Annotated in this window: 48 protein-coding genes (2 of these 48 cut by a window edge); 37 read left to right on the forward strand and 11 right to left on the reverse strand. The window is 73.5% G+C overall.

What is annotated here, in order from left to right; all coding sequences use genetic code 11:
• The 4 genes in view from ACWCXC_RS15040 to ACWCXC_RS15055 are tightly spaced (at most 1 nt apart) and all read left to right on the forward strand, a layout consistent with a single transcriptional unit that may run on beyond the window.
• Positions 1-184, forward strand: the 3' portion of a protein-coding gene (locus tag ACWCXC_RS15040) for an ABC transporter permease (RefSeq protein WP_450680476.1). Its footprint begins 767 nt before the window's first position; only the last 184 of its 951 coding nucleotides appear in the window; its start codon lies off the left edge, out of view; the stop codon is at positions 182-184.
• A 1-nt stretch (position 185) separates the two neighbouring features.
• Positions 186-2,156 carry a dipeptide/oligopeptide/nickel ABC transporter permease/ATP-binding protein gene (locus ACWCXC_RS15045; RefSeq protein WP_450680475.1) on the forward strand — a complete coding sequence of 657 codons (1,971 nt, stop codon included), beginning with the start codon at positions 186-188 and terminating at the stop codon, positions 2,154-2,156.
• The gene (locus ACWCXC_RS15050; RefSeq protein WP_450889012.1) at positions 2,153-3,160 is read left to right on the forward strand and encodes an ABC transporter ATP-binding protein; all 1,008 of its coding nucleotides are present in this window, start codon (positions 2,153-2,155) and stop codon (positions 3,158-3,160) included. Before ACWCXC_RS15045 ends, ACWCXC_RS15050 begins: the two co-directional genes overlap by 4 nt.
• Entirely contained in the window at positions 3,157-4,092 is a 936-nt protein-coding gene (locus ACWCXC_RS15055) for a dihydrodipicolinate synthase family protein (RefSeq protein WP_450889014.1), read from the forward strand. Before ACWCXC_RS15050 ends, ACWCXC_RS15055 begins: the two co-directional genes overlap by 4 nt.
• 99 nt (positions 4,093-4,191) lie before the next feature.
• Here ACWCXC_RS15055 and ACWCXC_RS15060 read toward each other — a convergent pair whose 3' ends face one another.
• Positions 4,192-5,079, reverse strand: a complete 888-nt coding sequence (locus tag ACWCXC_RS15060; protein ID WP_450680528.1) for a chaplin — start codon at positions 5,077-5,079, stop codon at positions 4,192-4,194.
• 383 nt (positions 5,080-5,462) lie between these two features.
• On the opposite strand from ACWCXC_RS15060, the gene ACWCXC_RS15065 reads away from it, so the two are divergent.
• From ACWCXC_RS15065 to ACWCXC_RS15090, 6 genes are all read left to right on the forward strand, one after another.
• Entirely contained in the window at positions 5,463-5,864 is a 402-nt protein-coding gene (locus ACWCXC_RS15065) for a rodlin (RefSeq protein ID WP_450680472.1), read from the forward strand.
• Positions 5,865-6,098: 234 nt separating this feature from the next.
• Positions 6,099-6,332, forward strand: a complete 234-nt coding sequence (locus ACWCXC_RS15070; RefSeq protein WP_450680471.1) for a chaplin — start codon at positions 6,099-6,101, stop codon at positions 6,330-6,332.
• A gap of 256 nt (positions 6,333-6,588) precedes the next feature.
• Entirely contained in the window at positions 6,589-6,879 is a 291-nt protein-coding gene (locus ACWCXC_RS15075; RefSeq protein ID WP_450680470.1) for a hypothetical protein, read from the forward strand.
• Positions 6,880-7,005: 126 nt separating this feature from the next.
• Positions 7,006-7,416, forward strand: a complete 411-nt coding sequence (locus ACWCXC_RS15080) for a rodlin (RefSeq protein ID WP_450680469.1) — start codon at positions 7,006-7,008, stop codon at positions 7,414-7,416.
• A 213-nt stretch (positions 7,417-7,629) separates the two neighbouring features.
• The gene (locus ACWCXC_RS15085) at positions 7,630-7,830 is read left to right on the forward strand and encodes a hypothetical protein (protein WP_450680468.1); all 201 of its coding nucleotides are present in this window, start codon (positions 7,630-7,632) and stop codon (positions 7,828-7,830) included.
• Positions 7,831-7,950: 120 nt separating this feature from the next.
• Entirely contained in the window at positions 7,951-8,361 is a 411-nt protein-coding gene (locus ACWCXC_RS15090) for a rodlin (protein WP_450680467.1), read from the forward strand.
• 100 nt (positions 8,362-8,461) lie between these two features.
• Here ACWCXC_RS15090 and ACWCXC_RS15095 read toward each other — a convergent pair whose 3' ends face one another.
• Positions 8,462-8,962 (reverse strand): DUF5949 family protein, encoded by a 501-nt coding sequence (locus tag ACWCXC_RS15095; protein WP_450680466.1) that lies wholly within the window; start codon positions 8,960-8,962, stop codon positions 8,462-8,464.
• A 316-nt stretch (positions 8,963-9,278) separates the two neighbouring features.
• On the opposite strand from ACWCXC_RS15095, the gene rsgA reads away from it, so the two are divergent.
• Positions 9,279-10,415 (forward strand): ribosome small subunit-dependent GTPase A, encoded by a 1,137-nt coding sequence (gene rsgA, locus ACWCXC_RS15100; RefSeq protein ID WP_450889018.1) that lies wholly within the window; start codon positions 9,279-9,281, stop codon positions 10,413-10,415.
• 16 nt (positions 10,416-10,431) lie between these two features.
• Positions 10,432-11,913, forward strand: coding sequence for an AlkA N-terminal domain-containing protein (locus tag ACWCXC_RS15105; RefSeq protein ID WP_450889020.1), 1,482 nt, complete (start codon positions 10,432-10,434; stop codon positions 11,911-11,913).
• Here the strand turns inward: ACWCXC_RS15105 and ACWCXC_RS15110 are convergent.
• Both ACWCXC_RS15110 and ACWCXC_RS15115 read right to left on the reverse strand, forming a co-directional pair.
• Positions 11,838-12,320, reverse strand: coding sequence for a DUF456 domain-containing protein (locus ACWCXC_RS15110; protein ID WP_450680463.1), 483 nt, complete (start codon positions 12,318-12,320; stop codon positions 11,838-11,840). The genes ACWCXC_RS15105 and ACWCXC_RS15110 overlap by 76 nt on opposite strands.
• A gap of 104 nt (positions 12,321-12,424) precedes the next feature.
• The gene (locus ACWCXC_RS15115; RefSeq protein ID WP_450680462.1) at positions 12,425-13,402 is read right to left on the reverse strand and encodes a helix-turn-helix domain-containing protein; all 978 of its coding nucleotides are present in this window, start codon (positions 13,400-13,402) and stop codon (positions 12,425-12,427) included.
• A 209-nt stretch (positions 13,403-13,611) separates the two neighbouring features.
• Between ACWCXC_RS15115 and ACWCXC_RS15120 the strand changes: the two genes are divergently transcribed.
• The 3 genes from ACWCXC_RS15120 (at position 13,612) to ACWCXC_RS15130 (ending at position 21,196) form a co-directional block, all read left to right on the forward strand.
• Positions 13,612-17,379 (forward strand): S8 family peptidase, encoded by a 3,768-nt coding sequence (locus ACWCXC_RS15120; RefSeq protein ID WP_450680461.1) that lies wholly within the window; start codon positions 13,612-13,614, stop codon positions 17,377-17,379.
• Positions 17,380-17,520: 141 nt separating this feature from the next.
• Entirely contained in the window at positions 17,521-19,398 is a 1,878-nt protein-coding gene (locus ACWCXC_RS15125) for a protein phosphatase 2C domain-containing protein (RefSeq protein ID WP_450889023.1), read from the forward strand.
• A 55-nt stretch (positions 19,399-19,453) separates the two neighbouring features.
• Positions 19,454-21,196 (forward strand): pyruvate dehydrogenase, encoded by a 1,743-nt coding sequence (locus ACWCXC_RS15130; RefSeq protein ID WP_450680459.1) that lies wholly within the window; start codon positions 19,454-19,456, stop codon positions 21,194-21,196.
• A 15-nt stretch (positions 21,197-21,211) separates the two neighbouring features.
• Here ACWCXC_RS15130 and ACWCXC_RS15135 read toward each other — a convergent pair whose 3' ends face one another.
• Positions 21,212-24,325 carry an alpha-mannosidase gene (locus ACWCXC_RS15135; protein WP_450889025.1) on the reverse strand — a complete coding sequence of 1,038 codons (3,114 nt, stop codon included), beginning with the start codon at positions 24,323-24,325 and terminating at the stop codon, positions 21,212-21,214.
• A 189-nt stretch (positions 24,326-24,514) separates the two neighbouring features.
• Here ACWCXC_RS15135 and ACWCXC_RS15140 point away from each other — a divergent pair, with 189 nt between their 5' ends.
• From ACWCXC_RS15140 to ACWCXC_RS15170, 7 genes are all read left to right on the forward strand, one after another.
• Positions 24,515-25,681, forward strand: a complete 1,167-nt coding sequence (locus tag ACWCXC_RS15140; RefSeq protein WP_450889027.1) for an NAD(P)/FAD-dependent oxidoreductase — start codon at positions 24,515-24,517, stop codon at positions 25,679-25,681.
• A 183-nt stretch (positions 25,682-25,864) separates the two neighbouring features.
• A complete protein-coding gene (locus tag ACWCXC_RS15145) occupies positions 25,865-26,197 on the forward strand; it encodes a (2Fe-2S)-binding protein (RefSeq protein ID WP_450889029.1) in 333 nt (110 codons plus the stop codon).
• Positions 26,178-27,623, forward strand: coding sequence for an FAD-dependent oxidoreductase (locus ACWCXC_RS15150; protein ID WP_450889031.1), 1,446 nt, complete (start codon positions 26,178-26,180; stop codon positions 27,621-27,623). Before ACWCXC_RS15145 ends, ACWCXC_RS15150 begins: the two co-directional genes overlap by 20 nt.
• A 59-nt stretch (positions 27,624-27,682) precedes the next feature.
• On the forward strand, positions 27,683-28,594 hold the full coding sequence (locus ACWCXC_RS15155) for a dihydrodipicolinate synthase family protein (protein WP_450889033.1): 912 nt from the start codon (positions 27,683-27,685) through the stop codon (positions 28,592-28,594).
• Positions 28,595-28,625: 31 nt separating this feature from the next.
• Positions 28,626-29,627, forward strand: coding sequence for a proline racemase family protein (locus ACWCXC_RS15160; protein ID WP_450680453.1), 1,002 nt, complete (start codon positions 28,626-28,628; stop codon positions 29,625-29,627).
• A 69-nt stretch (positions 29,628-29,696) separates the two neighbouring features.
• Complete coding sequence (locus ACWCXC_RS15165; RefSeq protein WP_450680452.1) at positions 29,697-30,413, forward strand: GntR family transcriptional regulator; 717 nt, start codon at positions 29,697-29,699, stop codon at positions 30,411-30,413.
• Between the two features lie 258 nt (positions 30,414-30,671).
• On the forward strand, positions 30,672-33,035 hold the full coding sequence (locus ACWCXC_RS15170; protein ID WP_450889036.1) for a M9 family metallopeptidase: 2,364 nt from the start codon (positions 30,672-30,674) through the stop codon (positions 33,033-33,035).
• 111 nt (positions 33,036-33,146) lie between these two features.
• Here the strand turns inward: ACWCXC_RS15170 and ACWCXC_RS15175 are convergent, their stop codons facing one another.
• Positions 33,147-33,569: a ribonuclease domain-containing protein gene (locus ACWCXC_RS15175; protein ID WP_450680450.1), complete on the reverse strand. Its 423-nt coding sequence runs from the start codon at positions 33,567-33,569 to the stop codon at positions 33,147-33,149.
• 236 nt (positions 33,570-33,805) lie between these two features.
• Here ACWCXC_RS15175 and ACWCXC_RS15180 point away from each other — a divergent pair, with 236 nt between their 5' ends.
• Positions 33,806-34,204 carry an ATP-binding protein gene (locus ACWCXC_RS15180; protein ID WP_450680449.1) on the forward strand — a complete coding sequence of 133 codons (399 nt, stop codon included), beginning with the start codon at positions 33,806-33,808 and terminating at the stop codon, positions 34,202-34,204.
• A gap of 54 nt (positions 34,205-34,258) precedes the next feature.
• On the opposite strand, the gene ACWCXC_RS15185 is transcribed toward ACWCXC_RS15180, so the two are convergent.
• Both ACWCXC_RS15185 and ACWCXC_RS15190 read right to left on the reverse strand, forming a co-directional pair.
• Complete coding sequence (locus ACWCXC_RS15185; protein ID WP_450889039.1) at positions 34,259-35,338, reverse strand: DUF2637 domain-containing protein; 1,080 nt, start codon at positions 35,336-35,338, stop codon at positions 34,259-34,261.
• Positions 35,339-35,527: 189 nt separating this feature from the next.
• Positions 35,528-36,376, reverse strand: coding sequence for a (2Fe-2S)-binding protein (locus tag ACWCXC_RS15190; protein ID WP_450889041.1), 849 nt, complete (start codon positions 36,374-36,376; stop codon positions 35,528-35,530).
• A gap of 146 nt (positions 36,377-36,522) precedes the next feature.
• Here ACWCXC_RS15190 and ACWCXC_RS15195 point away from each other — a divergent pair, with 146 nt between their 5' ends.
• A complete protein-coding gene (locus ACWCXC_RS15195) occupies positions 36,523-37,284 on the forward strand; it encodes a GntR family transcriptional regulator (protein ID WP_450889043.1) in 762 nt (253 codons plus the stop codon).
• Positions 37,285-37,324: 40 nt separating this feature from the next.
• Here ACWCXC_RS15195 and ACWCXC_RS15200 read toward each other — a convergent pair whose 3' ends face one another.
• Both ACWCXC_RS15200 and ACWCXC_RS15205 read right to left on the reverse strand, forming a co-directional pair.
• Positions 37,325-38,110 (reverse strand): hypothetical protein, encoded by a 786-nt coding sequence (locus tag ACWCXC_RS15200; protein WP_450680445.1) that lies wholly within the window; start codon positions 38,108-38,110, stop codon positions 37,325-37,327.
• 199 nt (positions 38,111-38,309) lie between these two features.
• Positions 38,310-40,025 carry a PucR family transcriptional regulator gene (locus ACWCXC_RS15205; RefSeq protein ID WP_450889045.1) on the reverse strand — a complete coding sequence of 572 codons (1,716 nt, stop codon included), beginning with the start codon at positions 40,023-40,025 and terminating at the stop codon, positions 38,310-38,312.
• Positions 40,026-40,275: 250 nt separating this feature from the next.
• Between ACWCXC_RS15205 and ACWCXC_RS15210 the strand changes: the two genes are divergently transcribed.
• The 13 genes from ACWCXC_RS15210 (at position 40,276) to ACWCXC_RS15270 (ending at position 56,534) form a co-directional block, all read left to right on the forward strand.
• On the forward strand, positions 40,276-41,166 hold the full coding sequence (locus ACWCXC_RS15210; RefSeq protein WP_450680443.1) for an FAD binding domain-containing protein: 891 nt from the start codon (positions 40,276-40,278) through the stop codon (positions 41,164-41,166).
• A gap of 2 nt (positions 41,167-41,168) precedes the next feature.
• Positions 41,169-41,762 carry a (2Fe-2S)-binding protein gene (locus ACWCXC_RS15215; RefSeq protein ID WP_450680442.1) on the forward strand — a complete coding sequence of 198 codons (594 nt, stop codon included), beginning with the start codon at positions 41,169-41,171 and terminating at the stop codon, positions 41,760-41,762.
• A gap of 3 nt (positions 41,763-41,765) precedes the next feature.
• A complete protein-coding gene (locus tag ACWCXC_RS15220; RefSeq protein WP_450680441.1) occupies positions 41,766-44,150 on the forward strand; it encodes a xanthine dehydrogenase family protein molybdopterin-binding subunit in 2,385 nt (794 codons plus the stop codon).
• 271 nt (positions 44,151-44,421) lie between these two features.
• Positions 44,422-45,879 carry an NCS2 family permease gene (locus ACWCXC_RS15225; protein WP_450889048.1) on the forward strand — a complete coding sequence of 486 codons (1,458 nt, stop codon included), beginning with the start codon at positions 44,422-44,424 and terminating at the stop codon, positions 45,877-45,879.
• A 46-nt stretch (positions 45,880-45,925) separates the two neighbouring features.
• On the forward strand, positions 45,926-47,071 hold the full coding sequence (locus ACWCXC_RS15230; RefSeq protein ID WP_450889050.1) for an XdhC family protein: 1,146 nt from the start codon (positions 45,926-45,928) through the stop codon (positions 47,069-47,071).
• Positions 47,072-47,174: 103 nt separating this feature from the next.
• Positions 47,175-50,930 (forward strand): S8 family serine peptidase, encoded by a 3,756-nt coding sequence (locus ACWCXC_RS15235; protein ID WP_450889052.1) that lies wholly within the window; start codon positions 47,175-47,177, stop codon positions 50,928-50,930.
• A 243-nt stretch (positions 50,931-51,173) separates the two neighbouring features.
• Positions 51,174-51,476, forward strand: coding sequence for an urease subunit gamma (locus tag ACWCXC_RS15240; protein ID WP_239221042.1), 303 nt, complete (start codon positions 51,174-51,176; stop codon positions 51,474-51,476).
• Positions 51,473-51,871 carry an urease subunit beta gene (locus tag ACWCXC_RS15245; RefSeq protein ID WP_450889055.1) on the forward strand — a complete coding sequence of 133 codons (399 nt, stop codon included), beginning with the start codon at positions 51,473-51,475 and terminating at the stop codon, positions 51,869-51,871. The genes ACWCXC_RS15240 and ACWCXC_RS15245 overlap by 4 nt, the downstream gene beginning before the upstream one ends.
• Positions 51,859-53,562, forward strand: coding sequence for an urease subunit alpha (locus ACWCXC_RS15250; RefSeq protein ID WP_450680436.1), 1,704 nt, complete (start codon positions 51,859-51,861; stop codon positions 53,560-53,562). Before ACWCXC_RS15245 ends, ACWCXC_RS15250 begins: the two co-directional genes overlap by 13 nt.
• The gene (locus tag ACWCXC_RS15255; protein WP_450889057.1) at positions 53,562-54,227 is read left to right on the forward strand and encodes an urease accessory protein UreF; all 666 of its coding nucleotides are present in this window, start codon (positions 53,562-53,564) and stop codon (positions 54,225-54,227) included. Before ACWCXC_RS15250 ends, ACWCXC_RS15255 begins: the two co-directional genes overlap by 1 nt.
• Before the next feature lie 70 nt (positions 54,228-54,297).
• Positions 54,298-54,954, forward strand: coding sequence for an urease accessory protein UreG (gene ureG, locus ACWCXC_RS15260; protein WP_450680527.1), 657 nt, complete (start codon positions 54,298-54,300; stop codon positions 54,952-54,954).
• Positions 54,951-55,667, forward strand: a complete 717-nt coding sequence (locus tag ACWCXC_RS15265) for an urease accessory protein UreD (protein ID WP_450680434.1) — start codon at positions 54,951-54,953, stop codon at positions 55,665-55,667. The genes ureG and ACWCXC_RS15265 overlap by 4 nt, the downstream gene beginning before the upstream one ends.
• A gap of 123 nt (positions 55,668-55,790) precedes the next feature.
• Positions 55,791-56,534, forward strand: a complete 744-nt coding sequence (locus tag ACWCXC_RS15270; protein WP_450680433.1) for an SDR family NAD(P)-dependent oxidoreductase — start codon at positions 55,791-55,793, stop codon at positions 56,532-56,534.
• Here the strand turns inward: ACWCXC_RS15270 and ACWCXC_RS15275 are convergent.
• On the reverse strand, positions 56,521-57,671 hold the 3' portion of the coding sequence (locus ACWCXC_RS15275; RefSeq protein ID WP_450889059.1) for an MFS transporter. It continues 91 nt past the right edge of the window; 1,151 of the gene's 1,242 nt are visible here — the last part of the coding sequence; its start codon lies off the right edge, out of view — the gene reads right to left on this strand; the stop codon is at positions 56,521-56,523. The two genes, ACWCXC_RS15270 and ACWCXC_RS15275, sit on opposite strands and share 14 nt — an antisense overlap.

Below are 57,671 nucleotides of genomic sequence, written 5' to 3' on the forward strand. Positions count from 1 at the left end.
CGTCGTCATCGAAGCGATCTTCGACCTGCCCGGCATGGGCAAACTCATCCTCGAAGGTGTCACCGGAGGCGACGTCGCCCTGGTCCAGGGCACCGTACTGACCATCGCCATCGCCTTCCTGGTGGTCAACGTCATCGTCGACCTGCTCTATCTGCTGGTCAACCCGCGCATCAGGACGGTGTGACATGTTCGCCACCGGCACTCTGGCCAAGAAGCTCTCCCGTCCGGGCATCGCGTTCCGCGCCCTCCCGGCCACCTCCCGCGTCGCCCTCGGCGTCCTGGTCCTCGTCGTCCTCGGCGCCGTACTCGCCCCGCTGCTCACCCAGGACCCCCTCGCCACCGGCGACCCCGTCCAGGCCCCGAGCGGCGCCCACTGGTTCGGCACCGACCGGGCCGGCCGCGACGTCTTCGCCCGCGTCGTCCACGGCGCGCGCTACTCGCTCGTCATCGGCCTCGGCGCCACCGCCTGCGCGCTGATCGCCGGAGCGCTGCTCGGCTCCCTCGCCGCCACCTCCCGCAAGCTCGGCGACGAGTCCGTCATGCGCACCCTCGACGTCGTCATGTCCTTCCCGCCGATCGCGCTCGCGGCCGTCCTGGTCGCCGTGTTCGGCACCAGCATCCCGGTGATCATCTTCACCATCGCCTTCGTCTACACCCCCTCGCTCGCCCGCGTGGTCCGCGCCAACGTCCTCGCGCAGTACGGCGAGGACTACGTGGCCGCCGAGAAGGTCATCGGCGCCCGGCGCGGCTACATCGTGCTGCGCCACGTCGCCGTCAACTGCATGGCCCCGGTCATGGTCTTCGCCACCGTCATGGTCGCCGAAGCCATCATCTTCGAGGCCAGCCTCTCCTTCATCGGCGCGGGCGTGCAGGACCCCGACCCCAGCTGGGGGAGCGTCCTCGCCTACGGACGGCAGATCCTCCTGGCCGGCGGCTGGTGGGCCACCTTCTTCCCCGGCCTCGCCCTCCTGGTCACCGTCCTCGCGCTGAACATCCTCTCCGAGGGACTCACCGACGCCTCCGCCGCGCCCCGCGCCGCGCGCCCCGCCGCCGACCCGGCCGCGGCCACCGCCCCCGACCCGGTCGAGGCCGCCTCCCGGACCGACATCGACACCGCGCTCGCCCGGCTCGCCGCCCACATCGAGGCCACGCCCTCCACCATCACCCCGGTGCGCGAGGACGCCGGCGAACTCCTCGTCGTCCGCGACCTCGCCATCCGCTTCCCCGACCGCTACGGCGACATCCCCGTCGTCGACCGGCTCGGCTTCACCGTCCACGAGGGCGAGACCCTCGGCCTGGTCGGCGAGTCCGGCTGCGGCAAATCCATCACCAGCCTCGCCGTCATGGGCCTCCTCGCCCGCAACGCCGAGGTCAGCGGCGAGATCCTCTACCGGGGCCGGGACCTGCTGAAGCTCCCGCCCAAGGAACGCCGCGCCCTCATGGGCCCGGAGATCGCGATGGTCTACCAGGACGCGCTCTCCTCCCTCAACCCCTCCGTCCTCGTCGGCACCCAGCTGAGGCAACTGACCTCGCGCGGCGGTACGAAGACACCGGCCGAACTCCTGGAACTCGTCGGCCTCTCACCCGAACGCACCCTGCGCAGCTACCCGCACGAACTCTCCGGCGGCCAGCGCCAGCGCGTCCTCATCGCGATGGCCCTCTCCCGCAGCCCCCGGCTGCTCATCGCGGACGAACCGACCACCGCCCTCGACGTCACCGTCCAGGCCCAGGTCGTCGAACTCCTCGTGAAGCTCCGCGACGAACTCGGCTTCGCCATGGTCCTGGTCTCGCACGACCTCGCCCTGGTCGGAGACCTCTCGCACCGCGTCGCCGTGATGTACGCGGGCCGGCTCGCCGAGGTCGGCGCCACCCGGTCCGTCCTCACCGACCCCGCCCACCACTACAGCCGGGGCCTGCTCGGCTCGGTGGTCTCCCTGGAGGCCGGCGCCGAGCGCCTCCACCAGATCCGCGGCATCGTCCCCGCCCCCCAGGGCTTCGGCGCCGGCTGCCGCTTCGCCGGCCGCTGCGCCGCCGCCACCGAACTCTGCCGCACCACCACCCCCGCGCTCACCGCGCGCGGCTCCGCCGACGACCACGGCTTCGCCTGCCACCACCCCGCGGACGCCGCGAAGAAGCTGGAAGGGAGCGCCCTGTGATCAGGCTCGACGGCGTTCACGTACGCCACACGGCACGCGGCGGCGGCCTCTTCGGCCGCACGGCCGTGCACGCCCTGACCGATGCCACGCTGGAGGTGTCCCGAGGCGAGATCGTCGGCCTGGTCGGGGAGTCCGGCTGCGGCAAGTCGACGCTGGCCCGGGTCCTCACCGGACTCCAGAAGCCCACCGAGGGCGAGGTCCGCTTCCACGGCAAGGACCTGTGGACCATGCCGGGAGCCGAGCGCCGCCACGACTTCGGCTCCGCCGTCGGCGTCGTCTTCCAGGACCCGTCCACCGCGCTCAACCCCCGCCTCACGGTCCGTCAGATCCTGCGCGACCCGCTCGACGTGCACCGCCGGGGCAGCCGCGCGGCGCGCGAGGCGCGGGTCCGGGAACTGCTCGACCTGGTCGGCCTGCCCGGACACATCCTGGCCGCGCTGCCTGGCCAGCTCTCCGGCGGCCAGCGCCAGCGCGTCGCCATCGCCCGCGCGCTAGCCCTGGAACCGGAGCTGATCGTCGCCGACGAACCGACCTCCGCCCTCGACGTCTCCGTGCGCGCCCAGGTCCTCAACCTCCTGGTGGACCTGCGCGACCGGCTCGGCCTCGGCATGGTGTTCATCTCGCACGACATCCAGACCGTGCGCTACCTCGCGGACCGCATCGCCGTCCTCTACCTCGGCCGCATCGTCGAGGAGGGTCCCGCGGCACAGGTGGCCGGCAGCCCCCGGCATCCGTACACCGAGGCCCTGCTCTCGGCGACGCCCAGCCTCATGGAGGCCACGGAACGCATCGTGCTCACCGGCCCGGTTCCCTCGGCGACCAACCCGCCGCCCGGCTGCCCGTTCACCACCCGCTGCTGGAAGGCCGACGCCGACTGCGCCACCGCCTTCCCGGCCGCGACCGACGGCCCCGACGGACGCCGCTGGCACTGCGTCCACCCCCAGACCCCCACGTCCCCCTCCGGGGACCCGACCCCCGTACCGTCCGCAAGGAGCACCGCATGACCGCCCGAACCCCCCGCTACTCGGGAGTGATCCCGCCCGTCGTCACCCCGCTCACCGCGGACGGCGCGCTCGACCGCCCCTCCCTGGAGCGGGTTGTGGGCCATCTCGTCGACGGCGGCGTCAGCGGGCTCTTCGCCCTCGGCAGCTCCGGCGAGACCGCCTATCTGACACCGTCCCAGCAGGACGAGGTCATCGAGGTCGTCACGGGCGCCGCCGCCGGACAGGTGCCCGTCCTCGTCGGCGCGATCGAGACCACCACCAACCGCGCGATCGAACGCGCCCACCGCGCCGCCGCCCTCGGCGCCGACGCCGTCGTCGCGACCGCGCCCTTCTACACCCGCACCCACGACCTGGAGATCGACCGGCACTTCCGGGACATCGCCGCCGCCGTCGACCTGCCGCTGCTCGCCTACGACGTGCCGGTCTGCGTCCACAGCAAGCTCGACCCGGAGCTGCTGCTGCCGCTCGCCGCCGACGGGGTGCTGGCCGGGGTGAAGGACTCCAGCGGGGACGACGGATCCTTCCGCCGGCTGGCCATCGGTGCCCGCGAGCTGCCGGACTTCTCCGTCCTCACCGGGCACGAGCTGGTGGTCGACGCGATGATGCTGGGCGGCGCCGACGGCTCGGTGCCGGGGCTCGGCAACGTCGACCCGCACGGGTACGTCCGCCTGCACGAGGCCGCGGTGCGCGGCGACTGGGCGACGGCCGCGGCCGAACAGGACCGCCTCGTCGCGCTGTTCGACATCGTCCGCGCCGCCCGCCCCGGCACCGCGTCCGCCACGGCGGCGGGGCTGGGCGCCTTCAAGACCGCGCTGATGCTGCGCGGGATCATCACCACCAACGTGATGAGCCCGCCGATGCGCCGGCTGGACGCGGCGGAGACGGAGACGGTGGCCGCCTGCCTGGACCGCGCGGGGCTCGCCAGGGGCTGACGCTTCGTCACCACCCTTTACCCGAAACCGGTACGCGAAAGGGGTCCGGTGGGAACAGCACTCGGCTGTCCCACCGGACCCCTGCGCGTGAGGGTGCGACTACTTCTGCGCGGCGCGGGCGCGGCGCATCAGCAGGCCGCCGCCGAGCACCAGGGCGGCGCTGGCGCCACCGGCGATGCCGAGGTTCTCATTGGCACCCGTGTGGGCCATCTGCGGCGGCTTGTGGTGCTTGGGCGGAGTGTGGTGCCAGCCGGTGTGGGTCGGGGGCGCCGGCGGGTTGTGGCTGGGCGGGCAGTCGTCGTTGTGGTGGTGCACCGGCGGCTTCGGGGGCTTCGGCGGGTTGTGGTGGTGGCTCGGGGGGCAGTTGTGGTCGTGGTGGTGCACCGGCGGCTTGGGCGGCTTCGGCGGGTTGTGGTGGTGGCTGGGCGGGCAGTCGTCGTTGTGGTGGTGCACCGGCGGCTTCGGGGGCTCCGGCGGGTTGTGGTGACCGCCGCAGTGGCAGTCGTGGTCGTGGCCCGTCGGCGGCTTGTGCGGCTTCGGGGGCTTGTGCGGCTTCGGCGGCTCCGGCGTCTCGACGCCCTCGGAGCTGTTCTCGCACTCGTTGCCGGCGGCCGGGTTCAGCGCGGCGATCACATCGACCGTGTTGCCGCAGACATTGACCGGCACGTCGATAGGCGCCTGGATCAGGTTGCCCGACAGCACCCCGGGGGAGTTGGCCGCGACACCGGAGGCGCTCGCGCCCTGGGCGTCGCCGGCCGAGGCGCCCTCGCTCTCGTTCTCGCACTCGTTGCCGAACGCGGGGTTCAGCGCGCCGATGACGTTGACCGTGTTGCCGCACAGGTTCACCGGAACGTGTACCGGCACCTGCACGGCGTTGCCCGAGGCGACTCCGGGCGAGCCGATCGCGGCGCCGTCGGCCGACGCGTCGGCGAACGCGTAGCCGCCGGAGGCGGTCAGAATGCCTGACGCCGCCGCCATGACGAGCACGCTCTTACTCAAGGCTTTTCGCATCGTTGCCCTTCCTTGGGACTTCTCGCGCGGGTGAATATCGACCCGCTTTCGTTCATCAGGCGGTACAGCAACCGACGGGTCCGACCGACCTCTTGGGGTGGGCGTCCCGCCGGGCAGGCTTGACGACACCCATAACGAGGGCCGGGTGAGCGGGAAACGTGGAATCCGTGAAAATCCTGTGATCACTCGGAAGGTGTACGTATGGGCGTTCGGGTCGATGAATCGTCGGCCCTCGATGTATGTCTCGTACGGACGTCCGTGTCACCCCGACATTCGGGTGAATGCCGATAACCAAACGCCGGAAGGCCAGTTGATCAGGGTGCTCCGGTACGGGGCGTCCAGTACGAGAAGGGTTCATCGTGATCAAGAAGGTCCTGGCTACGGGAGCCGTCGCCGCCTCCATCCTCGGTCTCGGCGCGACACAGGCGATGGCCATCGGCGACAGCGGCGGCACGACCTCCGTCAACGGCAACGGGGCCTCGCAGTCGTTCGGCAACGCCGAGACGCACGGCGACGGCAGCCCGCAGTTCGGCTTGGTCCAGGGCTCCCTGAACAAGCCCTGCATCGGCCTGCCGGCCAAGGTCAACGCCGGTTCGCTGATCGGTCTCATCCCGATCGCGGTCCAGGACGTCAACGTCCTGTCCTCGCCGCAGAACCAGCAGTGCACCGAGAACTCCACCCAGGCCAAGGGCGACGAGCCGCTGTCGCACATCCTGAGCCAGATTCCGGTGCTCTCCGGCAACGGTGCCGGCAACAGCTGATCCGGCCCGCCCGCAGGCCCGGACCGCCGGCGTTCCTCCTCCACGCGGTCCGGGCCTGCTGCTGCAACTGCGTCATTCGGGCGGATTCCGAGGAATATCCTTCGCGAAGAGTTTCACCGACCGCCCGAAATCGTTACGAATGACAGCGGCGGAGTTACGAGTTATGGCAGGACCGTGCTCGTGCGGCACGAACGTCGTGACCGCTCCGGACTCCGTCGAAGAAAGGGTTGAAAAGTGAAGTACACCAAGATCGCCGCCGTCGCCGCGGGTACCCTGATGGCGATGGGTGCCGCCGCCCCGGCCTTCGCCGACTCCGGCGCCGAGGGTGCGGCCGTGAACTCCCCGGGCGTTGTCTCGGGCAACGTCATCCAGGTTCCGGTCCACGTTCCGGTCAACGTCTGCGGCAACACGATCAACATCGTGGGTCTGCTGAACCCGGCGTTCGGCAACGTCTGCGTCAACAACTGATTCACCTCGCCGAATTCCCTTCGGTACCCGGAAGGCCCCGGACCGCGCACGTGCGGTCCGGGGCCTTTCCTGTTCGCCGTCCGGTGAATCCTCCGGGGCGGCACGGAAAACGTTCCCGGAAATGCGCGGCCGTCCAGTTGCCCACCCGCGAACCGCTCGTTGTGCAGAGGGAATGCGGCATGGATCACCGCCACGGAAGGCCGGTGCGGCGCGTGCGCGCGACGGAGGCCATGCCGCCGCAGAAGGGAATCCGACAGTGAAGTACGCGAAGACAGCCGCGTTCGTCGCCGGTTCCGTGGTCGCTCTCGGCACGGCTGCTCCCGCCTTCGCCGCCACGAACCCCACGGCCCCCAGCTTCAGCCTCGACGGCGGGCTCAACCAGGTGATGGCCGCTACCCCGCAGGTCGTCGACCCCGTCTCGCACGTCGTGGACGGCGCCGCCGACGCCCTGACCGAGAACGGCACGGTCACGAAGCTCGCCGGTCAGGCGGCCGGCGCGGCGAAGGGTGCCGCCCCGCTCATCGGCGGCCTCCCGGTCGGCGGCTGACCCCTCGTACGAAGGCGCGTACGGGCACATCGTTCGAGTGAAGCGCCACAACCATTCCCGCCGGGGCGAGTTGATCAGACCGTGCCGGACAGGCGGGCACACGCATAACCCGAGAAGGGCTTTTCTGTGATCAAGAAGATTATGGCCTCGGCCGCCGTCGCCGCGTCGATCGTCGGCGTCTCCGCCGCCGCCGCTCCCGCGGCCATGGCGATCGGCAACGACCAGGGCACCACGTCGGTCAACGGCAACGGTGCCGTGCAGTCCTACGGCAACTCCGCCACCCACGGTGACTGGAGCCCGCAGTTCGCGCTCATCCAGGGCTCGCTCAACAAGCCGTGCATCGCCCTGCCGGCCAAGGCCAACGTCGGTTCGGTGCTGGGCGTCGTCCCGATCTCGGTCCAGGACCTCAACGTCCTGTCGTCGCCGCAGAACCAGCAGTGCACCGAGAACTCCACCCAGGCCAAGGGCGACGAGCCGCTGTCGCACATCCTGGACCAGATCCCGGTGCTTTCCGGCAACGGTGTCGCCAACAACTAGGTCCCACCCGGGCACCCGCGGTCCCGTACCGCACGGGGGCCGGTCCGTCACGGGGCAGCCGGATCTCCGGCCGCCCCGGGCGGGCCGGCCCCCGTCGTGTGCGCGGGCCCCGTCGTGTGTGCGCGGGCCCCGGCTCCCTCGAACGGGCGGGGCGGCTGGGCCGGTTGCCGTAGCGGTGGCCGGGCCTCCCGGCGGACCGGGTAGGGCCAATCCATGGACCAGTACGGCAGTCGACGACGGCAGGACCCGCGCCGCTTCCCGCAGGGCGGCACCCCGATCTACGACCGCCTCCTCGCCGAATGGCAGGCGGCCCGCGACCGCGCGGAACCACCGGCGGACCCCGCTCCCGCCCCCTCACGAGCGAGCGGTCTCGTCCCCGGGGCGCGGACGTCCGCGGAGAGCCCGTGCGACTGACGCTCCGGGTGTCGAACTTTTTCTGGATTCAACCCGTTTGAGTGGAACCGCGGAACCGAAACCTCCGACGGGGGTTGAGCAGTACGTTCCCCAACGGAACGCTCCGAAAGGTGAAGCGTGATGAAGAAGATGATGGCCGGTGCGGCAGTCGCCGTGTCCCTGGTCGGCCTGTCCGCCGCCGCGGCCCCCTCGGCCATGGCGATCGGCAACGACGGCGGCACCACGTCGGTCAACGGCAACGGTGCCGTCGACTCGTTCGGCAACGCCGTGACCCGTGGTGACGGCAGCCCGCAGGTCCAGCTCGTCCAGGGTTCGTTGAACAAGCTCTGCCTCGGCGCGCCGATCAAGGCCAACGTCGGTTCGCTCGTGGGCCTGCTGGTGCCCGTCGCGGTCCAGGACATCGACGTCCTGTCCTCGCCGCAGAACCAGCAGTGCACGGAGAACTCCACCCAGGCCAAGGGCGACGAGCCGCTGTCGCACCTGGTGGAGGGCATCCCGATCCTCTCGGGGAACGGCGTCGCCAACAACTGAGCCTCGCACCGAGGGCGGCCGGTGCGTCCTACCGGCCGCCCTCGGAACGCACGATGCCCACCGCTCCACGGGGGAGGGGTGGGCATCGGTGCGTCCGGCCTCAGCCCAGGCTGCGGACCGGGAGCACGGCGTGGGCGGAGGTCTCGATGACGGCCGGGTCCCCGGCGAAGGCCCGCAGGATGGCCTCGTCGACCGTGAGGCCCGGGGCGCCCTGCGGCCACGGGCGGGTGGCGAACATGGCGTGCACCTCGCCCCGGGCGTGGGCCGCCGCCAGCCACTGCGGCGGCACCGGGTACTGCGCCGAGAAGTGAGGCAGCGTCAGGACGGCCTGGCCGGCCTGGACGAGGAGCTTCACCGGCAGCCCCGGGTTCTCGTCGGCGCGCACCGCGCTTCCGCCGACCGGCAGTCCGCAGCGCTCCAGCGCGATGCGCATGGCGCTCTCGCCGACCGCGGGACCCTCCGATCCGTCGCCCAGGGAGTAGACGAGCAGGAACGCGATGTCCTGGCCGGTGTGGGGGTGTTCGCCGCTCCAGCCGATCAGGGTGAGGGTGCCCAACTGGGCCTGGGTGAACGTGCCGGAGGCAGTCTGGGGGGAGGTCATGTCCGGCACCCTAACCGTACGCGACCGGTCGATCGCCCTGCGTGTCACTCGATCGGGGGAGGAGTGGGGCGGCCGGAAATAATCCGTTGACGCCGCTCCCGCGCCGGACGCTAGGGTGTGCCGCGTAACGGACGGCGGAGCGACCGCCGTACCGACGACAGGACGAGCCGGAGGTGAGGACGTTGGCGAAGGCCATCGCTGTGGGCGCTGCCCACGAGCCGAAGCACATCGATTCCACCCCCGTGGTCACCGGCTGACCTGACGCGTTCGTGCGCCGCCGCGCGCACCGCCGGGACCACCCTGTGAAGGGTCTCCCTTGTCTTTCTCGTTCTCCTCCTCCCTGTCCGCCTACGGCTGGGACGCCGGCTGGGACGCCGCGTTCGCCCCCCACGCCGAGCGGGGTCTGCTCCCCGGGCGCGTGGTGCGCGTCGACCGGGGCCAGTGCGATCTCGTCACCCCGGTGGGCACGGTCCGCGCCGACACCGCGTTCGTCGTGCCCCGGGACCCGATGCGGATCGTCTGCACCGGCGACTGGGCCGCCGTGGACGCCGACGGCGACCCGCGGTTCGTCCGGACGCTGCTGCCCCGGCGCACCGCCTTCGTCCGCTCCACCTCGTCCAAGCGCTCCGAGGGCCAGGTGCTCGCCACCAACGTCGACCACATCGCCATCTGCGTCTCGCTCGCGGTCGAACTCGACCTGGGCCGGGTGGAGCGCTATCTCGCGCTGGCCCTGTCGAGCGCCGGCGGCGACGCCCTCCTGCGCGACGGTGCGGTGGGCGACGACGGCGACGCCGAGACCCTGGTCGTGCTCACCAAGGCCGATCTCGTCCCCGATCCGGCCACCCTCGCCCATCTCGTCGAGGACCTCGAACGCCTGGCCCCCGGGGTCCAGGTGCTGCCCGTCAGCTCCACCACCGGCGAGGGCGTCGACGTGTTCTCCGCGATCGTCTCGGGCGGCACGAGCGTGCTCCTCGGGGCCTCCGGCGCGGGCAAGTCCACCCTCGCCAACACCCTCCTCGGCAAGGACGCCATGGAGGTGCGGGCCGCCCGTGACGTGGACGGCAAGGGCCGGCACACCACCACCACCCGCAACCTCCTCGCGCTGCCCTCCGGCGGGGTCATCATCGACACCCCCGGGCTGCGCGGGGTCGGCCTCTGGGACGCGGAGACCGGCGTCGGCCAGGTCTTCACGGAGATCGAGGAGCTGGCCGGGGACTGCCGCTTCCACGACTGCGCGCACGGTACGGAACCGGGCTGCGCGGTCCGCGAGGCCATCGAGGACGGCACCCTGCCCGAGCGGCGCTTCGACAGCTACCTCAAGCTCCAGCGCGAGAACCAGCGCATCGTCGCCAAGACGGACGCCCGGGTCCGCTCGGAGATCCGGCGCGACTGGAAGCGCAAGGGCGCCGAGGGCCGGGCCGCGATGGAGGCCAAGCGGGGGCGGGTGCGGTAGCCGGACACCCTGCTCGATGTCCGAATACCGCGAGTGCGGCGCCCGCCGGGGACGCACACTGGACGGTGTGAAGGACGAGGAGAGCAGGTACGAGGCGGTGAGCAGCCGCGACGCGCGGTTCGACGGGGAGTTCTTCTTCGCCGTCGAGACGACCGGCATCTACTGCCGTCCGAGCTGCCCCGCCGTCACCCCCAAGCGGAAGAACGTCCGCTTCTACCCGACGGCCGCCGCCGCCCAGGGCAACGGCTTCCGGGCGTGCCGCCGCTGCCGCCCGGACGCCGTGCCCGGATCGGCGGAGTGGAACGTCCGGGCCGATGTGGTGGGCCGCGCCATGCGGTTGATCGGCGACGGGGTGGTGGACCGGGAGGGCGTCCCCGGTCTCGCCCGCCGGCTCGGCTACAGCGCCCGCCAGGTCCAGCGGCAGCTCAACGCCGAGCTGGGCGCCGGCCCCGTCGCCCTGGCCCGCGCCCAGCGCGCCCACACCGCGCGGGTGCTCCTCCAGACCACCGAGCTGCCCGTCACGGACATCGCCTTCGCCTCCGGATGCGCCAGCGTCCGTCAGTTCAACGACACCATCCGCACCATCTACGCCCGCACCCCCAGCCAACTGCGCGCCGAGAGGGGCACCGGGACCGGGGCCCGACGGGCCCGGGGCGCCGGTGTCCCGCTCCGGCTCGCCCACCGCGGACCGTACGCCGCCCGCGAGGTCTTCGACCTGCTCGCCGCCGAGCGGGTGCCCCTGGTCGAAGAGGTCGCCGGGGAGCCGGGGGCCCGCACCTACCGGCGCACCCTGCGCCTGCCGCACGGCACCGGCATCGCCGCCGTGGACGAGCGGTCCACCGGTCCCTGGCTGGAGGCCCGCATCCACCTCACGGACCTGCGCGACCTGACCACGGCGGTGCAGCGGCTGCGCCGCCTCTTCGACCTCGACGCCGATCCGTACGCCGTGGACGACCTCCTCGCCGCCGACCCGCTCCTCGCGGACCGGGTCGCCGCCCGCCCGGGGATGCGCTCGCCCGGCACGGCCGACCCGGAGGAGTTCGCCCTGCGGGCGCTGCTGGGCCCGGGGGAGGCCGGGGAGCTGGTCGAGGCGTACGGGAAGGTCCTGGACACCCCCTGCGGCGGCCTCACCCACCTCTTCCCCGAGCCGGACGTCCTCGCCTCGTCCGCCCCCGGCCCCCGGCTGCGGGCCCTGGCGGCGGCGCTCGCCGAGGGCGCGGTGCGGCTGGACCCGGGCGCCGACCGGGACGAGGCCGAGCAGGCGCTGCTCCGGGTCCCCGGCATGACCCCGCGGATCGCCCGGCTGATCCGGATGCGCGCCCTGGGCGACCCCGACGTGGATCCGTACGGCACACCCGGCTCCGACCGGTGGCGCCCCTGGCGCTCGTACGGGGTCCGCCGGGCCCGGGGCCTCCCGGGGGATCAGCCCCAGACCACCGCGCCCAGCCAGGCCCCCGCGACCAGCAGGCAGGCGAACAGCTCGACGAGCACCGCGTAGCCGGTGGCGCGCATCACCGAGCGCACCGACGCCCAGCCCGCGCCCCGGCTGCCCAGCCGGAGCCGTTCCGCCCCGTAGATCACGCCGACGTATCCCGCGATCGCGCCGATCACCGGGACCACGAAGAAGCCGGCGATCGCGCCGATCCCGCCCAGCGTCAGGGTCCGCCGGGGCGCGCCGGACTCGCGGGGGCGGCGCGGCGGCAGCAGCGGTTTGAGGGCCTGGTTGAGCAGCAGCAGCGCCGTGGAGGCGATCAGGACGCCCCAGGCGGCCGGTGACATGTCGGTCAGCGCCCACCACAGCACGGCGGCCCAGACGATCGCCTGACCCGGCACCCCGGGCACCAGCACACCGATCAGGCCCAGCAGCATGACCAGGCCGACGGCGACGAGCTGCCACACACTCATTCCCCCAGCCTGCCGGAGTCCGGCCGGTCCCGCCCGTCGTCGCACCCCGGCCCGGGGGCCGTCGGCGCAGCTCAGAGGGTGTGCGGACCGGCCCCGGAGCCTCGTCAGCGGGCGACCCAGCCCCGTTCGAAGGCGTGCCAGCCCAGCTGGAGCCGGGTCGAGACCCCGGTCAGCTCCATGAGGCCCTTGACCCGGCGCTGCACCGTCCGCAGCCCGAGATCCAGTTGCTTGGCCACGCTGGCGTCGGTCAGCCCCGCCAGCAGCAGGGACAGGATCTCCAGATCCGTGGGGTCGGGACCGGTGGTGTCCTCGTCGATGCCGCCGCTCTCGGCCAGCCGCAGCGGCATCGCCTCGCGCCAGACCGCCTCGAAGAGCCCGGTCAGCGACTCCAGCAGCCCCGAACCGTGCACCACGAGGGCGGCGGGGTCCGCGCCCCGGCCGGTCAGCGGCACCATCGCCATCGCCCCGTCGGCGATGACCAGTTTCGTGGGGACCCGGTCCACCACCCGGCACTGCTCGTGGCGGCTCAGCGCCGCCGAGAGCTCCACGATCCCCGAGGGCAGCGACAGCACCTCGCGTTCGACCACCACCCGGAAGGACACCCCGCGCGCCGCGGCCTGCTCCTCCGACTCGTTCTCCATCCCGGTGACCGCGATCGGCTTCCCGGTGACCAGGGCGCAGACCTCGCTCGCCGCTCCCAGCTGCAACTGGTGGAAGCGGTGGGCCACCGCGCTCGCGCCGGTGACCACCTCGACCAGATCGTGGACGGCCGGCTGGTCGGCGTCCATCCGGTACTCCTCGGCGAGCAGCACGGCCGCCAGCTCCGCCTGTTCCAGCTCGTGGCGCTGCTGGGTCAGAAGCGCTCCCAGGGCGACCCCCGGCGGCGCCGCCACCCAGCGTTCGGTGCGCGCAGAGGACTGGGCGGCCAGCCCGTGCTGCTCCAGCCGGCGCAGGGCGCGCTCGGTGTCGGCCTCGGGGAGACCGAGCCGGTGCGCCAGATCGGACACCTCCGCCGCCCCCAGGGCCACGAGCGCGCGGTAGGCCGACTCCTGTCTCTCGTCGAGACCTATCGCTCCCAGCATCCTCGGGCCCCTCCCGGACGCGTTGCTTCCCCGGCATGTACGGCGGCGCGGTGCGGCGGCCGTGGCGGAAAACGGCCACGGCGTAAACCCGCCGCGAACATCATCCCTGTACCGCCCGCCACTCTGCCAATGTGGCGCCACCGCAGCACCAACAACCTCCGGAACGCGGGGCTTTGCCCTGTGCGTTCTGGTTTGACGTGGGGAGAGCGATGCGTCCGATATCGCGTACGGCTCTGGGGGCGGCCACCGCCGCGGTCCTCGCCGTCACGGTGATCGCACCGTCCGTGGCGGCGCCACCGGGCGACACGACCGGGAAGAGACCGCTGACCGGCAGCGCCGCCGACTCCGAGGCCATCGAACCGGTGACCGTCACCCTGGTCACCGGTGACCGGATCCGGGTGAGCACCGACCGCGCGGGGAACGCCTCGGCCACCGCGCAGCCCCGCGAGGACGGCACCGTCCCCCTCGTGCAGACCCGCCGCTCGGGCCCGGACCTCTACGTCTACCCGGAGGGGGCGGCGAAGGCCCTCGCCGAAGGCACCGCGGACGAGGAGCTGTTCAACGTCACCGGGCTGATCCGCCAGGGCTACGACGACGCCCACGCGACGTCCCTGCCCGTCATCGCCACGTACACCGCGAGCACCGCCCGCAGCGCGCCCGCCACCCCGCGCGGCGCCGTACGCGGACTGGCCCTCCCGTCCATCGACGGCGTCGCGCTCAAGGCGGACAAGAAGCAGGCAGCCGGCTTCTGGGCGGACCTCACCGGCCCCGCCCGGTCCCGCTCGGCCGCCGGGCTGAAGAAGCTCTGGCTGGACCGCAAGGTCGAGGCCAGCCTGGACCGTTCGACGAAGCAGATCGGCGCCGACCTCGCCTGGGCCGCCGGTTACGACGGCAAGGGCACCACGGTCGCCGTCCTGGACACCGGCGCCGACGCCGGGCACCCCGATCTCGCGGGCCGGATCACCGAGTCGAAGAACTTCACCGACTCCGACACCACCGACGACCGCCAGGGCCACGGCACCCACACCCTCTCCACCGTCGGTGGCTCCGGCGCGGCGAGCGGCGGGAAGAAGAAGGGCGTCGCCCCCGGAGCGGACCTCCTCGTCGGCAAGGTACTCAACGACAGCGGCTCCGGTGACTCCTCCTGGATCATCGCGGGCATGCAGTGGGCCGTCGACCGGAAGGCCGACGTCGTCTCCATGAGCCTGGGCAGCCAGGCCCCCACCGACTGCACCGACCCGATGAGCCTGGCCGCCGAGGAACTCGGCAAGAGCAAGGACACCCTGTTCGTCGTCGCGGCCGGCAACCTCGGCCCCGCGCTCAACACCGTGTCCTCGCCCGGGTGCGCGCCCGGCGTGCTCACCGTCGGCGCCGTCGACCGCGACGACTCCACCGCACCGTTCTCCAGCAGGGGCCCCGCCATCGGCGCGCACACCCTCAAGCCGGAGATCGCCGCCCCCGGCGTCGCGATCTCCGCCGCCTCGGCCGGCGGCCGGGGCGTCTACGCCTACCGGTCGATGTCCGGTACGTCGATGGCCGCCCCGCACGTCGCCGGCGCCGCCGCCATCGTCAAGCAGCGCCACCCGGACTGGACCGCCCAGCAGGTGAAGGCGGCCCTCGTCTCCTCCGCGAAGAGCGACGTCCCCGGCGACGTACGCGAGACCGGCGGCGGACGGCTCGACGTGAAGGCGGCGATCGACACCACCGTCGTCGGCGCCCCCGCCGTCCAGGGCGGCACCTTCAGCTGGCCCCAGGACGCGACGGACCGCACCACCGTGCGGATCCCGTACACGAACACCGGCGACAGGCCGGTGAAGCTGTCCCTCGCCGTCCGGGACGTCACCGGCAACGACGGCTCCGCCGTCCGGTCCGCCGTCGCCGCCCTCGGCGCGAAGACCGTGACCGTGCCCGCAGGTGCGACGGCCGAGGTCCCGCTGAGGCTCGATCCGACCGCGCACCTCAAGGCCGCGCAGTACGGCGACGTCACCGGCCGGGTCGTCGCCACCGGCCCCGGCGGGGCCGCGGTCTCCACCCCGTTCTCGCTGTACGTCGGGGCCGAGACCGTCACCCTGCGCGTCAAGCTGATCGACAACCGGGGGAAGCCCGCCGAGGGATCCTCGTCCCTGGACGTCATCGGCACCGACACGGCCACCGGTGAGCGCCGTTTCAACGACGGCTCCGCCGACCAGGTCTACCGACTGCGCCCCGGCGCCTACTTCGTCTCCGGTTTCGTCGTCTCGCCGAACCCCGAGGACGCCACCGGCCGGCTCACCGGCTCGGTCGGCTACCTGGCCCGGCCGCAGCTGAACGTCACCAAGGACACCACCCTGGTCCTGGACAGCCGCGCGGCCCACCGGATCCGGGTGCGGACCGAGGACCGGACCAGCGAGACCCGCAGCGGCACCCTCGCCTTCGGCCGGAGCTGGGACGGCACCTGGCTGCACGCCGGGTCCCTCACGGCCGGCGGCCTCGTGAAGGACTACCGCGTCGACATCCGGGGCAGGGCCCAGGACGGCTCCTTCGAGTTCGACAGCTTCTGGCGCGCCTACGCGCCGAAGATCGAGAAGCTGTCGGTGGTCTCCGGCGCCACGCTCCACCCGGTCGCCGCCTCGCAGGGCTCCGTCAACCTCGACGGCTCCGGCCGGGCCGCGCTCGTCGACGCCGGCACGGGCACCCCCGGGGAACTGTCCGCCGCCGGGGCCTCCGGCAAGGTCGCCCTGGTCTCCGTCCCGGACGACGGCACGGTCACCGCCCAGGCGAAGAACGCCAAGGCGGCCGGAGCGGTTGCCCTGCTGGTCCACCGACCCTCCGCGGGTCCCTGGCAGCCGTCCGTCGGATACGCCCAGGCGCCCCTGCCGACGCTCGGCATCCCCGCCGACGAGGCGAAGGGCCTGACCGGCGCGCTGGCCGACGGGCCGGTGGCCCTGGACTGGAAGGCCACCGCCGTCAGCCCGTTCGTCTACAACCTGGCCTTCCCCGAGAAGGGCCCGGTCACCTCGGACCGCACCTACCGGGTCAAGGACCGCGCGCTCGGCCGGGTCGACTCCACGTACGAATCGATGGGCGTCGCCACCGACTTCAGCGACACCCTGGTCGTCGCCCGCCCGTTCGGGGCGAACTTCTCCGTGGGCCAGTTCGACACCGTCCCGGCGCCGGGGAAGCGCACCGAGTACTACACGGCCGGCGACAGCACCTGGCAGCAGGCCCTCTCCTCCAGCTTCCCCTGGGGCGAGTACATGAGGGACCCGTTCCGCACGTACCGGGCGGGCTCGCAGCGCGCCGCCGAGTGGTACCGGGGCGTCCTCGTGCCGTCCGCGCCCCGCGACGACACCGGAGCCGAACAGCTCGCCGCCGAACGCCAGGACAACCTCATCGGCGTCGCCCCCGGTTTCTGGAGCGACACCGAACACGCCGGGCTCCAGGGCTCCTTCGGCGACCTGGGCAACCTGCGGCTCACCCGCGACGGCGAGGAGATCGGCCGGACGGGCTGGCCCTCCGGGGTCTTCGAGGTCCCGGCCGGGGACGCCGCGTACGCACTCACCCTCATGACCCTCAAGTCGGGCCAGCCGGCCGCCGTCTGGAAGCGTTCGACACGGACCGAGACCACCTGGAGGTTCCGCTCCCACCGTGACGAGAACGTCTACTCGCAGGGAATCCCGCTGCTCTTCCCCGGCTACGAGCTCCCCTCGGACGGCATGAAGACGCTCCCCGCCGAGGACGGCCAGACGATCGGACTGAGCGTCACCGGCCACGCGGGTTACACGCCCGGCGCGGTGACGTCCGCCAAGGCCGCGTACTCCTACGACGGAGGCGAGACCTGGACCGAGGCCGTCACCGCGCGGCGTGACGGCCGGTGGACCGCGACCGTGGACCATGCGGGCGCTGCCGGCAAGCCGGTCACCCTGCGCACCGAACTGACGGACTCCCACGGGAACTCCGTCGTCCAGACCGTGACCGACGCCTACGCCGTGCGCTGACGCCGGATCACCGACCGGTCCGCCGGGCGTCCTTCCCGTGGGGGGTGGGGGCGCCCGGCGGACCCCTGTGCGGGGGCGGGCTCCGAGCACTTTTTCCGGATGTCCCGTTTTCGTACGGCCCTCGCGGTGGACAATAAGGGCATGAGTCAGCAGGGGGAGACGCCCGCCGCCCATGAGGACGACTGGTGGCGCAGGCTGTACGACGAATCCGCCCCGGACACCGGGGCGAGCCAGGCGCCCGACACGCTCGACGACCGCTTCGACTCGGCGTCCGTGGCGCTGCGGCGGGGGGCCGGCGGGGAGGACGGGGCCGCCGCTCCCGTGCCGGAGCCCAGGGAACCGGTGTCCGCCGTCACCCGAACGGCGGATGCAGCCCCGCCCCGGCCGCCGGCGTTCACCGCGCGCGCCCCGTGGGAGCCGCCCGCCGCCCCACCCGGACCCCGGACCTTCACCGCGCCCCGGCCGGCCGCCCCGGAACCGCCGCCCGAGCCCGCACCGCCCGCGCGGGACGAGACTCCGGAACCGCCGGAGCCGACACAACCGCCCGAGCCCGCACCGCCCGCCGGGGACCAGGCCCCGGAGCCGACGCGGCCGGCCGAGCCGACGGAGCCGCCCAAGCCGACGGAGCCGCCCGAGCCGCCGCGGCCGTTGTCCTCCTGGGAGCCGCCGGCGTGGGAACCGCCTTCCTGGGAGCCGTCTCGGGCCTCCCGGTTCACCCCGGCATCGCAGCCGCCGCCACCGCCCCGGCAGCCGCAGCCCGCACCACCGGCCCAGTCCTCACCACCGCCCCAGCCGTCGCCCGATCCTCGCGTCGCCCCGGCCGAGGCCCCTCACGCCCCGACCGAGGCGCCCACCGTCGTGGCCTCCGGGCCCGCCGCCGCCCCGGCCGATGCGCCCCCCGCCGAACCCGTCCCCGACGCCGTCGTCCCGCCGCTGCCCCGCCGCCCGGTCGCCGAACGGACGAGCGCCGAGAGCGTGCCCCCGGACGGGCCGGAGTCCGACCGGGAGCCCGAGCCCGCACCCGTTCCCGCGCCGCGTGCCGAGGTGGGTCATGTGGGGGCCCGGCCGCCGACGTACGACGCGGAACCCACCGCGCTGCCCGCGAGCGATCCGCGCGCCCTGCACGGGGTGGTTCCCGACACGGTCCTCGACGGCGCCCGGTACGGCACGTACACCCTGAGGGCCGCCTCCGTGCGCGGTGACTCCGCGCGGTACCGGGGCGAACCCCGGCGCGACGCGCTGCTGACCGTGCGCTTCGGCGCCGGGGAGGACGCCCTGGTCCTGGTGGCCGTCGCGGGCGGAAGCCGGACCGGGGAGCACGCCCATCTGGCCGCCGCCGACGCCTGCCGCTGGATCGGGGAGGCCGTGGGGCGGAGCCACGCCCGGCTCTCCGACGACATAAGGGCGGGCCGGCGCGGCGACCTGAAGTCCGGGCTGCACCGGCTCGCCGACCGCACCTACGGCAGGCTCCGCGCCCGCGCCGCCGAACTCGGCCTGGAACCCGCAGAGTACTCCGCCGGCCTGCGCTGCCTGCTGCTCTCCGCCGACCCCGGCTGCCGTACCCGGGTGTTCTTCGGTGTCGGCGGCGGCGGGCTGTTCCGGCTCCGCGACGGCGGCTGGCAGGACCTCGAACCCCTGGTGCCGCAGAGCGCGGTTCCGGCGGCCGAGGCCGTGGCCGGTTTCGGCTCCGCCGCGTCCGAGACCACCCCCGAGGGCGAGCGGCTGACCATGGACCTCGGGATCACCACCGCCCCCGCCCCGTACGTCGAGACCCCGGTCCCGCCGCCGGCCGAGCCCTTCCGCTTCCGTGCCTCCGTCGCCCGGCCGGGCGACACGCTGCTGCTGTGCAGCCAGGGCCTCGCCGAACCGCTGCGCGGCGAGCCCGCCCTCGCCCGGGCCCTGGCCGCACGCTGGTCACCGGAGGGTCCGCCGGGCCTCGGCGCCTTCCTCGACGACGCCCGGCTGAGGGTGGCGGGGTACGCCGACGACCGGACGGCGGTCGGCGTCTGGGAGGCGTAACCGCGCGGGCCATGGGTTGATGGACTCCGGAGAACCGTCGAGGGAGTGCGCACCCATGGCCAAGCAGAACGTGTCGGAGCAGTTCGTCGACATCCTGTCCCGGGCAGGCGTCAAACGCATGTACGGGGTCGTCGGCGACAGCCTCAACCCGGTCGTCGACGCGATCCGGCGCCACGCGGACATCGAGTGGATCCAGGTCAGGCACGAGGAGACCGCCGCGTTCGCGGCCGGTGCCGAGGCCCAGATCACCGGTGAGCTGGCGGCGTGCGCGGGCTCCTGCGGCCCCGGCAACCTGCACCTCATCAACGGCCTCTACGACGCCCACCGCTCCATGGCCCCGGTCCTCGCGCTCGCCTCGCACATCCCCTCCGGCGAGATCGGCCTCGGCTTCTTCCAGGAGACCCATCCGGAGCTGCTCTTCCAGGAGTGCAGCCACTACAACGAGATGATCTCCCACCCCCAGCAGATGCCCCGGCTGCTCCAGACCGCCATCCAGCACGCGATCGGCCGGGGCGGTGTCTCCGTCGTCACCATGCCCGGCGACATCGCCTCCCGGCCCGCCCCGGAGAAGTCCGTCGAGCACGCCCTGGTCACCTCGCGGCCCACCGTGCGCCCCGGTGACGCGGAGATCGAGAAGCTGTGCCGGATGGTCGACGAGGCCAAACGGGTGACGCTGTTCTGCGGCAGCGGGACGGCCGGGGCGCACGCCGAGGTCATGGAGTTCGCCGAGCGGGTCAAGGCCCCGGTGGGCCACGCGCTGCGCGGCAAGGAGTGGATCCAGTACGACAACCCGTACGACGTCGGCATGAGCGGACTGCTCGGCTACGGGGCCGCGTACGAGGCGACCAACGAGTGCGATCTGCTGATCCTGCTCGGCACGGACTTCCCGTACAACGCCTTCCTGCCGACCGATGTGAAGATCGTCCAGGTCGATGTGCGCCCCGAGCACCTGGGCCGGCGCTCCAAGCTCGACCTCGCGGTCTGGGGCGACGTCCGTGAGACGCTGCGCTGTCTCACGCCCCGGGTGAAGGCCAAGAGCGACCGCCGCTTCCTCGACCGGATGCTCAAGAAGCACGCCGACGCGCTGGAGGGCGTGATCCGCGCCTACACCCGCAAGGTCGACAAGCACGTCCCGATCCACCCCGAGTACGTGGCGTCGGTGCTCGACGACCTCGCGGACGAGGACGCGGTGTTCACCGTGGACACCGGCATGTGCAACGTCTGGGCGGCGCGCTATCTGACACCGAACGGCAAACGCCGGGTGATCGGCTCGTTCAGCCACGGCTCCATGGCCAACGCGCTGCCGCAGGCCATCGGCGCCCAGTTCACCGACCGCAACCGGCAGGTCGTCTCCATGTCCGGCGACGGCGGGTTCACGATGCTGATGGGGGACTTCCTGACCCTCGTCCAGTACGACCTGCCGGTGAAGGTCGTCCTGTTCAACAACTCCTCGCTGGGCATGGTCGAACTGGAGATGCTGGTCGCGGGACTCCCGTCGTTCGGTACGACCAACAAGAACCCGGACTTCGCCGCCGTCGCCCGCGCCGCCGGGGCGTACGGCGTCCGCGTCGAGAAGCCCAAGCAACTGGAGAGCGCGCTGAAGGACGCCTTCAAGCACGACGGCCCCGCCCTCGTGGACGTCGTCACCGACCCCAACGCGCTCTCCATCCCGCCGAAGATCAGCGCGGACATGGTGACCGGCTTCGCGCTCTCCGCCGGGAAGATCGTGCTGGACGGCGGCGTCGGCCGGATGGTCCAGATGGCCCGCTCCAACCTCCGCAACGTGCCCCGCCCCTGATCCGGGCCGGTCGCCTCAGGCCGGTGTCAGCCGCACCGTCAGGATCTGGAACGGCCGCAGCTCCAGCTCCAGCCCCTCGGGTCCCGTCGGGGCCGGGCCCAGCGGCCGCTCCAGCAGATCGGTGATCCGCGCCTCCACCACGGGGAACGCCGTCCGCAGCCGCGCCCGCGCCCGGCCGCCCGCCGACTCGTACAGCCGCACGATCACCTCGCCGCTCCGGTCGTCGGCCAGTTTCACCGACTCCACCGTGACCGCCGGATGCCCGGTGTCGACGAGCGAGGGGACGAGCGGCGCGACGGCGGCCCGCAGCGGCAGATTGAGGGCGAGCCCCTCCCGGACCGCGTCCGTGATCTCCGCCCCGGGCGCCAGCGCGTACCGGAAGCGGTGCGTGCCGAGGTCGGTCGCCGGGTCAGGGCTGTGCGGGGCGCGCAGCAGCGTCAGCCGTACGGTCGTGCCCAGCCCGTCCGGATGCGGGGTGCGGACCACCTCGTGGCCGTACGTCGAATCGTTCAGCACGGCCACCCCGTACCCCGGCTCGGCGACCCGCAGCCAGCGGTGGGCGCAGATCTCGAAACGGGCCGCGTCCCAGCCGGTGTTGTCGTGGGTCGCCCGGTGCACATGGCCGAACTGGATCTCGGCCGTGGACCGTTCGGCGTGCACATCGAGCGGGAAGGCCGCCTTGAGGACCTTCTCCGACTCCTGCCAGTCCACCTCGGTCTCGATGTCGACCTGCCGGGCCCCCGCCGCCAGCCGGATCTCCTGCACGACCGCCGAGGTGCCGAAGGCGCGGACCACGCGCACCGAGGCGCGCAGCGGGCCCTCCTCCAGCCGCTCCACCCGCTCGGCCGCCGTCAGATCGGTGTGCGAGCGCCGGTAGTGGCGGTCCAGATCCCAGGCGTCCCAGTGGTTCGGGTGGTCCGGATGCAGTTGCAGCAGATTGGCCCGGTGGCCCGGGGCCAGCACCTCGCGGTCCGCCACGAGGTCGCGGACGGAGGAGATCAGCCCGTCCGCGTCGACCACCACCCGCAGCAGCCCGTTGTCCAGCACGCTCCCGCCGTCCCGCGACGCCTCCGCCGTGACCGGCGTCCGGGGAAGGACCGCGCCGTCCAGCGGCCCCGCCCCCAGCCCCGGCGCCTCGGCCAGGACCACCGTGCGGCCCCCGCCCAGCCGCTGCGCCCGCGCCCCGGACGGCAGCAGCGCGCTCGCCTCGGCGTCCAGTTCGAGGACCTGGGAGCGGGCGTACGGGGAGGCGTTGAGGACGGCCGGGACCCGGGCCGGCCCCAGCGCCGCCACCGCGTCCGCGATCAGCCCGGCCAGCTCCTCGCGCAGCCGCTCGTACGTCTCCCGCGCCTCGCGGTGCACCCAGGCGATCGAGGACCCCGGCAGGATGTCGTGGAACTGGTGCAGCAGCACCGTCTTCCAGATCCGGTCCAGCTCCTCGTACGGATAGGCGTACCCGGGTGAACGCAGGGCCGCCGCCGTCGCCCACGACTCGGCCTCGCGCAGGAGGTGTTCGCTGCGCCGGTTGCCCTGCTTGGTCGCGGCCTGGGTGGTGTACGTGGCGCGGTGCAGCTCCAGATACAGCTCGCCGGACCAGACCGGGGCCTCGGCCCCGTACTCCTCCTCGGCCGCCGCGAAGAACGCGGAGGGCTTCTCGACCGTGACGCGCGGGGAGCCCTCCAGATCGGCGAGCCGGCGGGCCTTCTCCAGCATCTCCCGGGTGGGACCGCCGCCGCCGTCGCCCCAGCCGAACGGGACCAGGGAGCGGCCGGCTCGGCCCTTCTCCCGGAAGTTCCGCTCGGCGTGAGCCAGTTCGCCGCCGTGGAACTGCGCGTTGTAGGTGTCCACGGGCGGGAAGTGCGTGAAGACCCGGGTGCCGTCGATGCCCTCCCACCAGAAGGTGTGGTGGGGCATCCGGTTCGTCTGGTTCCACGACAGCTTCTGCGTCAGGAACCAGCGGACGCCGGCCAGCCGGGCCAGCTGCGGGAACGCGGCGGTGTAGCCGAAGGAGTCCGGCAGCCAGATCTCCCGGGTCTCCACCCCCAACTCCTGCTCGAAGAACCGCTTTCCGTGCACGATCTGCCGGGCCAGCGCCTCGCCGCCCGGCAGATTGGCGTCGGACTCCACCCACATCGAGCCCACGGGCTCCCACTGCCCCTCGGCCACCGCCCGCCGGATCCGCTCCCAGAGGTGCGGCTGGTTCTCCTTCACCCAGGCGTACTGCTGGGCCTGTGAACAGGCGAAGACCAGCTCCGGGTAGTCCCGGGCGAGCGCGGTGACGTTGGCGAAGGTGCGCGAGGCCTTGCGGACCGTCTCGCGCAGCGGCCACAGCCACGCCGAATCGATGTGGGCGTGCCCGGCCGCCGAGATCCGGTGCGCGCTCGCGGACGCCGGCCGGGACAGGGCCCCGGCCAGCTCGGCCCGCCCGGCCGCCGCCGTGCCGGAGACGTCGTGCAGGTCCAGGGCGTCGAGCATCCGCTCCAGGGCCCGCAGGATCTCGTGGCGCCGCGAGCGGTCGTCGGGCAGCTCCCGCATCAGCTCGGACAGCACCTCGGTGTCCAGGACCAGATGCCACACCTCCTCGTCCAGTACGGCGAGGTCGGCGGAGGCGAAGCGGTAGAGGGGCGCGTCGCCCGCCGTCAGGACGTCCCCGAGCGGCGTCGGGGCGAAGCCGTGCTCCAGGACGGCGGGGTTGGCGGCAGCCTCCAGGAGCAGCGAGACCTCCTCGCCGCCCTCGGCGGGCGCTCCCACGGTGAGGTGCCGGTTGCGCGGATGGATGCCCTTGAGCGGGACGCCCTCCGCGTCGTACAGCAGGCCCTCGGCCTGGAAGCCGGGCGCCTGGCCGGAGAAGCCCGGGTCGACGACCACCTCGACCCGGCGGCCGGCCCAGGCGTCGGGGACCGTCCCGGTCAGCCGGAACCAGCTGGTGGACCAGGGCGCGCCCCACTCCGTGCCCGTCGTGAACGGGGCGTACGGGGCGGCCAGCGCCTCAGCCACCGGCACCGGCTCGCCCGGGACGTGCCACACCGCGAGCGCGAGCGGCGTCCGGTCCGCGTACACGGCGGGTCGGATGAACTGGTTCAGGGCCCGCTCCAGCCGGGCCTCCACCAGTGCGCTGTCGTCGTGCATCGCCGCTCCTCCGGTTCGCCGTCTGGCAGGGTCAAGGGCTTGTCTTCCCGTGCTGCCGCGAGCCATCCCTCGCCGGCCGGTGCCTCCCTCCGTCGGCCCCGCGTTCCGTGCCGTACGCATGAGGAGGCGTCAGATCACGTCCGTGTGCGACCCCTTGGCACTCTCAGAACCATGTGACATATTACTGACGTGTTCACGAAGAAGCCGTGGGACGTGATCGTCGTCGGTGCCGGAGTCGTCGGCGCCGCCTGTGCGCGGTCGGCCGCGCGGTCCGGACTGGCGGTCGCCGTCGTGGACCGGGGGCCGGTCGCGGGCGGCACCACCGGGGCGGGGGAGGGCAACCTCCTGGTCTCCGACAAGCCGCCCGGACCCGAGCTGGACCTCGCGCTGCTGTCCCTCGGCCTCTGGCGCGAACTGGCCCAAGAGCTGCCGGACGCCGTGGAGTTCGAGGCGAAGGGCGGCCTGGTGGTCGCCTCGGGGCCCGAGTCGCTGGCGGCCCTGGCCCGGACCGCCGAGGGGCAGCGGGCGGCCGGGGTGAGCGCCGAGGACGTGTCCCCCGACGGACTCGCCTCCCTCGAACCGCATCTGGCGCCGGATCTGGCCGGAGGCGTCCGCTATCCGCAGGACGCGCAGATCCAACCGGCCCTGGCCGCAGCCCACTTGCTCCGAGCTGCCCGCGACAGCGGCGCCTCCTTCCATCCGGGCCGCGAGGTCACCGCCGTCCTCACCGGTCCGGGCGGCGAGGTCCGGGGCGTGCGCACCGACGCGGGAGACCTGCTCGCCCCTGCGGTGGTCAACGCGACGGGCGTGCACGGCGGGGAACTCGCCGCCCTGGCCGGGGTGGAGCTGCCCGTCCTGCCCCGCCGCGGCTTCGTCCTCGTCACCGAACCCCTGCCGCGCCTGATCCGGCACAAGGTGTACGCGGCGGAGTACGTCGCCGATGTGTCCAGCGCCTCCGCGGAGCTCCAGACCTCGCCCGTGGTGGAGGGCACGGCGGCCGGACCGGTCCTGATCGGGGCCAGCCGCGAGCGGGTCGGCTACGACCGCACCCTGTCCGTCCCCGTCGTCAGCCGGCTGGCCGCGGCGGCGGCCGCGCTGTTCCCCGTGCTGGCGCGGGCCCGGGTGCTGCGGGCCTACCACGGCTTCCGTCCCTACCTCCCCGACCATCTGCCCGCCATCGGCCCGGACGCCCGCGTCCCCGGCCTCTTCCACGCCTGCGGCCACGAGGGCGCGGGCATCGGACTCGCCCCCGCCACGGCCGCCCTCGTCACCGCCGCCCTCCTCGGCGAGCGGCCGCCCGTGGACCCGCGCCCCTTCCGCCCCGACCGCTTCGATCCGGGCCCGGTGTCCGGCTGACGCGGCCGGAGGGCCATGCCCCGGGACCACGAGGAGCCGGCCCGGACCACCGCGACCCCGCACGGCGAGCGGCAGCCCCGGCCGGACCCCTTCGGCCGGGCCCCGCGACCGGCCGGCCCCGACCCGTCCCGTATGTCTCCACCCCGCCCGCCTCCGCCCCACCCGACCGAGCAGGAGCCCTTGGTGAGACGTCACCGAACCCGTGCCTCCGCACCCGCCCCCGCAGCCGCGCCCCCGCCCGGACCGGGGTTCACGCTCACCTTCGACGGCCGGCCGGTCACCGCCCGGCCCGGCCAGAGCATCGCCGCCGCGCTCTGGGCGGCCTCCGTGCTCAGCTGGCGCACCACCAGGAACGGCGGACGGCCCAGGGGCGCCTTCTGCGGGATCGGGTCCTGCTACGAGTGTCTGGCCACGGTGAACGGCAGCCCGAACCGGCGGGCCTGTCTGATCCCGGCCCGGCCCGGCGACGTCGTCACCACCCAGGAGGGGAACGGGCATGCCGGACACCTCGACTGAACCCGCCCCCGCCGCGCTGGCGGTGGTGGGCGCCGGACCCGCCGGGCTCGCGGCGGCCGTCACCGCCGCCGACGGCGGGCTCGACGTGCTGCTGCTGGACAGCGCCGCCGCGCCGGGCGGCCAGTACTACCGAGCCCCGGCCCCCGGCCTCGCCCCCTCGCGTCCCGAGGCCCCGCTCCACGGCCGGACGGCCTTCGCCGCGCTCACCGCCCGCCTCGGCCGGCACCGCGCGGCGGGCCGGATCCGCCACCTCACCGCCCATCACGTCTGGACCGTGGAGCGGACCGGCGAGGACTGGACCCTGCACGCCGTCACCGGACCGGACGGCCAGGACGGATCCGCCACGCTCCGCGCCCGCCGGCTGCTGATCGCGACCGGATCCACCGAACGCCACCTCCCCTTCCCCGGCTGGACGCTGCCCGGCGTCGTCGGAGCGGCGGGCGCGCAGGCCATGCTGAAGTCCGGCCTGGTGCTGCCCGGCCGGCGGATCGTCGTCGCGGGCAGCGGGCCGCTGCTCCAGGCCGTCGCCGTCTCCCTGGCCCGTGCCGGGGCCCGTGTCCCCGCCCTCGTGGAGGCCGCCGGCTACGGGGCGTACGCCCGAGCGCCGCTCACCCTCGCCCGCTGCCCCGGCCGGCTCGTGGAAGGCGCCCGCCACCGGGCCGCCCTCGCCCGGTACGGCGTGCGGCTGCTCAGCCACCGGGCGGTCACCGCCGTCCACGGCACCGAGCGGGTCACCGGGGTCACCGTCTCCCGGCTGGACGCGCGGTGGCGGCCGGTGCCGGGGACCGGCCGCCGGCTGGACTGCGACGCCCTCGCCGTCGGCCACGGCCTGGTGCCCCAACTGGACCTCGCCGTCGCCCTCGGCTGCGCCACCCGGGGCGGCCCCGACGGGACGGCCGCCCTCGTCCTCGACGACCGGGCCCGCACCACCGTGCCGGGCGTCTGGGCCGCCGGTGAGACCGGGGGCGTCGCGGGGGTGCGGCTCGCCCTGGCCGAAGGGGAGCTGGCCGCCCGTTCGGTGGTCGCGGACGCCCGGGGCGGTCCGCCCCGCGACCCGCGCCGCACGGCCGCGCTGCGCCGCTCCCGGGAGCGGATGCGCGCGTTCGCCGGGCTGATGGGGGCCGTGCACCGCCCCGGGCCCGGCTGGCCCGGATGGCTGGAGGACGGCACCGAGATCTGCCGGTGCGAGGAGGTCACCGCCGGGGCCGTCCGTACGGCGGTCGACTCGCTCGGCGCCGGCGACAGCCGCACGGTCAAGCTGCTCACCCGCGCGGGGATGGGCTGGTGCCAGGGCCGCACCTGCGGCTTCGCCGTCCGCGAGCTGGCCGGCCGCCCCGCCGAGACCGGAGCGCCGGACCGCCGGCCGCTCGCCTGCCCCGTCCCGCTCGGCGAACTGGCCCGCGCCGACCGCCGCGAGGAGCCGTGAGGCGCCCGCCCTCGGCACCACGACCCGTCCCGCCCGCCCACCCCTGATGAGGAGCCCCGATGACGCACAGCAGCACCTGGCAGCGCGAGACCCCCTGGCGGGGTGTCATGGTCGCCACCCCGCTCACCCTGCGCGAGGACCGGTCCATCGACTTCGACGCGTACGCCGCGCACGTGCGCGACCTCGTGGCTGCCGGCTGCGACGGTGTGGTGCCCAACGGCTCGCTGGGGGAGTACCAGACCCTCACCGACCGCGAGCGCGACGAGGTGGTGCGGGTCGCCGTCGAGGCGGCGGGCGACGGGGCCCGCGTCATGCCCGGCGTCTCCTCGTACGACAGCACCCAGTCCCGGCGCCGGGCCGTGCGGGCGGCCGAGGCGGGCGCGGGTTCCGTGCTGCTGCTGCCGCCCAACGGCTATCCGTGCGAGGACGGAGCGGTCCGGGCGCACTACGCGGAGGTGGCCGCCGCGGGCCTGCCGGTCGTCGCCTACAACAACCCGTTCGACACGAAGGTGGACCTGACACCGGGGCTGCTCGCCCGGCTCCACGCGGACGGCTCCGTCGTCGCGGTGAAGGAGTTCAGCGGCGATGTCCGCCGGGCCTACGAGATCGCCGAGCGGGCCCCCGGACTGGATCTGCTGGCCGGGGCCGACGACGTCCTGCTGGAGCTCGCCGTGGCCGGCGCCGCCGGCTGGATCGCCGGCTGTCCCAACATGCTGCCGGCCTCGTGCGCCGCGCTGTACCGCGCGGCCGTCGCCGGGGACCTGGTGACCGCCCTGCCGCTCTACCGCACGCTGCACCCACTGCTGCGCTGGGACTCGAAACCGGAGTTCGTCCAGGCCATCAAGGCGTCGATGGACCTCGTCGGACGCCACGGGGGCCCCACCCGGCCACCTCGGCTGCCGCTCGGCGCGGACGCCCTGGCCGCCGTGCGCGCCGCCACCGAGAAGGCCCTCGCCGAGGGCCTGCACTGAACCCGCCCGTACGGACCGCCGAGGGGGACCCTTGCGCACCCGCCACATCTTCCACGCCGTCGACTCGCACACCGAGGGCATGCCGACCCGGGTGATCACCGGCGGCGTCGGGACCCTGCCCGGCGCCACGATGGCCGAGCGCCGCGCGTACTTCATGGAGCACCGGGACGCGGTGCGGACCCTGCTGATGTACGAACCGCGCGGCCACTCCGCCATGAGCGGCGCGGTCCTCCAGCCGCCGACCCGGCCCGACGCCGATGTCGGGGTGCTGTTCATGGAGGTCTCCGGCTGTCTGCCCATGTGCGGGCACGGCACCATCGGGGTGGCCACCGTCCTGGTGGAGACCGGTCTGGTGGAGGTCACCGAACCCGTCACCCGGGTCCGGCTCGACACCCCCGCCGGGCTGGTGACGGCCGACGTCCGGGTCGAGGACGGCGCCGCCCGTCATGTCACGCTCACCAACGTCCCCGCCTTCAGCGCCGGTCTCGGGCTCACCGCGAAGGTCCCCGGCCACGGCACGGTGCCCTACGACCTCGCGTACGGGGGCAACTTCTACGCGATGGTCCGGCTGGAGGACCTGGGGCTGCCGTTCGACCGCTCGCACAAGGACGAGCTGCTGGCGGCGGGGCTCGCCCTCATGGACGCGGTCAACGCGGAGGACCGGCCGGTCCATCCGCTCGATCCCGCCATCCACGGGCTCAAGCACGTGCAGCTGATCGCCCCGGGCTCGGACGCCGTCCGCTCCCGGCACGCCATGGCGATCCACCCCGGCTGGTTCGACCGCTCCCCGTGCGGCACCGGCACCTCCGCCCGGATGGCGCAGTTGCACGCCCGGGGCGAACTGGCGCTGGGTGCCGACTTCGTCAACGAGTCCTTCATCGGTACGGAGTTCACCGGGAGGCTCGTCGCGGAGACCACCGTGGGCACGCTTCCTGCGGTCGTGCCCACCGTGACGGGGCGGGCCTGGATCACCGGCACCGCGCAGTACTTCCTCGACCCGTCCGATCCGTTCCCGGAAGGGTTCCTGCTGTGAGCCGGGGCCGGGGTGGCGGGCAACGTCACATTGTATTCTTGGGCTCCGCACGGCCCCGGAGGAACAGACATGGCCCGCCTGACGTCGCTCAACGCGCTCTCGGCGCGGGAACATCTGCGTGACCAGGTGGCGCACGCGCTGCGGGCGGCGCTCATCTCCGGCGAACTGGAGCCCGGGACGGTCTACTCGGCCCCCGCGCTCGCCGCCGAGTTCGGGGTCTCCGCGACACCCGTGCGCGAGGCGATGCTCGACCTGGCCCGTGAGGGACTGGTCGAGGCCGTCCGCAACAAGGGCTTCCGCATCACCGAGCTGACCGAACAGGACCTGGACGACTTCACCGAACTGCGCGCGCTGATCGAGGTGCCCACCGTGGGCCGGATCGCGCGGATGGGGCTCACCCGGGAGCTGGAGGCGCTGCGGCCCGCCGCCGAGGAGATCGTGGCGGCGGCCCGCCGCCACGACATCCTGGCCTATCTCGACGCCGACCGCCGCTTCCACCTCGCCCTGCTCGCCCTCGCCGGGAACCGCCGCCTGGTCGAGGAGGTCGGTGAACTGCGCAAGCGCTCCCGGCTGTTCGGGCTGAACCGGCTGGCCGAGTCGGGACAGCTGGTCGCCTCCGCGCAGGAGCACGTCCAGCTGCTGGACCTCGTCGTCTCGGGCGACGCCGAGGGCGCCGAGGCATGCATGCTCGCCCATATGTCTCACGTCCGCTCCCTGTGGGCCGACGGCACGCCGGACGCTCCCGCCGCCACGGTCTCCGAAGGCGCGGCGGCCGGCCGGGCCTGACCTCCGGCAGTAGCAACTCCCCTGTATCCCGCGTGAGTCGTGGGGTTCACAAAGGTGCGCACGGCCGCTTCCTAAGAACATGTGACATGTGCCATTGTACTGACGGCCGCAGTCGAGGTCGTGTGCATGTCAGGACGCCTCCGGGTCCGGGCTTCCGGGCCCCGAGGGCCGTGCTCCTCCGGCACGGCTCCGACCGCGCGCCATCCCCCACTCGCCGTGCGACGCGTCGCACGGCACCACACCGCTGGGAGGCGGCACGTGAGGAACCGAACGGTTCGACAGAGATTCACCGCACTCTCCACCGCGGCCCTGGCCGCATGCCTGGGCATCGGACTGCTCGTGGCCCCGGCCGGGGCCGCCGAGCCCCGGCCGGCGTCCCCGGTCTCGGCGCGGGCCGGCGCCGGAGCACCCGAGGCAGGCGGCCCCGCCGCACGCTCCGCCGGAGCCCCCGTCCGGGACGCCGGCCATCTGGCCGCAGACACCGCGAGCCCCGCCGACCGCCCGCCGCTCGCCGCGTCCAAGGACGCCCTGCGCCGCGACTACGACGCCCCGGACGACGCCGAGCCGAGCCACCCGGCCCCCTCGATGGGGGCCGAGGCCCGCACCGGGGCGAAGGCCGCCGGAACAGCCCCGGCCGCCGCGTGCTCCGTCGCCGACTTCACCAGCCGCACGGGCAGCGCGCTCGTCCAGCAGATCCGCTCCTCGACGACCGACTGCGTCAACACGCTGTTCTCGGTCAAGGGGAACGACGGCTACCTCGCCTTCCGCGAGGCCCAGATGGTGGCCGTCGCCGACGCCATGCGCGACGGATCGGCCGCCTACCCCGGCGACAGCAGCACCGGAATGCCCCAACTGGTGCTCTACCTCCGGGCGGGCTACTACGTGCAGTACTACGACCCCGGAACGGTCGGCGGCTACGGACCGGCCCTGCGCACCGCGATCCGGGGCGCGCTGGACGCCTTCTTCGCCTCCGCGCACTCCCGCGACGTCACCGACGCCAACGGTGAGACCCTGTCCGAGGCGGTCGTCCTCATCGACAGCGCGGAACAGAACGCCCGCTACCTGTACGTCGTCAAACGGCTGCTCGCCGACTACACCAGCGCGTACGACAGCTCCTGGTACATGCTCAACGCCGTCAACAGCGTCTACACCGTGACCTTCCGGGGCCACCAGCTCCCCGAGTTCATCAGCGCCGTCGAGGCCGACCCGAGTCTGCTCGACGCGCTCGCCGGATTCGCCCGCGACCACCTCGCCCTGCTCGGCACGGACCGCTCGTACCTGACCTCCAACGCCGGACGGGAGCTCGGCCGCTTCCTCCAGGAGGCGTCCCTGCGCCCCAAGGCCCGCCCGCTCGTCATCGACCTCCTCGGCCGCACCTCGATCACCGGGCCGACCGCGCCGCTCTGGGTCGGACTCGCCGAGATGACCGACTACTACGACCGGGCGGACTGTGCCGCGTACGGCACCTGCGACCTGGCCGCCCGGCTGAAGTCGGCCGTCCTGCCGGTCTCGTACACGTGCGGTAACAGCATCCGCATCCTCGCGCAGCAGATGTCGTCGGCCGACCTCACCACGGCGTGCACCAGCCTCAAGGGCCAGGACGCCTACTTCCACGGCATCGCGAGGGACAGCGGGCCCGTCGCCGGGGACCTCAACAGCACCATCGAGGTGATCGTCTTCGATTCCAGCACCGACTACCAGACCTACGCCGGAGCGATCTACGGGATCGACACCAACAACGGCGGGATGTACCTGGAGGGCGATCCCTCGGCGGCCGGCAACCAGCCCCGGTTCATCGCCTACGAGGCCGAGTGGACCCGGCCCGACTTCCAGATCTGGAACCTCAACCACGAGTACACGCACTACCTGGACGGCCGGTTCGACATGGCCGGCGACTTCGAGGACAACATCACCACACCGACCATCTGGTGGGTCGAGGGCTTCGCGGAGTACGTCTCCTACTCCTACCGGGGCGTCACCTACGACGACGCCGTCGCCCGCGCGGCGGAGCACACCTACACCCTGCGGACCCTGTTCGACACCACCTACGAGAACGCCGACCAGACGCGCGTCTACAACTGGGGCTATCTGGCCGTGCGGTACATGCTCCAGTCGCACCGCGCCGACGTCGACGCCCTGCTGGCCCGCTACCGCGCCGGTGACTGGGCCGGGGCGCGCACCCTGCTCACCTCGACCATAGGCAGCCGCTACGACGCCGACTGGAACACCTGGCTCACGGCCTGCGCCGCCGGCACCTGCGGGGAGGGCACCGGACCCGGCCCGGACCCGACCGCGGAGTGCACCGCGAGCGACGGGCGTGAACTGGGTGAGAACTGCGCCCGCAGCGGACAGCGGGCCACCGAGGGCAACTACTCCTACCTGTACCTGTACGTGCCCGCGGGCACCGAGCGGCTCACCGTCACCACCAGTGGCGGCACGGGCGACGCCGATCTCTACTACAGCGCGAAGGGCTGGGCCACCACCGGTTCGTACACGGCCCGCGCCACCGGCGCCGGGACCTCCCACACGCTGACGATCGACCGCCCGGCGGCGGGCGCCCACTACATCAGTCTGTACGCCGTCCGGGACTTCGCCGACGTGAAGGTGGCGACCCGGTACTGATCCCGGTGCGGAGACGGGCCACGGGCCACGGGTGCGGTCGCGCACCCGTGGCCCTGAGGTCCGTGCCGCAGGTGGGGGGTCGGGCTGCGGCACGGATGGGGGGAAGCGGCCTCAGCAGTCGAAGTCGACGAGGTCGAAGGTCGCGTAGTGGTCCGAGGTGTAGTAGTCCTCCTCGTACGCCTCACCCGTGACGATGCGCCGGGCGCCCCGGGTCGGGGAGCCGGGGGTGATCACGGTGTACTCGTGGTAGTAGCCGGTGCTCCGGCCGGGCAGGACGCCTTCGCGGTTCTGGAAGACCGTGCCGTCCTGGGAGTAGGGGAACGGGCCGCCCGCCTCGATGAGGTCGAGCGTGTCGTGCGCCTGGGAGGGCAGGTCCGAGGAGCAGATGCTGCCGACCGAGGCGAGGGAGGCGACGGAGACGGGGGTCGGGGTGGGGGAGGCGGTCGCGGTCGTCGTGACCGGGCCGCCGACGAGGAGGGCGGACAGAAGGGCGGCCGCGCCGCCGAGCGTGGTGATCCGTGGGGGGATGCGCATGCCCACCATGATGACGCGCGTAGATGCCGCTCCGTCAACGCCAAGTCGAGTGAATTTCCCGGAAGTTAACCGGAACGGGGGACAGCCTCGGTCATGGGTGTGTCCGAGCGGAACAGATGGGGGAGGTTTCGCACGGATTGATGAACGCGGACGCGTGACAGCGCGTAGGCGGGGCATGCATGGCGTGAGGAAGACCGAGCGGAGGGGGACGATTCGCTGTGTGGGCGGGGGAGACGATGGAGCGTCAGGAATTGGCCCGATTGCATCGCAGAGTCGGCCGTGCCGATTTGGCGGCCGTGGCCGAAGTGCGCGGAGCCGTAAGGGAATTACTGCGATATCGCTGGAAGGAGGAGCCCGCTCAGGTGGCCGAGCTGCTGCTGAGCGAGCTGGTCACCAACGCGCTCGTCCACACGGACGAGGGAGCGGTCGTCGCCGTCAGTGTGGCACCGCGCAGACTCCGTGTGGAGGTCCGGGACTTCGTCCCCGGGATGCCCGAATCGCACGTACCGGACGCCGACGACGGTACGCACGGGCGGGGCCTGGTCCTGGTGGAGAGTCTCGCGGACTCCTGGGGCGTCAGCACCCGTGGTCCCGGCAAGGTCGTCTGGTTCGAACTGGACGGCGAACGGCCCTGACGGTCCACGGGACCGTCAGGGCCGTTTCCGCCGGACGGAGTCCGGACCGGTGGTTCAGCCGAACTGCTGCTCCAGGTCCTTCAGCTTCCGCTCCAGCGAGTCGAGCCGGGGCAGGGCCTGGGTGTCGTCCTCGGCGGTGAGGTCCACCGTCCGGGGATCACTCCCGCTCAGCTCCGGCATGTCCCGTGACTGCGGGCCGTTCACGGCCTGCAGGGACGGCCGGGGCCTCAGCGGGAGCTGACCGGCTTCCGATATGGCGGGCTCCGCGACGGACTGCGCGGAGGGCGCCGCCGGGGCGATGGCCTGCACATCCACCGGGGCGGGGGCGCGGCCGATGCGGGTCCAGGCGCGGTTCTGCCGGTTCAGGGCCTTGATGTGCGCCCGGTCCAGCTTCTCCTGGTCCCGTCTGCGGAGACGGTTCTGCTCTTTCTCCCTGCGGTCCTCGCGCACCTCGTCGACCGCCTCGTCCAGGGTGCGGACGCCCTCGAGGAGCATCAGCGACCAGGCGCCGTAGGTCTCCCGGGGAGCACGCAGCCAGCGGACGATACGGATCTGCGGCAGCGGGCGGGGCACCAGGCCCTGCTCGCGCAGCGCCGCGCGACGCGTCTGCTTCAGCGCGCGGTCGAACAGCACCGCCGCCGAGAGCGACATCCCCGCGAAGAACTGCGGGGCGCCGGCGTGACTCAGACCGCGCGGCGCGTGCACCCAGTTGAACCAGGCCGCCGCCCCGGCGAAGGTCCACACCAGCAGGCGCGAGCCCAGGGCCGCGTCACCGTGGCTGGCCTCGCGCACGGCGAGCACCGAGCAGAACATGGCGGCCCCGTCGAGCCCGAAGGGCACCAGGTACTCCCAGCCCCCGGAGAGGCTGAGGTTTTGCCGGCCGAAGCCGACGAGGCCGTGGAAGGAGAGTGCCGCGGCGACCGCGGCACAGCAGAACAGCAGGACGTAGGAGGCGGTGGCGAACAGCGCCTCCTTGCGTCTGCGCCGTTCCTCGCTGCGCTCCCACGAGTCGTCGGCGGCGGATGTGTCAGAGGCGCGCTTGCCGCGCGCGACCACCGTCGCCGCCGCCATGACTCCCGCCAGCAGCACGACGGCCGGCAGCAGCCAGTCAAGCGATATGTCGGTCAGTCTCATGCGCGGTCCCTTGTGTCACGTCAGCGTTTCGGACGCCATCGTGCCGGGGAATTCCACGCTTCCAGGCGGTTTCGGTGCAAGAGAACGCCAATGGGGTGGCGGAGTCGTGGGATATTCACGATCTGGTCGAATGCCCGTGCGGAGAAAGCGAGTTGAGTTCGAATCGCGCCACCCCGGAGAGCGGTGCGATCAGCGGGCCGGCATCAGCCTGCGGACCCGTTCCGCGTCACAGGTGCGCGGACAGGTGACACAGGTGTCCTCGGGCCGCAGCGTGTAGAACATGCAGCAGCTCGCCCGGTCCCGGGTCGGCAGCGACTCCCCGCCGGGTCCGGTCAGTTCACGGAAGCCCGGCGTGCCGACGTACGGCTTCGCGGTGCCCGGCAGCAGCGCCTCCAGCTCGGCCATCGCGCGCGACTCCTCGCCGAGCAGGGCGCCGATGTACCAGAGCCCCTCGACGACCTCGTCCGTCGCCATGCCCCACAGCGCCCGGCGCCCGCGCCGCATCCGCGACCGGAACCCTTCGAGCACCGGATCCAGGTGCTCGGCCACGGCCGACAGGACCTCGGCGCGCAGCGCGGCCTCGTCGGCCACCACCCGGGCGCCCGGCAGCCCGGCCGCCGGATCGTCCGACAGGCAGGCGAACTCCGTGACACGGACGGCCAGATGGCCCAGCGCCCGCTGGAAGGCCACGTCCTCGACGGGGATCCTCGGCACCCGGCGGTGCAGGAACCACGGCACCGTCACCAGCAGACAGGCCGGCCACGCGTACCGGTGCAGTCCGAATCCGGCCACCACGTCCGGCCGGGCCCGCTCCCCGTAGTCCCGCATCACCTGTTCGTCGTCCCAGACGAGGAAGGCGTCGAGCGCGTCGCCCCCGGCCGCGAGCTCGTGCGCCCCCACCCATCCGGCGCCGTCGGGAAAGGGGGCGCCGGCCGGCAGGGCCTCGGCGCGCAGCCCCGGAAAGACCTCGGCCAGCCGCGCGTACGCGTCCGTCACCGCCGAGGCCGTCGAACCGGGGGCAAGCGTGGGAAGGGTCATGCAGGGACCACCGAATCGCGATCGTTTGCAGGTAAGCCTTACCTTACCCGACGCGATGGATGTGTGAACTCCGGGCCCTTGCGCCTATCGTGCACAAGGGGCCCGGTGTGCGCGAGCCGTGCCCGTGAAGGCCGAGGGAGGTACCCGTGGAGCAGGGCAGAGCGCGTGAGGACGCGTGGACGCCGTACGCGTCCCCCGCCCCCATGACCGCGTCCTCGTCCGTCCGGGTGCCCGAACAGGCCCGGGGCGAGCACACCCACGGCGAGCCGCCCGACCCCCCGGCCGCGGTGCGCCGGCACTCCGTGCGCGGCCAGATCCTGGACGCGCTGCGGGCCGCCCTCGTCGACGGCGAGCTGGTCCCCGGCCAGGTCTACTCCGCCCCGGCGCTCGGCGCCCGCTTCGGCGTCTCCGCCACCCCCGTGCGCGAGGCCATGCAGCAGCTCGCCGTCGAGGGGGCCGTCGAGGTCGTGCCGAACCGGGGCTTCCGGGTCGCCGAGCGCGGGCCGGGGGAGCTGGCGGAGCTGGCCGAGGTGCGCGCCCTGATCGAGGTGCCCGTGATGCTGCGGCTCGCCCGCACCGTGCCCCCGGCCGCCTGGTGCGCGCTGCGCCCGCTGGCCGATGCCACGGTCGCCGCCGCGGCCGTCGGGGACCGCGCGAGCTACGCGGAGGCCGACCGCGCCTTCCACGGGGCGGTGCTCGCCCTGGCCGGGAACACCCAGCTGGTCATGGTCGCCGACGATCTGCACCGCCGCTCCCAGTGGCCGCTGGAGGGCAACCCCACCACCCGCCGCGCCGATCTGCTCGCCGACGCCGCCGAGCACACCGCCCTCCTGGACGCGCTGATCGCCCAGGACGTGGCCGTGGTGCAGTCGCTGGTGCGGGAGCACTTCGCGGGCGCCGACCGCTGACCCGGCCGGGCCGCCGCCCGGCCGGCGGCCCCGGGCGGACTCAGTTCGCCTCGGCCGTCGCCGGGTCCGGGGGGTCCAGATGCGGGGCCAGCCAGGTCGGCACGCCGCCCAGCAGCCGGAACAGCCGCCCCGCCTCGGCGCGCAGCCGGGCCGCCTCCTCCGGTTCGGGCTCCGCGTCGGCCATGGCGATGAGGGCCGGGGCCGTACCGACCAGATAGCCCAGCTCCTCCCTTATCCGCAACGACTCCGCGAAGCCGTGCCGGGCCTCCGCCAACTCGCCCTCGCGCAGGGCGATCAGAGCCAGATGGCGCCATGTGGAGGAGAGCAGCAGCGCGTCGCCCTGGGCGGTCGCCCCGGCGTGCGCCCTGCGGTACGCGGCGCGGGCGGCCTGCGGCGAATCGGCGATGTTCTGGGCGATCAGCCCCCGGCGGAAGTCCAGCAGCGGACGGGCGGGAGCGGAGGGGGAGAGCAGGGCTGCGGCCCGGCCGAGCGCCACCCGGGCCTCGTCCGCGCGGTCGCGCACCCCGAGGAGCGTGGAGGCGTACGCCAGATGACCGCGTTCGCAGGCCGCCGCCCCGCGTTCGGCGTCGTCGTGGGCCATGGCCTCGGCGGTGCGCAGCGCGTCCTCGGCCTCGGTCCAGCCCTGCCCGGTGTACAGGCAGCGCTCGGTCAGCAGCGACGTGCGCTGGAGGGCCGCTGCCGGGTCGGTGGCGGCGTCGTGGGCGAGCAGGGCGGCGGCGTCCGTCCAACAGGCGCGCGACCGCAACCGCCATACCGCTGTCTGGAGCGGCGGATCGTCATCTGCTGTCGTTCCGGAACCAGACATGGCGGTATGCGCCACATTGCCCTCCCCGAGCGCGCCATCGAGCTGTGGAGAGCGTCCGGACCCCCGCGGGGGCGGACACTCGGAGTCTGGCCGCATCACAGCACGGATTGGCACGCCGGGCCAAGAGGTCGAGTCAAGGATAGGTGAAACTTTTCACAATCGACCGGGTGTGAGCGGGACCCGGCGCGGGCCCGGGGCCTCAGCTCATGCGCAGGGCGAGGAAGAAATCGAGCTTGTCCTCCAGCCGCGAAAGGTCACGACCCGTCAACTGCTCGATTCGCCCGACCCGGTAGCGCAACGTGTTGACGTGCAGGTGCAGCCGGGACGCGCAGCGGGTCCACGATCCGTCGCAGTCCAGGAACGCCTCCAGCGTCGGGATCAGCTCCGCGCGGTGGCGCCGGTCGTAGTCGCGCAGCGGGTCGAGCAGACGTGCGGTGAACGCACGCCGCACGTCGTCGGGGACGAACGGCAGCAGCAGGACGTGCGAGGCCAGCTCGTGGTGGCCGGCCGCGCAGACCCGCCCCGGCCGGGCCGCCGCCACCCGGCGGGCGTGCCGGGCCTCCTCCAGGGCGCCGCGCAGCCCCTCCGGCGAGTGCACCGGGGCGCTGACGCCCAGGGTCAGCCGGCCGTCGTCCGCCAGCCCCGCGGCGAGCGGCGCCCGCACCGCGTCCAGCAGCGTGTCGGCGTGCAGCGCGGGGTCCTCCGGGTCCTCCCCGGCCACGGACCCCTCCGCGTCCGGCGCCGAGGCGGCCGGCAGCGGGACGAGGGCGACCGCCTCGTCACCCGTATGCGCGACGGCGATCCGGTCGGCGGAATCGGGGCCCGAGACCGCCGGGTCGATGAGGATCTCCTCCAGCAGGGCCTGCGCGGCCGGGCCGCCCGCGATCCCGGAACCGGAGCCGCCGGGCGCCCCGCGCTCGTCCCACTCCACCCGGGCCACGACCACCTGCCAGTGCGGCGCGGCGCCGAGCCCCGGCAGCAGCACCGGGGCGGCGACCCTCAGCCGGGCGGCGATCTCGGCGGGCGGCGCGCCCGCCTGGACCAGCTCGAGGACCTCCTGGGCCAGCCGGCGGCGCACGGTCCGGGCGGCGTCCCGCCGCTCCCGCTCCACCGCGATCAGCTGCGTGACGCCCTGGAGCAGATCGAGCCGGGCGGCCGGCCAGTCGGCCGCGTCGGCCTTCACGGCCAGCAGCCAGTCCGACAGGACCGACTCCCGGACGTCCCGGGAGGCCGGAGCGGCCCCCCGGCCGGCGTTCCGGATCGGGAACAGCGCGTACGTCGCCCCGCCGCTCACGGCCCGGTGCGGGGCGCGGCGGCCCGAGCGCACCGCGGCCAGATGCGCCCCCGCCAGCTCCGCGCCGACCGGGGCGGGCAGCGGCGCGCCCGCGCCCGCGATCCTCCGCCCCGTGGGCGAGAGCACCCAGGCCCGCAGGTCGAGATCGGAGCCGAGCAGATCGAGGACCGCCTCCGGGCCGCCGCCCGCCGGGCCCGACGTCATCAGCCGGCGGTGCCGGTCCACGACCGCCGCCAGGTCCCCGGCGCGCTCGCCCGACACCTGCCGCACCACATGCTCGGTGATCGTTGCGAACGCAACCGTCTCATGGACCGCGAAGAGCGGAAGCCGGTGCCGGCGACACGCCTCGACCAGATCCTCCGGGATGTCGCCCAGCTCCGCCTCGCCCGCCGCCAGACCGGCCACCCCGGCCGCCGTCAGGATCCGTACGAAGGGCTCCGCGTCCCCGGCGTCCCGGCGCCAGGCCAGCCCGGTCAGCACCAGCTCGCCGCCCGTGAGGTAGCGGCTCGGATCGCGCAGATCCGTGGTCATCACACCGCGGACCGAACGGTCCAGCTCGTCCTCGCCGCCGAGCAGCCGCAGGCCGAGGGCATCCGTCTCCAGCAGGGCGCGCAGCCGCATCTCGTCGCCGTTCTCTTTCGTTCGTGCGGGGAAGAACTGGGTATTGCCGCGAGGTAACGAGTCCCCGCCATTCGTTCGAATCTACAAGACGCGGGCGGAGACCAGCCAACTCCTTCATGGTTTCGGTGACTGCACCAGGTGGAGCAGGGCTTGTGTACTGGGCCGCACACCGCGTGAACAAGACATGAACAGGAACCGGGCCGGCCGTCCCCCAGCCCCAGCGAACGACCGATCGAGAAGAGAGCCACTCATGGACTTCCTTCGCCCCGCCAGCTGGGAGGAGGCGCTCGCCGCCAAGGCCGAGCACCCGACGGCTGTACCCATCGCGGGCGGCACCGATGTGATGGTCGAGATCAACTTCGACCACCGACGGCCCGAGCAGCTGCTCGACCTGAACCGCATCGGTGAGCTGACCGAGTGGGAGGTGGGCCCGGAGAGCGTACGCCTGGGCGCCTCGGTGCCGTACAGCAGCATCATGGACCACCTGCGGACCGAGCTGCCCGGACTGGCACTCGCCTCGCACACCGTCGCCTCGCCGCAGATCCGCAACCGGGGCGGCGTCGGCGGCAACCTGGGCACCGCCTCGCCCGCCGGCGACGCCCACCCCGCCCTGCTCGCCGCCGGCGCCGAGGTCGAGGCCGCGTCCGTCCGGGGCACCCGGATGATCCCCATCGACGCCTTCTACACCGGCGTCAAGCGCAACGCCCTGGAGCCCGACGAACTGATCCGGGCCGTCCACATCAAGAAGGCCGACGGGCCGCAGCAGTACTCCAAGGTCGGCACCCGCAACGCGATGGTCATCGCCGTCTGCGCCTTCGGCATCGCCCTGCACCCGGAGACCCGCACCGTCCGCACCGGCATCGGCTCCGCCGCCCCGACCCCCGTCAGGGCGAAGGAGGCCGAGGAATTCCTGAACGCCGCCCTGGAGGAGGGCGGATTCTGGGACAGCCGGGCGGTCATCACCCCCTCCGTCGCCACCCGGTTCGCCCAGCTCGCCGCAGGCGCCTGCAACCCGATCGACGACGTGCGCGGCACCGCGAGCTACCGCCGCCACGCCGTCGGGATCATGGCCCGCCGGACCCTCGGCTGGACCTGGGAGTCGTACCGCGGCAACGGCCGCAGCACCGAAGGAGCCGCCTGATCATGCGCGTCAATTTCACGGTCAACGGCCGCCCGCACGAGGCCGACGACGTCTGGGAGGGCGAGTCCCTGCTCTACGTCCTGCGCGAGCGGATGGGCCTGCCCGGCTCCAAGAACGCCTGCGAACAGGGCGAGTGCGGCTCCTGCACGGTCCGCCTCGACGGGGTGCCCGTCTGCTCCTGCCTGGTCGCCGCCGGCCAGGTCGAGGGCCGCGACGTCGTCACCGTCGAGGGACTGGCCGACTTCGCCGCCCACCGCGCCGAGGCCCACCCCGGCACCGGCTGCGCCTCCGGCGCCTGCGGCGTCACCGTCGACACCGCGCAGCGCTGGAAGGCCCGGCCCACCGCCGAGGAGACCCGCGACACCGGCCCGCTCTCCCCGATCCAGCAGGCATTCATCGACGCGGGCGCCGTCCAGTGCGGCTTCTGCACCCCCGGACTGCTGGTCGCCGCGGACGAACTGCTGGAACGCAACGCGGAGCCCTCCGACGCGGACATCCGCGAGGCGCTCTCCGGCAACCTCTGCCGCTGCACCGGCTACGAGAAGATCCTCGACGCGGTCCGCCTCGCGGCCGCCCGCGCGGAAGAGGCGGTCTAGACGATGGGCGTCACCGGAACCCCCACCCACATCAACCAGAGCACCCCCACCAAGGGCGGCATCGGCGAGTCCACGCTGCGCCCCGACGGCATCCTGAAGGTCACCGGGGAGTTCGCGTACTCCTCCGACATGTGGCACGAGGACATGCTCTGGGGCCACACGCTGCGCTCCACCGTCGCGCACGCCGAGATCCGCTCCATCGACGTCTCCGAGGCGCTCGCCACCTCCGGCGTCTACGCCGTGCTCACCTACGACGACCTGCCGGCCGAGGTGAAGAACTACGGTCTGGAGATCCAGGACACCCCCGTCCTCGCCCACGGCCGGGTCCGCCACCACGGCGAACCGGTCGCGCTGGTCGCCGCCGACCACCCGGAGACGGCCCGCCGCGCCGCCGCGAAGATCCGCGTCGACTACCGCGAACTGCCGGTCGTCACCGACGAGGCCTCCGCGACCGCGCCCGGCGCGCCCCTCATCCACGAGAACCGCGACGACCACCACATCGGGCACGTACCGCACCCCAACATCGTCCACCGCCAGCCCATCGTCCGCGGCGACGCCGAGGCCGCGAAGGCCCGCGCCGACGTGGTGATCAGCGGCGAGTACGTCTTCGGCATGCAGGACCAGGCATTCCTCGGCCCCGAGTCCGGCCTCGCGGTCCCCGCCGAGGACGGCGGCGTCGACCTCTACGTCGCCACCCAGTGGCTCCACTCCGACCTGCGCCAGATCGCCCCCGTCCTCGGCCTGCCCGAGGACAAGGTCCGCATGACGCTCTCCGGCGTCGGCGGCGCCTTCGGCGGCCGCGAGGACCTGTCGATGCAGATCCACGCCTGCCTCCTCGCACTGCGCACCGGCAAACCCGTCAAGATCGTCTACAACCGCTTCGAGTCCTTCTTCGGGCACGTCCACCGCCACCCCGCCACGCTCTGGTACGAGCACGGCGCCACCCGCGACGGCAAGCTCACCCACATGAAGTGCCGCATCGTGCTGGACGGCGGCGCCTACGCCTCCGCCTCCCCGGCCGTCGTCGGCAACGCCTCCTCGCTCTCCGTCGGCCCCTACGTCGTCGAGGACGTCGACATCGAGGCGATCGCCCTCTACACCAACAACCCGCCCTGCGGCGCCATGCGCGGCTTCGGCGCGGTCCAGGCCTGCTTCGCCTACGAGGCGCAGATGGACAAGGTCGCCGCCGCCCTCGGCATGGACCCGGTCGAGTTCCGGCAGCTCAACGCCATGGAACAGGGCTCCCTGCTGCCCACCGGCCAGCGGGTCGACTCGCCCGCCCCGGTCGCCGAACTGCTCCGCCGGGTCAAGGCCCGGCCGCTGCCGCCGGAGCGCCAGTGGGAGAGCGCGGGCGCCGGCCCCGACGTACGCGCCCTGCCCGGCGGACTCTCCAACACCACGCACGGCGAGGGCGTCGTGCGGGGCGTCGGCTACGCGGTCGGCCTGAAGAACGTCGGCTTCTCCGAGGGCTTCGACGACTACTCCACCGCCCGGGTGCGCATGGAGGTCGTCGGCGGCGAACCCGTCGCGACCGTCCACACCGCCATGGCCGAGGTCGGACAGGGCGGCGTCACCGTCCACGCCCAGATCGCCCGGACCGAACTCGGCGTCGCCCAGGTCACCATCCACCCGGCCGACACCCGGGTCGGCTCGGCCGGATCGACGTCCGCCTCCCGGCAGACCTACGTCACCGGCGGCGCCGTGAAGAACTCCTGCGAGGCCGTCCGGGAACGGGTCCTGGAGATGGGACGCCGCAAGTTCGGCACCTACCACCCGGCCTGGGCCACCGCCGAACTCCTCCTGGAGGGCGGCAAGGTGGTCACCGACGGCGGCGAGGTGCTGGCCGACCTCGTCGACGTCCTGGAGGACGAGGCGGTCGACATCGAGCTGGAGTGGCGCCACCGGCCCACCGAGCCCTTCGACCTGCGCACCGGCCAGGGCAACGGCCACGTCCAGTACTCCATCGCCGCCCACCGCGCCGTCGTCGAGGTCGACACCGAACTCGGCCTGGTCAAGGTCATCGAACTGGCCTGCGCCCAGGACGTCGGCAAGGCCCTCAACCCGCTGTCCGTCCTCGGCCAGATCCAGGGCGGCACCCTCCAGGGCATGGGCATCGCCGTCATGGAGGAGATCCTCGTCGACCCGGTGACCGCGAAGGTGCGCAACCCCTCCTTCACGGACTACCTCCTGCCCACCATCCTCGACACCCCGACCATCCCGGTCGATGTGCTCGAACTCGCCGACGAGCACGCCCCGTACGGGCTGCGCGGCATCGGCGAGGCCCCCACCCTGTCGTCCACGCCGGCCGTCCTCGCGGCGATCCGGAACGCGACGGGGCTGGAGCTCAACCGGACCCCGGTCCGCCCGGAGCACCTCACCGGCACCTGACCGGAGCTCCCCACCACGCTCCGGGCGGTGCGCGCCCAGGGAACGTCACACCCTCCCCGCCGCACCGCCCGGAGTCACCGGCCCCGCACCGCTCGCGGGCCCCGGACCCGTCCCGCGGCGGCGTTCCGCCGCCGGCCGTACCCGTTCGACACCACGTCGCACCGTTCGCCTCGGGCCGTCCCCCGGGTCGTGCAGCCAGCGCAGTCATCCCAAATCCCGCATATCGATTCGTCATCGCGGGTGCCCCTGTGAACCTTGGGAGTCAGGCATCATGACCCAGCAGTCAGTGGAACCGAAGACCGGCGCGAAGGAGGCGGGCCGCGGCTCGCGCGTCCCCGCCGGAAGATCATGGCTCGACCGGTACTTCCACATATCCGAGCGCGGATCGACCGTCGCCACCGAAGTGCGCGGCGGTGTCACCACCTTCATGGCGATGGCATACATCCTGCTGCTCAACCCGCTCATCCTCGGCGGCAAGGACGTCGACGGAAACGTTCTCAGCCAGCCCGGACTGATCACCGCCACCGCGCTCGCCGCCGCCGCGACCACCCTGCTGATGGGCTTCGTCGGCAAGGTCCCGCTCGCGCTCGCCGCCGGGCTCAGCGTCTCCGGCGTGCTGTCCTCGCAGGTCGCCCCGGAGATGACCTGGCCGCAGGCCATGGGCATGTGCGTGATGTACGGCGTGGTGATCTGCCTCCTGGTGGTCACCGGCCTGCGCGAGCTGATCATGAACGCGATCCCGCTGCCGCTCAAGCACGGCATCACCATGGGCATCGGTCTGTTCATCGCCCTCATCGGCCTCTACAAGGCCGGCTTCGTGGGCAAGGGCACCGCCACCCCGGTCTCCCTCGGCCCGACCGGTGAACTCGCCGGCTGGCCCGTCCTCGTCTTCGCGGTGACCCTGCTCCTCATTTTCATGCTCCAGGCCCGCAACATCCCCGGCGCGATCCTCATCGGGATCGTCGTCGGCACGGTCGTCGCCGTCGTCGTCAACAAGGCCGCCGACGTCGACCCGAAGATCTGGAGCAGCGGCCCGCCCGAGCTGAGCGGATCGGCCGTCTCCACACCGGACTTCTCCCTCTTCGGCGACGTCGAGTTCGGCGGCTGGGGCGACGTCGGTGCGATGACCGTCGGCTTCATCGTCTTCACCCTGGTGCTGGCCGGCTTCTTCGACGCGATGGCCACCATCATCGGGGTCGGCACGGAGGCGGGCCTCGCGGACGACCGGGGCCGCATGCCCGGCCTGTCCAAGGCGCTGTTCATCGACGGCGCGGGCGGGGCGATCGGCGGCGTCGCCGGCGGCTCCGGCCAGACGGTCTTCGTCGAATCCGCCACCGGCGTCGGGGAGGGCGCCCGGACCGGGCTGGCCTCCGCCGTCACCGGGCTCCTCTTCGCCGCCTGCCTCTTCTTCACCCCGCTCACCGCGATCGTGCCGGCCGAGGTGGCCTCCGCCGCCCTCGTCGTCATCGGTGCCATGATGATGCAGAACGCCCGGCACGTGGACTGGAGCGACCGCTCGGTGGCCGTCCCGGTCTTCCTGACCGTGGTCCTGATGCCCTTCACGTACACCATCACCACCGGGGTCGCGGCCGGCGTCATCTCGTACGTCGCCATCAAGGCGGCCCAGGGCCGGGCCCGCGAGGTCGGCGCCTTCATGTGGGGACTGACGGTGATCTTCGTCGTCTACTTCGCCCTGCACCCGATCGAGAGCTGGCTGGGCGTCAGCTGACCTTCCCCGTACGCCGCTTCCCCCACCGTCCGCCAAGGAGACCGAGATGCTGGACATCGCCGAGGAACTCGACCGATGGACCGCGCAGGGCCGCGACTTCGCCGTGGCCACCGTCGTCGCCGTCGGCGGCAGCGCACCCCGGCAGCCCGGGGCCGCGCTCGCCGTCGACCGCGACGGCACCGCGATCGGCTCGGTCTCCGGCGGCTGCGTGGAGGGCGCGGTCTACGAGCTGTGCCGGCAGGCGCTCGACGACGGCACCCCCGTCCGCGAACGCTTCGGCTACAGCGACGAGGACGCCTTCGCCGTGGGACTGACCTGCGGCGGCGTCATCGACATCCTGGTGACACCGGTACGGGCGGACGACCCCGCCCGCCCGGTGTTCGCCGCCGCTTTCGCCGCCGCGGCGCGGGGGGAGGCGGCGGCCCTCGCCCGGATCACCGACGGCCCCGCCGAACTGCTCGGCCGGCCGCTGCTCGTCCGGCCGGACGGCGGGGCGGAGGGCGGTCTCGGCGGCCATCCGGAGCTGGACCGCACCGCCGCCGCCGAGACCCGGGCCCTGCTCGACGCCGGACGCACCGCCACCCTCACCATCGGCGCGGACGGCTCCCGCTGCGGCCGGCCGCTCACCCTGCTCGTCGAGTCCAGCGTCCCGCCGCCCCGGATGATCGTGTTCGGGGCCATCGACTTCGCCGCCGCCCTGGTGCGGGCCGGGAAGTTCCTCGGCTACCACGTCACGGTGTGCGACGCCCGGCCCGTCTTCGCGACCCGGGCCCGCTTCCCGGAGGCCGACGAACTCGTCGTCGCCTGGCCGCACCGCTTTCTCGCCGCGACCGGGGTGGACGCGCGCACCGTGCTCTGCGTCCTCACCCACGACGCCAAGTTCGACATCCCGCTGCTGGAGACCGCGCTCAGGATGCCGGTCGCCTACATCGGCGCGATGGGCTCGCGCCGCACCCATCTCGACCGCGAGGACCGGCTGCGCCGAGCCGGGGTGACGGAAGCGGAACTCGCCCGCCTCCACTCACCGATCGGCCTCGACCTCGGCGCCCGGACCCCCGAGGAGACCGCCCTGTCCATCGCCGCCGAGATCGTCGCCGAGCGGCGCGGCGGCAGCGGACGCCCGCTCACCGGCGCGCACACCCCGATCCACCCCGACCCGGCCCCCGCCGGACGGCTCGGCTCCGCCGCTTGAGACCGCGTCCGGGACCTTCCGGAACAGGCGGTTGTCCGCCGCGGCGGTTTTCCGCCAGCCGCGGGCACTGACGAACCGGTGCGGCAACCGGTAGATCAGCAGCATGACTTCCACACCCTCCACAGCCGGCGGCCGGGCGAGACCCGTCCCCGCCCGGCGCCGCGCCCTTCTGACCGCGACCGCGGTCGCCCTGACGAGTGGGGCGCTGCTCCCCGTCACCGGCACCGCCACCGCGGCCACCGGACCGGCCGCCGCTCCCGGCCGGGCCGCCGCCGAGGTGCGCACGTACGACATCACCCTGGTCACCGGCGACGTGGTGCACGTCTCCGACGGGGCCGGCCGGCAGGACACCGTCACCGTGGACCGCCCGGACGGCGCGCCGGGCGGGGTCCACGTCCAGCAGGCCGGGGACGAGCTGTACGTCCTGCCCGACGAGGCCGCCGGACTGATCGCCGCCGGCCGGCTGGACCGCCGCCTCTTCAACATCACCGCCCTCGCGAAGATGGGCTACGACGACGCGCACAGCGGCGGCATACCCCTGATCGCCACCTACCCGGCGGGCAAGGCCCGCGCGCTGCCCGCCGCCCCGCGCGGCAGCCGGACCGTGCGGACGCTCGCCTCCATCCACGGCGCCGCCCTGAAGGCCGGCAAGGACACCGTCCGCACCTTCTGGGACGACATCGCGGCCACCCCGAAGGCCCGTTCGCTGGACAACGGCATCGCCAAGCTCTGGCTCGACGGCCGTGTCGAGGCGGCGCTGAAGGACTCCGTCCCGCAGATCAACGCCCCGCAGGCATGGGCCGAGGGCTACGACGGCAAGGGCGTCAAGGTCGCCGTCCTGGACACCGGCATCGACGCCGACCACCCGGACGTCAAGGACCGCATCCTGGAGACGAAGAGCTTCGTCCCCGGCGAGGAGGTCGACGACAAGCACGGCCACGGCACGCACGTCGCCTCCACCGTCGCGGGCTCGGGCGCCGCCTCCGAGGGCGTCAACAAGGGCGTGGCCCCGGCCGCCGGACTGCTCATCGGCAAGGTGCTGAGCGACGAGGGGTCGGGCGCCGACTCGGGCATCATCGAGGCGATGGAGTGGGCGAAGGCCGAGGGCGCCGACGTCGTCTCCATGAGCCTCGGCTCGGACGTCCCCGACGACGGCACCGATCCGATGGCCCAGGCCGTCAACACCCTCTCCGCGGACGGGGGCCCGCTCTTCGTCGTCGCCGCCGGCAACGCCTACGGCGCCGGCACCATCGGCTCGCCCGGCTCCGCCGACCGGGCGCTGACCGTCGCCGCCGTCGACAAGCAGGACGGCCGGGCCGACTTCTCCTCCATGGGCCCGCTGGTCCGTTCCTACGGCCTCAAGCCGGACCTCTCCGCCCCCGGCGTCGACATCAACGCCGCCGCCTCGCAGTCGGTCCCCGGCATCGAGGGCATGTACCAGTCGATGTCCGGTACGTCGATGGCGACCCCGCACGTCGCCGGCGCCGCCGCCATCCTCAAGCAGCGCCACCCCGACTGGTCCGGACAGCGCCTCAAGGACGCGCTGATGACCTCGTCGAAGCTGCTGCCCGACCACACCCCGTACGAGCAGGGCACCGGCCGGCTCGATGTGAAGGCCGCGGTCGACACCCGGATCGAGGCCACCGGCTCCGTGCCGGTCGCCGCCTACGACTGGCCGCACAGCCCCTCGGACCCGGTCGCCGAACGGACCCTCACCTACCGCAACACCGGCACCGAGGACGTGACCCTCGACCTGTCGACGGACGGGGACGCGGACGCGTACACCCTGTCGGCGCGGCGGCTCACCGTCCCGGCCGGCGCGACCGCCGAGGCGGTGCTCTCGCTGGACCCGACGAAGGTCGCGGTGAACACCACGTACTCCGGACAGGTCCTCGCCAAGGACGCCTCCGGCGCGGTCGTCGCGCACACCGGCTTCGCGCTGAACAAGGAGCAGGAGCTCTACGACCTGACGCTGCGGCTGCGCGACCGCGCGGGCGAGCCGATGGACGGGACCGTGGTCCTCGCGGCCCTCGGCGACCCGAACCTGACGCCCGTCGCGGTTCCCGGCGACACCACGCTCCGGCTGCCCCCGGGCACGTACACCGCCTGGTCCGCCGCCGACATCAAGGGCGACACCGCCGACTCGAAGGCGCTCGCCTTCCTCGCCGCCCCCGAGATCGTCCTCGACAAGCCCTCCACCGTGACCCTCGACGCCTCCCGGGCGCACAAGGTCGAGGTGCGGACGCCGAAGGAGACGGAGACCCGGCAGCTGCGCTACGACATGGCGCGCACCGCCCCGGACGGGACCGTCCAGCGCGACGCATACCAGATCCCGCTGACGTACGACCAGCTGTGGGCGAGCCCGACCGAGAAGGTCACCCAGGGCGGTTTCTCCTTCCTGACGCGCTGGCGGCAGGGCGAGAAGCTGGTCGACCTGACGGCCGGCGGCCGTGACGTGGACGTGGCCGTGCAGGGCGGCTCGCCGGTCGCCGAGGACCGGCGCCAGAAGCTCGCCACCGTCTTCGCCGGCGAGGGCGCGCCCGCCGACTACAAGGGCCTGGACGCGCGGGGCAAGGCCGTCGTGATCCGCAGCGGTGACGCGGTGGCCCCCGCCGACCGGGCGGCCGCCGCGATCGCGGCCGGCGCCGAGGCGCTGTTCGTCGTCAACTCCGGTGACGGCGTGCTGATGGAGTCCTACGCCGACTACGGCACCACGCTCCCGATCCCGGTGGCCTCCGTGCGCCGGCTGGCGGGCGAGGACCTGGTGAAGCAGGCGCGGCGCGGCGCGAAGGTGACCGTCGTCCAGCGGAAGTTCGCCCAGTACGTGTACGACCTGGTCGACCGCCACGACGGCACCGTCCCGGACCGCTCGCTCGCCTTCGCCCCGTCCGCCCGTGACCTGGCCGAGGTGGAGAACACCTTCTACGGCCACCGGGACGTCGTCGGCGGCGGCTACCGCTACGACATCCCCGACTACGGCTACGGGATCGGCTTCGCCGAGTACGAGAAGTACCCGGCCACCCGCACCGAGTGGGTCACGCCGCTGCCGGGCGCCTCGTTCTGGTACGAGGACCACTCGGTCTACAACGAGACCGGCACCGACATCTCGCTGGAGCAGCGCGGTGGCGACCTGGACTACACGGCGGGCCGCACCTACCGCGCCGACTGGTTCGCCCCGGTCGCCCGGCCGCGTCTGGGCACCGGCTACTGGGGGCCGAGCCGTTCGCAGTACGGCGACATCCAGTACAACGTCGCGCCGTGGTCGGACGGCGGCGCCGGTCACTCGGGCGCCATGCCGGACAAGGAGTACGACACCGGCACGGCCGCGCTCTACCAGGGCGACACGCTGCTCGACCAGGTCCCGGGGCGGGCGGGCTACGCGGGCGGCCTCGCCCCCGAGAAGCTGCCCTACCGGCTGGTCCTGGACGCCTCGCGCGACGCGGACACCTGGAAGACCTCGGTGCGCACCCACACGGAGTGGGCGTTCGAGTCGGGCGCGCCGGACGCCGACGGCCCGTTCCAGGTCGACATCCCGATGCTCCAGCTGGACTACGACGTCGCGACCGGCCTCGCCGGGGACGTGAAGGCGGGCGGCTGGACCGAGATCGGTCTCTCGTCCACCACGCAGGAATGGCTGGAGGGCGCGGTGAAGGCCACGAAGGCCGGACTGTCGGTGAGTTACGACGACGGGAGGACCTGGAGCGCCGTGCAGCTGAGGAAGGACGGGGCCGGGTCCTGGACCGCCCGCTTCAAGACCCCGAAGAAGGGGGCCGGGGCCGTGTCGCTGAAGGCGCACGCGGAGGCCCCCGGCGGTCTCTCGGTGGACCAGGAGATCATCCGGGCCTTCGGCCTCAAGTGACCTGCTGAGGACCGTGTTCGAGGCGGTCGCGCACCCCGGGGGACCGGGGGCGCGACCGCCTTTCCCGTGCCCGGCGATGATCAAAGTTTGTCTGCTTTGCCCGTATATGGTGGGCGATAACGCCAGAAAGGGATTTTTTGCGGTGCGACGGAAGTTGCCACGGCGCCATCCGGAGGTTTATAAGAGGAGCGTGGCCGAGGCGATTCCGGGAATTCCGGGGATCCGCCGCCATGGAGGTTTCCCATGTTTCTCACTCCGTCCGACACGGAGAAATTGCTGCTGAGCGTCGCCGGAATGGTCGCCCGTGACCGCCGCGCGCGAGGCGTACGCCTCAACTACCCCGAGGCCACCGCCCTGCTCGCCTGCTGGGCGATGGAGCGGGCCCGCGAAGGGGCCCGGGTGGCCGACCTCATGACCGAGGGGCGTACCGTGCTCACCCGCTCCGACGTGCTCGAAGGCGTTCCGGAGATGCTGCACGACGTCCAGGTCGAGGCGACCTTCCCCGACGGGCGCAAGCTCGTCACGATCACCGCGCCGATCCCGTGATCCCCGGCGAGATCCGGCCTGCGGCCGGCACGGTCCAGCTCAATTCCGGACGCCCCGCCATTCGGCTCACCGTGGTGAATGACGGAGACCGTCCCATTCAGATCGGTTCGCATTTCCATTTCGCCGACGTGAATCCCGCGCTTTCCTTCGACCGGCACGCCGCGCGCGGATTCCGGCTGGACATTCCGTCCGGCACGTCGCTGCGCTTCGAACCCGGCGTCGGCGCCGAGGTCGCTCTCGTGGCGCTCGGCGGACGCGGTGCGGTGCCCGGCCTCGTCGTCCGCGCCGCGCACCCGGTCCGCACCCCCGAACAGGGACAGGAACAGGAAGCCGGACACCCGGTCCGCATCCCCGAACACGAACAGGAACAGGAGGCCGTGCGGTGTCCCAGCTGAGCCGTGCCGGTTACGCGGCGCTCTACGGGCCGACCACCGGCGACCGCGTCCGGCTGGCCGACACCGACCTCTGGATCGAGGTCGAGGAGGACCGCTGCGTCGGCGGCGACGAAGCCGTCTTCGGCGGCGGCAAGTCGATCCGCGAGTCCATGGCCCAGGCCACCACCTCGCGCGCCGACGGCGCCCTCGACCTGGTCATCACCAACGTCGTCGTCCTGGACCACTGGGGGATCGTCAAGACCGACGTCGGCGTCCGCTCCGGGCGCATCGTCGCCCTCGGCCGCTCCGGGAACCCCGACACCACCGACGGCGTCCATCCGGACCTGGTCATCGGACCCGGCACCGACGTGGTCTCCGGCGAGGGGCGCATCCTCACCGCCGGGGCCGTCGACACCCATGTCCACTTCCTCATGCCGGAGACCCTGCACGAGGCCCTGGCCACCGGCACCACCACCGTCATCGGCGGCGGCACCGGGGCCACGGAGGGTTCCAAGGCCACCACCGTCACCCCCGGCGCGTGGAACCTCGCGATGATGCACCGGGCGCTGGACTCCGTCCCGCTGAACGTCCTGCTCTTCGCCAAGGGGTCCACCGTCGGCGAGGAGGCGCTGCGCGAGGCGGCGTTCGCCGGCGCGGGCGGCTACAAGGTCCACGAGGACTGGGGTGCCACCCCCGCCGCCATCGACGCCGCGCTGAGGGCGGCCGACGCCTACGGGCTCCAGGTCGCGCTGCACGGCGACAGCCTCAACGAGGCCGGCTACGTCGAGGGGACCCTGGACGCCATCGCCGGCCGGGGCATCCACGTCTTCCACGCCGAGGGCGCCGGCGGCGGCCACGCGCCCGACATCATCACGGTCGCCTCCCACCCCCACATCCTTCCGGCGTCCACGAATCCGACGCTCCCGCACACCGTCAACACCGTCGACGAGCACCTCGACATGCTGATGGTCTGCCACCACCTCAACCCCCGCGTCCCCGAGGACCTGGCCTTCGCGGAGTCCCGGATCCGTGCCACCACCATCGCCGCCGAGGACGTGCTCCACGACATCGGCGCGCTCTCCATCACCTCCTCCGACGCCCAGGCCATGGGCCGCATCGGTGAGGTCGTCTGCCGCACCTGGCAGGTCGCCCATGTGATGAAGAACCGTTTCGGCGACCGGGGCAGCGTGCTGCCCGCCGACAACGAACGCGCCCGCCGCTACGTCGCCAAATACACGATCTGCCCCGCCGTCGCGCACGGCATCGACCATGTCGTGGGCTCCGTCGAACCGGGCAAGCTCGCCGACCTGGTCCTCTGGGACCCCGCCTTCTTCGGCATCCGCCCCGCCGCCGTCCTCAAGGGCGGCATGGTGGTCTACGCCCCGCTGGGCGACGCCAACGCGGCGATCCCCACGACCCAGCCCGTGCTGCTGCGCCCGACGGCGGCGGCCGGGGCCGCCCCGCACCTGTCCGTCAGCTTCGTCGCCCCGGCCGCCCTGGCCGACGGGCTGGCCGAACGCCTCGGACTCGTACGGGAGCTCGTCGCCGTACGCCCCACCCGCCACCTCACCAAGGCGGACCTGCCGAACAACACCGCGCTGCCCGTCATCGAGGTCGACCCGGAGACCTTCGCCATCCGCATCGACGGCGAACCGGTCGAACCCGCGCCCGTCACCGAACTGCCGCTCACCCAGCGGTACTCCCTGTTCTGATGGCCTCCCTGGCCGCACTCCTGCTGGGCGACGGCCGGCTCCCGGTCGGCGCGTACACCTACAGCGCCGGACTGGAGCCGGCCGTCGCGGCGGGGCTCACCCGCGACGACGTCCCCGCCCTGCTCACGGCCCGGCTGCGCACCACCGCCGTCACCGAGGCGGCCGCCGCCGTCCTGGCGCTGCGGGCGGCGGGGGAGGGGCGGCCGGACTACGGGCCGGTGCAACGGGCGCTGGCCGCCCGGACCCCGGTCGCCCCGCAGCGCGCCGCCTCGGCGGCGCTCGGCCGGGGGGTGCACCGGCTCGCCCGGCGCCTGGCCCCCGGCCATCCGGCCGTCACCGCGCTGTCCGCGCTGGAGGGCCGTCCGCTCAGGCCGGTCGCGCTCGGCGCGCTCGCCGCCGTACTCCCCGCGACCGAGGAGGAACTGGCGCACGCCGTCGTCTACGACGAGCTCCAGACCATCGCCTCGGCCGCGCTCAAGCTCCTGCCCGGCGACCCGCTCGACTCGGTCGCCTGGATCCTCGCCGCCGAACCCGAGGCGGCACGGGCGGCCGGCGCCGCCCTCGCCGTACGCGATCCGGGCCTGCTGCCCGCCCGTACGGCCCTGCTCACCGAACAGTGGGCACTCGACCACGCACGACGCGAACGGAGGCTCTTCCTTGCCTGACACGACCCCGCACCCCGACGCCGCACCCGCCCACCCGCACCCCCACGTCCACCGGTCCCCGGCCCGCGCCCTGCGCCTGGGCGTCGCCGGACCGGTCGGCACCGGCAAGAGCTCCATCCTGGCCACGCTCTGCCGGGAGCTGGCGGACGAACTGGCCATGGCCGTCGTCACCAACGACATCTACACCGACGAGGACGCGCGCTTCCTGCGCTCGGCGGGCGTGCTGCCCACCGAGCGGATCCGCGCGGTCGAGACGGGCGCCTGCCCGCACACCGCGATCCGCGACGACGTCAGCGCCAACCTGGACGCGGTCGAGGACCTGGAGGAGGAGTTCGGGCCGCTGGACCTGGTCCTCGTGGAGAGCGGCGGCGACAACCTCACCGCCACCTTCAGCCCGGCCCTCGCGGACGCCCAGCTCTTCTGCATCGACGTGGCGGGCGGTGGCGACGTGGCGCGCAAGGGCGGCCCCGGCATCACCGGCGCCGATCTGCTCGTCGTCAACAAGACGGACCTCGCCCCCCATGTGGAGGTGGACGTCGCCGCGATGGTCGCGGACGCCGAGGCCGTGCGCGACGGGCTCCCGGTGCTGGCGCTCTCCCGCAAGGACCCGGCCTCCGTCGCCGAACTGGCCGACTGGGTACGGGGGCTGCTCGCCCGCCACCGCGCGGGCGCCCATGTCCCCACCGATCCGGGCCCGATGGCGCCGCACAGCCACGCCCACACGTGAACGAGCCCGTCGTCGTCGGCGTGGAGCGCGACGCCTCGGGCCGCCACGTGGCCCGCGTCCTGCGCCCCGGCGCCTTCCTCGCCCCCCGCCCGCTGCTGCCCGAACCGGACCGGCTCAGGATCGCCCTGGTCGGCACCCGGGCCGGGCTGCTCGCCGGCGACGACCTCGGACTGCGGATCTCCGTCGGCCCCGGCGCCCGCCTCGAACTCGTCGAGCCGGCCGGGCTCGTCGCCTACGACCACCGGGGCGGACGCTCCCGGTGGCGGGCCCGGGTCGAGGTCGCGGAGGGCGGCGAACTCCTCTGGGCCGGGCAGCCGTTCGTCGTCTCCTCCGGGGCGGACGTGCTCCGCGAGATGGACGTCGTCCTCGCGGCCGGGGCCCGGATGCTGTGGCGCGACACGCTCGTGCTGGGCCGCTCGGGGGAGCGCGGCGGCAGCGTGCGGGCCGTCACCCGGGTGACGTACGACGACGAGGAGCTGCTGGTCGAGGACCTGGACCTCACCGACGCGGACGTACGTGCCCTGCCGGGGCTGCTGGGCCCGCACCGCGTCGTCGGCGCGGTCACGGCGCTCGGCGTCCGCCCGCCCGGTCCGCCGCACCCGCGCCGCGCGGAGCTGGCCGGGCCCGGCGCGCAGATCCGGCTGCTGGACACCGCCGCCCCGGCCGTCGACGCGGAGCTGACGGCCCTCTGGGAGGCGTGGAGCCAGCCCTGAGCGCCGGAGGACGCCGTCGGGCGCGGCCTCTGAATATGCACCATACATATCTGATGTATGGTGCATATTCAGAGGCGTACGGCGGGGGCGTCGCCGCACCCAGCGAACAGAAGGAACAGCGCCATGACACTGGAGAACAAGGTCGCCGTCGTCACCGGAGGAGCCTCCGGCATCGGGGAGGCCGTCACCCGGCTCTTCGTCGAGCGCGGCGCCCGCGTCGTGGTCGTCGACCTCCAGCAGGAGGCCGGGGACACCCTCGTGGCCGACCTCGGCGACTCCGTCGCCTTCCTCCGCGGCGACGTCTCCGACCGGGCCGTCGCGGATCTGGCCGTCGCCACCGCCGTCGAGCGCTTCGGCCACCTCGACGTCCTCGTCAACAACGCCAGCGCCTCGCGCGTGCGCCCGTTCACCGAGCAGACCGAGGACGACTGGAAACTCGCCCTGGACACCGGCCTGTTCGCCACCCGCAACTTCATGCTCGCCGCCCACCCGCAGCTGCGCGACCGGCAGGGCGCCGTGATCAACTTCGCCTCGGGCGCCGGCATCGACGGCCAGCCCAACCAGGCCTCCTACGCCGCCGCGAAGGAGGCCATCCGCGGGCTGAGCCGGGTCGTCGCCAACGAGTGGGCCGCCGACCAGATCCGGGTCAACGTCGTCTCCCCGATGGCCCGCACCGCCGGAGTGGCCGCCTGGGCGGAGGCCCACCCCGAGCAGTACGCCCTGTCCGCGGCCAAGGTCCCCCTCGGCCGCTTCGGTGACCCGCGCACGGACGTCGCCCCCGTCGTCGCGTTCCTGGCGAGCGACGACGCCCGCTACATCACCGGCCAGACGCTGATGGCCGACGGCGGCGCGATCAAGCTCCGCTGACCGCGTCCGTCGGCGCGCCGGTGTCCGCCGCACCGGGCCGGCGCGCCCCGGCGCGCAGCGCCAGCGGCCCGCACAGCAGCGCCGGGGCCGCGGCGAGCGCGAAGCACACCGCGAGCGGAAGCCGGCCGACCAGCAGCCCGGCCGCCGCGCTGCCGCCCGCCGAACCGGCGTTGAACGCGGTGTTCACCCACGCCCCCGCCTGCGTGCGCCGGCCTTCGTCCACCGACGCGTCCGCGATCAGATACGCGGTGGTGAGCGCCGGGGCGACGAACAGCCCGGCGACCGCGATCAGGGCCGCCAGCACCGGCAGCCGGGGAGAGAACCCGGCCGCCAGCAGCGTCGCCCCCAGGGCTGCGGCGACCAGCGGCAGCCGGACGCGGTCCGAGGACGTCCACCGCACCGCCCCGTAGGACAGCCCGCCGACCGCGCTCCCGGCCGAGAGCGCGGCCAGCACCCAGGAGACCGAGGCGGGCGCGTGCAGCCGCTCGGTGAACGCCACCACCAGCAGTTCCAGCGCGCCGAGCCCGAGGCCCACCGCGGCCATCACCAGGACCGCGTGCCGCAGCGGGGCGATGCCGCGCAGCCGCAGCCGGGCCGGCGCGGACGTCCCGGCCCCGGCCGCCCGCGCGAGGCCGCCGCGCGGCACCGCGGGCGAGGTCGCCAGGATCGTCGCCCCGGCGAAGACCAGCACCGCGCCGACGAGCACCCCGGCCGAGGGCCCGGAGACGGTGAGCAGCACCCCGACGAGCAACGGGGCGGTGATGTACATCAGTTCCTCGGCGACGCCGTCCAGGCTGTACGCGCGCTGCAACAGCGCCCGGTCGGGGACCAGGGCGCTCCACACCGCCCGCATGACCGGGCCGAGCGGCGGTGTGCAGGCACCCGCCGCCACGGCGAGCGCGCCGACGAGGACGGCGGGTGCGCCGGGCCGCCAGGTCAGCAGCGCCACGACGCCGAGCAGCGCCGCGTACACCCCCGCCATCGGCGGCAGGACGCGCCGGGCCCCGTACCGGTCGATCAGCGCCGCGCGGGCGGGGGACAGGACGACGCTCAGGGCCCCGAACAGGGCCATCACCGCGCCCGCGACCGCGTACGACCCGGTGGCGTTCTTGACGGCGAGCAGCAGGGCGAGCGGGA

It is taken from the genome of Streptomyces sp. NPDC001515 (genome assembly GCF_053597115.1).

Bases quoted from the DNA above. Each gene is read 5' to 3' on its own strand.
- ACWCXC_RS15045 (WP_450680475.1), top strand. From the start codon at position 186: ATGTTCGCCACCGGCACTCTGGCCAAGAAGCTCTCCCGTCCGGGCATC.
- ACWCXC_RS15055 (WP_450889014.1), top strand. From the start codon at position 3,157: ATGACCGCCCGAACCCCCCGCTACTCGGGAGTGATCCCGCCCGTCGTC.
- ACWCXC_RS15085 (WP_450680468.1), top strand. From the start codon at position 7,630: ATGGACCAGTACGGCAGTCGACGACGGCAGGACCCGCGCCGCTTCCCG.
- ACWCXC_RS15090 (WP_450680467.1), top strand. From the start codon at position 7,951: ATGAAGAAGATGATGGCCGGTGCGGCAGTCGCCGTGTCCCTGGTCGGC.
- ACWCXC_RS15095 (WP_450680466.1), bottom strand. From the start codon at position 8,962: ATGACCTCCCCCCAGACTGCCTCCGGCACGTTCACCCAGGCCCAGTTG.
- ACWCXC_RS15105 (WP_450889020.1), top strand. From the start codon at position 10,432: ATGTCCGAATACCGCGAGTGCGGCGCCCGCCGGGGACGCACACTGGAC.
- ACWCXC_RS15110 (WP_450680463.1), bottom strand. From the start codon at position 12,320: ATGAGTGTGTGGCAGCTCGTCGCCGTCGGCCTGGTCATGCTGCTGGGC.
- ACWCXC_RS15115 (WP_450680462.1), bottom strand. From the start codon at position 13,402: ATGCTGGGAGCGATAGGTCTCGACGAGAGACAGGAGTCGGCCTACCGC.
- ACWCXC_RS15120 (WP_450680461.1), top strand. From the start codon at position 13,612: ATGCGTCCGATATCGCGTACGGCTCTGGGGGCGGCCACCGCCGCGGTC.
- ACWCXC_RS15125 (WP_450889023.1), top strand. From the start codon at position 17,521: ATGAGTCAGCAGGGGGAGACGCCCGCCGCCCATGAGGACGACTGGTGG.
- ACWCXC_RS15130 (WP_450680459.1), top strand. From the start codon at position 19,454: ATGGCCAAGCAGAACGTGTCGGAGCAGTTCGTCGACATCCTGTCCCGG.
- ACWCXC_RS15135 (WP_450889025.1), bottom strand. From the start codon at position 24,325: ATGCACGACGACAGCGCACTGGTGGAGGCCCGGCTGGAGCGGGCCCTG.
- ACWCXC_RS15150 (WP_450889031.1), top strand. From the start codon at position 26,178: ATGCCGGACACCTCGACTGAACCCGCCCCCGCCGCGCTGGCGGTGGTG.
- ACWCXC_RS15155 (WP_450889033.1), top strand. From the start codon at position 27,683: ATGACGCACAGCAGCACCTGGCAGCGCGAGACCCCCTGGCGGGGTGTC.
- ACWCXC_RS15165 (WP_450680452.1), top strand. From the start codon at position 29,697: ATGGCCCGCCTGACGTCGCTCAACGCGCTCTCGGCGCGGGAACATCTG.
- ACWCXC_RS15175 (WP_450680450.1), bottom strand. From the start codon at position 33,569: ATGCGCATCCCCCCACGGATCACCACGCTCGGCGGCGCGGCCGCCCTT.
- ACWCXC_RS15180 (WP_450680449.1), top strand. From the start codon at position 33,806: ATGGAGCGTCAGGAATTGGCCCGATTGCATCGCAGAGTCGGCCGTGCC.
- ACWCXC_RS15185 (WP_450889039.1), bottom strand. From the start codon at position 35,338: ATGAGACTGACCGACATATCGCTTGACTGGCTGCTGCCGGCCGTCGTG.
- ACWCXC_RS15190 (WP_450889041.1), bottom strand. From the start codon at position 36,376: ATGACCCTTCCCACGCTTGCCCCCGGTTCGACGGCCTCGGCGGTGACG.
- ACWCXC_RS15200 (WP_450680445.1), bottom strand. From the start codon at position 38,110: ATGTCTGGTTCCGGAACGACAGCAGATGACGATCCGCCGCTCCAGACA.
- ACWCXC_RS15205 (WP_450889045.1), bottom strand. From the start codon at position 40,025: ATGCGGCTGCGCGCCCTGCTGGAGACGGATGCCCTCGGCCTGCGGCTG.
- ACWCXC_RS15210 (WP_450680443.1), top strand. From the start codon at position 40,276: ATGGACTTCCTTCGCCCCGCCAGCTGGGAGGAGGCGCTCGCCGCCAAG.
- ACWCXC_RS15215 (WP_450680442.1), top strand. From the start codon at position 41,169: ATGCGCGTCAATTTCACGGTCAACGGCCGCCCGCACGAGGCCGACGAC.
- ACWCXC_RS15220 (WP_450680441.1), top strand. From the start codon at position 41,766: ATGGGCGTCACCGGAACCCCCACCCACATCAACCAGAGCACCCCCACC.
- ACWCXC_RS15225 (WP_450889048.1), top strand. From the start codon at position 44,422: ATGACCCAGCAGTCAGTGGAACCGAAGACCGGCGCGAAGGAGGCGGGC.
- ACWCXC_RS15230 (WP_450889050.1), top strand. From the start codon at position 45,926: ATGCTGGACATCGCCGAGGAACTCGACCGATGGACCGCGCAGGGCCGC.
- ACWCXC_RS15235 (WP_450889052.1), top strand. From the start codon at position 47,175: ATGACTTCCACACCCTCCACAGCCGGCGGCCGGGCGAGACCCGTCCCC.
- ACWCXC_RS15240 (WP_239221042.1), top strand. From the start codon at position 51,174: ATGTTTCTCACTCCGTCCGACACGGAGAAATTGCTGCTGAGCGTCGCC.
- ACWCXC_RS15255 (WP_450889057.1), top strand. From the start codon at position 53,562: ATGGCCTCCCTGGCCGCACTCCTGCTGGGCGACGGCCGGCTCCCGGTC.
- ACWCXC_RS15270 (WP_450680433.1), top strand. From the start codon at position 55,791: ATGACACTGGAGAACAAGGTCGCCGTCGTCACCGGAGGAGCCTCCGGC.